Origin of the sequence: Arcobacter sp. s6, assembly GCF_040884245.1 — a bacterium.
Taxonomy (GTDB): domain Bacteria; phylum Campylobacterota; class Campylobacteria; order Campylobacterales; family Arcobacteraceae; genus Aliarcobacter.
In genome coordinates, this window is record NZ_JBEVTN010000008.1 from 57,672 (window position 1) to 115,342 (window position 57,671).

Here is a 57,671-nt window from a genome sequence, read left to right on the forward strand (position 1 = left end):
TTTAGCTGATAGCATTCCATCACCAATTTCTACAGCTTTTACAGCATTTATTCCCATCATAGCATTTGCAATCTGAGAATCAAGTTTAAAATATAGTGGTTCACCAAGACCAATAGGAACATTAGATACATTTATAAGTGCAACTCCACCCACACTGTTATGAGAGTTTTTGGCTTCTAAAATTGCATCTTTTTGAGCCTGTTCTACATTTTTATCTAATGCAAAAATTTCAGATTCACTTACCTTTGAAAAATCATAGTTTTCTGCTTTTATACCAGATATTTCACAAATACCACTTTGAATTTTTATTCCAAGTTCATTCAGCATCAATTTAGCAATAGCACCAGCTGCAACTCTTGCTGCTGTTTCTCTTGCACTTGATCTTCCACCACCTCTATAGTCTCGTGTTCCATATTTATTAAAATATGTGAAATCAGCATGACCTGGTCTAAATAAATCTTTTACATTTGAGTAATCACTACTTTTTTGATTTTCATTAAAAATAACCATAGATATAGGAGTTCCTGTAGTTATTCCTTCAAATACACCTGAAAGAATTTCTACAATATCACCTTCTTTTCTTGCTGTTGCAAATTTATTTTGTCCAGGTTTTCTTCTATCCATTTCATTTTGAATAAACTCTTCATTTATTTTAATTCCAGCAGGAACCCCATCTACTATGCATCCAAGAGCTTTTCCATGTGATTCACCAAAAGTTGTAAACCTAAATCTATGACCAAATGTATTCATAACTGGTTATTCTCCTTTTAGTTTTTCTATTGCTATTTTTGCAGCTGCTTGTTGTGCTAGTTTTTTACTTTTACCATTAGCACTTCCGTATTTTATTCCGTCAATCCAAATTGAAACTTCAAACTCTTTTTTATGGTCAGGCCCATAAGATCCTTCTATTTTATACTCAGGAATTGAAGCAAATTGTGCTTGTGTTATTTCTTGAAGGGCAGTTTTATAATCACTAAATAATACATCTAGATTAATTTTGTCATATGATGTATCTAATAATTTTAGTATAATAGGCTTTAGGGTTTCAAGTCCAGCTTCTAAATAAATGGCTCCCATAATAGCTTCAAAAGCATCTGATAAGATAGAGGCTTTAGTTCTTCCTTTATTTCTTTCTTCAGCTGTTGAAATATAAATATAATCACCTAATTTTATCTCATTTGCAAGTCTTGTAAATCCTGTTTCATTTACAAGTGAAGCTCTAATTTTTGATAATTCACCTTCATTTGATTTACTAAATTTTAAAAATAAAAATTCACCAACAATTAGGTTTAATACGGCATCCCCTAAAAACTCTAGCCTTTCATTATTGTAAGGTTTTTTATAACTTTTATGTGTAAGTGCTTCGATTATCAGATCTTTGTTTTTAAACTGATAATCCAAACACTTTTCTAGTTTTGAATAATCGCTCATCTTTTTCCTTTTATAAAATTTTTTAGCAGTATATCACATCTTTTATTATTACTTAATTGATAATGACTGTTATTAGGCTAAATTATCTATTGTAATGACTGATTTGTGTCAAAAAGTGCTTTTGTTAAGTGATGTTTCACATTAAATGTTAAAATTCCGTGACAATGAGGACATCTTGTGTCAAAAATTGGAAACGAATGTTTGCAAGATGAACAAATATATTCAAAATCTAAAGTAGCATTAATCTTATGCTCATGTTGATTTATAAGCATTAATATATCAAAATCAAAATTATCACTATGTTTTAAATTATTCAAATATCCTTTTGCATTGTAAAGCTCAACCAAAAACTTATTTTCCATTACTTTTTCTAAATCAATATCTTTTACTGGAAAATACCACATAACATCCAAAAATTTAGAACAATCAAATTCAGAAATATGTTCCCAAAAAAATGATTTATTGAACTGAATTAGAAATGTTGCAAAAATTCTTTCAATAATTTTATTTTCTTTAAAAATATCATATAAAAGTTCAGTACGTTTTTCATATGATAAAACTGAATCATTTAATATTATTAAAGAATCCAAATAAATTTTATCAACATTCATGTCTTTATCTAATTCTTCTAAGCATAAAGTAATCTCTTTTGCTTTTTTAAAATCCTTTAATTTTTCATTTACAAGTAAAAGATATAAAAGTGCATTTTTATTTCTTGGAGAAAATTTTAAAATTCTTAAAAATATTTCTTTTGATCTTTGTAAAAATCCACCTTTAAAATAAGTAGTTCCTAAAAGTTCAAGTAATTCTTCTTTTTTTACTCTATCATTTACATGTTCTAATAAAGTAAGATAAACAGATATAGCTTTATTATGATCACCTTTATGTAAAAAAGATGAAGCTAAAAGTAAAATAGAATCAAAAGGAAGGTTATATGTTTTATAAAGGTGAACATAATCTTCTTCTTTTAGTTTTCCAAGTTCAAATCTTAAAGATAGTTTTCTATAATCTTTTCTAGCAATTCGTTCTTTATAAATACTGTAATAATAAGTAAAAAATGATATTAAAAATATTAGTGTAACAATTAATATAATCCCAAAGAGAGGATCTCTATATTCTAAAGCTATATTACCCAAGTAAAACCTTCATATTTATATCTTGTAAGTCGGTAAATATTAACATAAAAGTTCATATAAAAAAATAAAAGAGTATAATCTCATTATGATAAAAAAAGAATCCATAGAAAATCTTAAAAATAATCTTGATGTTGTTGATGTGATTTCGCAATACCTAGAACTAAAAAAATCAGGAGCAAACTTTAAAGCTTGCTGTCCTTTCCATGGAGAGACAACACCTTCATTTGTTGTAAGCCCCGCTAAACAAATATATCACTGTTTTGGATGTGGAGTAGGTGGAGATTCTATTAAATTTGTTATGGAATATGAAAAACTATCATATCCAGAAACGATAGAAAAATTAGCTTCTATGAATAATTTTAGTTTAGAATATGAAGAAAATACTGAAAAGAAACAAGATACAAAAATAATTGAAGAAGTGAATAAGTTTTATCAAAAACTTTTTGTTTCAAATAGTAGTGTAAAAGAGTATATTCGTAATAGAGGAATTTCAGAATTTTCTATAGAAAAATTTGAAATAGGTTATGCTCCAGTTTCTATAGACACGATTAATTTTTTAAAATCAAATCATTATAATTTAACTGATGCTATTGATTTAGGAATTATTGATACAGGAACAAATGGATTGTATTCAAGGTTTATTGAAAGAATAACTTTTCCTATATATTCAATTAGTGGAAAACTTGTAGGTTTTGGTGGAAGAACAATTACTGGACATAATGCAAAATATGTGAACTCTCCACAAACAAAACTTTTTAATAAATCAAAGTTATTATATGGATATCACTTAGCAAAAGAGCATATTTATAAAAAAAATCGAATTATTGTTTGTGAAGGTTATTTAGATGTTATTATGCTTCATCAAGCAGGTTTTAATACAGCAGTTGCTACTCTAGGTACTGCATTAACCCAAGAACATTTGCCACTTTTACGAAGAGGTGAACCAAAAGTAATACTGGCTTATGATGGAGATAAAGCAGGCTTAGCAGCTGCATTTAAAGCTTCTGTTATGTTAAGTCAAAGTGAGTTTGAAGGTGGAGTTATTATTTTTGAAGATGGTATGGATCCAGCTGACATGGTAAATAACAATAAAATAAATGAATTGAATGAGATTTTTGCAAATCCAATATCATTTACACCTTATGCCATTGATTATATAGTTTCTAAATATGATATAAATGATGCAAATCAAAAACAAAAAGCTTTAATAGAAGCAAATGAATATTTAAAATCTTTAGGATTGATTTACCAAGATGAATATAAAAGATATTTAGCACAAAAATTAAATGTTAGAGAAAATTTAATTCAAATAAGTTCGAATAAACAAAGAACTTTTACTCCAACACTTTCTAAAATAGATATTGCAGAGTTATGTATTATTAAATCTATTTTAGAAAAACCCACAAGATTAGATGCTGTTTTAGATATAGTTGATGCATCAATGTTTGAATTTCATAAAAACGAGTTTGAATTAGTATTGACTGATATAAATAATATTTCATTAAACTCTATAATATTGAATGATAAACTTGAAAATTATGATGATGAGAGATTAAATCAAGAACTCTTAACATTGTTATATAAGTTTTATGCAAATAAGCTAACTGCACTTTCTTATAATAAAGATTTGGATTTCAAACAAAAAGCAAATTTAATTAGAAAATTAAAAGATAATATTTCTCAATTAAAGCAAGGCAAACTTGTAAGTTATAATTTATAATTAATTTTTACAATTTATTTATTTAGCAGTTTAATTTATGTAAAATTCCATCAGCTATATAAACTTAAGGATTATGCATGAAATTTATTGCAAGTGATAATTTACCTCAAGCAATAGGACCTTACTCTCCTGCTGTAAAAGTAAATGGAATGATTTATACATCAGCTCAAGTTCCAGTAACATTAGATGGAACAATTGTTGAAAGAGATATTAAGGTTCAAACAAGACAAGTGTTATCAAATTTAAGAACACTTCTTGAAGATGCTGAAAGTGGTATGGAAAAAGTAGTGAAAGTATCTGTATATTTAGAAAACATCGAAGATTTCGGTATTGTGAATGTTTTATTTGCTGAAGCTTTTGGTGATCATAAACCTGCTCGTAGTACAGTTTCAGTAAAAGGATTACCAAAAAATTCTTTGATTATGGTTGATGCAATTGCATTAGCTAACGATTATAGATAAATAACTATTGACTTAAAGAAAGTTTAAACTAAAATAAGATACTATTCCGGTTCGAAAAATAGAGTTATATGAGAATATATCAACTACTTAGCATAGAGAATTGAATTAGAGGAAGAAATATGTACGCAATTATCAAGTGTGGTGGAAAACAGTATAAAGTTTCTGAGGGTGATATCTTAGATGTTGATTATACTGGTCAAGCTGCTAAAGAAACTTTAGAAATTACTGATGTTTTAGCTATAAACAATGGTGAATTAAAAACTGGAGATGCTGTTGCAAATGCAACAGTTACAGCTGAAGTTGTATTAGATGGAACAGGTGTAAATAGAGCTAAAAAAGTAATCATTTACAAAAAAAGAAGAAGAAAAGATTCTAAGTTAAAAAGAGGTTTTAGAAAAAGCTTCACTAAAATTAGAATTACAAAAATCGCTGCATAAGCATAACAAAAGTTAAGGAGAAAAACTATGGCTCACAAAAAAGGTCAGGGTAGTACACAGAATAATAGAGATTCAGCTGGTAGAAGACTTGGTGTTAAAAAGTATGGTGGTGAAGTTGTAAGAGCTGGAAACATCATAATTAGACAAAGAGGTACAAAAGTACACTTAGGTCAAAATGTTGGTATGGGTAAAGATCATACAATTTATTCTTTAATTGACGGTGTTGTTAAATTTGAGATTAAAGATAAAAAAAGAAAAAAAGTTTCAGTTTACGCTTCGTAATTCTGGATAAAATTGATTTCTTTAAAGGGTGTATGGCTTTTGCCTACACCCTTTTTTTATTTAAAAATTAATGTAGCTAATTAAAAGTTAACAGTAAAAATAATAATTTTGCTTTTAGTTTTTAATTAATTATTAAAAGGGTTTTATTATGTTTATAGATAGCGCTAGATTTTCAGTTACATCTGGAAAAGGTGGACAGGGATGTGCAGCATTTAGACGAGAGAAGTTTGTTGTTAAAGGTGGACCAGATGGTGGAGATGGTGGAAAAGGTGGAGATGTTTACTTTTTAGTGGATAATAATACTGATACATTATCAAACTACAAAGGAAGAAAATTCTTCAAAGCTGATAATGGTGCTCAAGGATTGGGTGGAAGAATGACTGGAAAATCAGGTGAAGCATTAGTTTTAATTGTACCTCCTGGAACTCAAGTTATTGATGATGAAACAAATGAAGTTATTTTTGATTTAATTGAATTAGGAGAAAAGGTTTTATTTTTAGAAGGTGGAAAAGGTGGATTAGGTAATACTCACTTTAAAAACTCTAGAAATCAAAGACCTACTTATTTTCAACCAGGACTTCCTGGAGAAGTGCGAAAAATAAGATTAGAACTAAAACTAATTGCTGATGTAGGACTTGTTGGTTATCCAAATGTTGGAAAGTCAACTTTGATTTCAGTAACATCAAATGCAAGTCCAGAAATTGCAAATTATGAGTTTACGACCTTAACTCCAAAATTAGGTGTTGTTACAGTTGGTGATTATAATTCATTCGTAATGGCTGATATTCCAGGAATTATTGATGGTGCTAGTGAAGGAAGAGGTTTAGGCTTAGAATTCTTAAAACATATTGAAAGAACAAAAACTCTTTTATTTGTAATTGATGTTGCAAATTATAGAACTATGATTGATCAATATAATGTTCTAAAAGAAGAAGTTGCTAAATTCTCAGGTGAATTAGCAAAAAGAAATTATGCAATAGTTTTAAGTAAAGTAGATGGATACTTAGGTGAAGACTTAGAAGGTGATATTAAAAAATTTATTGAAGATATTGGTTTAGAATTAACTTCTACAAATGAATTTAAATTTGATACACAATATCCTTATTATGTGCAAGATTTAATTTATTCAAGATTTGATGATACAAAACCATATTTTGTTTTACCAATTTCATCTTTGACAAAATTCAATATTAAATCACTTGGATTTGCATTATATAATTTATTGGAACAAGGTAAATGAAAAGATTAGTTATCAAAGTAGGAACTGCCGTTTTAACACAAGATGGCCAATTAGCCATTGAAAGAATGGAAAATTTAGTTGATTTAATAGCTAAATTAAAAAATGAAAAAAATCTTGAAGTAATTTTAGTATCATCAGGTGCTGTTGGTGCTGGATTTACTTCTTTAAAATTAGATAAAAAGATACTTGCAAATAAACAAGCATTAGCAGCTATTGGACAGCCTTTACTGTTAAAACATTATAAAAAAAGATTTAAAGAGCATGGAATTACTTGTGCTCAAATGTTGTTTATAGCAGATGATTTTGATTCAAGAAAAAGAACTCAAAATGCACAAAATGTAATGGAAATTCTTTTAGAAAATAAGATTCTTCCAATTATAAATGAAAATGATGTAATAGCAAGTTATGAACTATTATTTGGAGATAATGACCAATTAGCAGCACATGTTGCTTATCATTTTAATGCAGATATGTTAGCAATATTATCTGATATTGATGGATATTATAATAAAAATCCAAGGGAGTTTGAAGATGCTATTTTACAAAAAGAAGTTTTTGAAATAGATCCAGATGAGCTTGAAATGAAGCATACTGCAAACTCTGAGTTTGCTACAGGTGGAATTGTAACAAAATTAAAAGCTGCTGATTTCTTAATGAAAAGAGGAATCCCTATGTATTTAACTTCAGGATTTGATTTAACTAATGCTTATGATTTTTTAGTTGATGGAAATCATAAAAGTGGAACAATTTTTAAAGCAAAAAAATAAAAAGGATAAACTTTTGAGTAAAAAAATTCTATTTATGGGAACGCCTGATTATGCTACAACAATTTTTAAAGAGTTGTTAAAAAGTAAATATGAAATAGTAGGGTTATTTACTCAACCTGATAAACCTGTTGGAAGAAAACAAATTTTAACACCTCCTCATATCAAACAATATTGTTTAGATGAAAATCTTGATATTCCTATTTTTCAACCTTTAAAATTAAGAAATAATGAAGAAGCTAAAGTGCAAATAGAGAGTTTAAGACCAGATTTCATTATAGTTGCTGCTTATGGACAAATTTTACCAAAAGAGATTTTAAATATTGCTCCTTGTATTAATCTTCATGCATCATTACTTCCAAAATACAGGGGAGCAAGTCCGATTCAAGAATCATTATTAAATGATGACAATTACACAGGTGTTACATCTATGTTAATGGAAGAGGGACTTGATAGTGGAGATATATTAGGTTTTCAGTATCTTAAAATTACTTCAACTATGGAAGTTTCAGAGGCTTTTGAGAAATTATCCAATATTGCTGCAAAACTTACACTTACTACCTTGGATAATTTTGAAAATATTAAACCTTTAAAACAAAATGATTCAGAAGTATCTTTTTGTAAAAAAATCAAAAAAGAGCATGGATTAGTAGATTTTTCTGATGCAAAAAAATTAATTCTAAAATATAAAGCATATTCATATTGGCCTGGTGTTTTTTTATCTTCTGAGTTAAAATTAAAAGATATTGAATTGAATGAAGAATTATCAATTAATAATCCTGGTGAAATTTTAGAAATAAATAAAGATTATATTTTACTAGCTTGTAAAAAAGGAACTTTAAAAATAAAAACTTTACAAGCTCCATCAAAAAAAGCTATTAGTTCAGTGGATTTTGTTCGAGGTCAAAGATTAGAAGTTGGTAAAATAATAACTTAAATGATATAATATTTCAAAATTAATATAAAGTAGTATCCAAATGCAAGATTTAGATTTAAGACATATTTATGATATAAACTTATTTAATATTAATGACTTAGATGTTTTATTACATGAAATATTAAAATATACACGTGAGTTATTAAATGCAGAAGCAGGAACTATTTATATTAAAGAAGATCAATATTTGAAATTTCATGTTTTTCAAAATGATAAATTGTCTTATGAAGATGTATATAAACTTTTTTATACAATAAAAGATTCAAAACTTCCTTTATTTGTTGAAGATAAATTTTTGGCAGTTGATTCTTTTAAAAGTAAAAAGATAATCTTGATTGATGATATTTACAACACAAAAGATTATGAATATTCAGGTACAAAAGAATTTGATGAAAAACTAAATTATAGAACCCATTCGATAATTACAATACCTTTAATACATCCAATAAAAAGTGAAGTTTTAGGTGTAGTACAGTTACTAAATAAAAAAGATGGTGATAAATATATAAGCTTTGATGAAAAAGATAAGAACTCTTTATCCATGTTTAGCTCTTTTATAGCATTATCAATTTCAAAAGCTCAAAATGATGTAGTTAAACTTCAAAGATTAAATGAAGAACTTGAAAATGCAAATAAAAGATTAGAAAAAAAAATAGAAAAAGAAGTTTTAGAGAACAAAGATAAATCATCAATTATTTTTCATCAATCAAAAATGTCTTCAATGGGAGAATTAATAGGAAATATTGCTCATGAATGGAAAGAGCCATTGGGTATTATTTCTGCATATGCAAGTTCTTTAAAATTGGATGTGGAATACGAAAATATAGAAAAATCTGAGTTTATAAAAAAATTAGAGCATATGGTTGATATTACACGAAAATTATCTGGAACAATTGATGATTTTGAGAGTTTTTATAATATTGAAACAATAAAAGAGAATTTTTTTATTAATAGTTGTATTACTAAAAGTTTAGAATTAGCAAATGATACATTTAAAGAAAATTATGTAGAAATAATTTTAAACCTAGATCCATCAATTCTTATTTATGGATTAAGAAATGAATTTATTCAAGCATTATTGAATATATTGGTATATGTAAAAGAGGATTTAATTCAAAAAGTTAGTTTAGAAAATAAAAGATATATTTTTATCGAATTATTTCAAAAAGATAATAAGAAATATCTGATTATTAAAGATAATTCAGGTGAAAATATTTTAAATAATAATCAAGATATTTTCAATAAAGATTTTGATTTAAAAAGTTCAAATAATAGTTCTAAAACGGGTCTTTACATGACAAAAATTATTATAGAGAAACATACAAAAGGTCTTATTACTTTTGATAATATAAAATTTACTTACCAAGATATAATTTATAGTGGTAATCAATTCACAATAGCACTAGCGTAAGAATTTACGCTAGATAACTAGTATACATAGTAATTGTAAATAAACTTAACAATACACCTAATACAAGTGAGTTAATAGCTACTTTTTCATCTAATCCACCTTTTATTGCTAATACTGTTGCCATTGTCATTGGTGGCATTGCAACTTCAATAATTGTTACTTTTACCCATGTTTGATCAATTCCATAGAAATACTTAAAGCCAATAAGAACTATTATTGGTACTATAACCATTTTTAAAACCATAGCCATTGTAACTATATGAAATTTGACAAAAATATGTTTTAATTCAAGCTTCATTCCAATTGCAATCATAGCAATGGGAACAAGAGTTGAACCAAGAGTTTGTGATGTTAATATTAAGAAGTTTGGAACTTCGAAATTTTTTGCAATTACAGTTACAAAAAACATTAAAGTAGGAGGGAATAAAAAGATACTTTTAAAAATTGATTTACTATCATTCCTTCTTCCACTTCCCCATGTAATGATAAACATACCAACAGAGACTAAAAGTAAGAATGAACCAAATAAATCATATATTAAACCATACACAATATAATCTTGTCCATAAAATGCATCAATATATGAAAATCCAATAAATGAAGTATTTCCAAAAGTTGCCATAATCATAAAAGTAGCAAGTAATAATCTATTTAATTTCATCATTTTACCAATAAAGTAAGCAAGCATTAAATTAAATAAAATAAAACAAATAAACATTAAGATTAGCCCAAAGATTTTTTGATCAAGAACTAATGGATAAATTTTAGAAAATACAATAGCAGGAAGTGAAAAATATATAATAAACTCAATTAGTTGTTTTGAGTTGTCATGAAATACTATTTTAAATAAGTAACCTAATAGTAAATAAATTGCAATTGGTAAAACTGGATCTAGCATGTTAACCTTTTTTGAAAAGATTATATTTAATAAAATCTTCTATTTATATTATGTATAATTGAAATATGAAAATTATAAGATTAGACAAAGTTAACTCAACTCATACTTACTTAAAAGAGTTTATATTAAATAATGGATACGAAGAACCATTATGTATTTTATCAGATTATCAAACAGATGGAATAGGAAGTAGAGGAAACTCTTGGACTGGTAAAAAAGGAAATTTATTTTTTTCATTTGTACTAAAAAAGGATTTATTACCTTTTGATCTACCTCTGCAAAGCGTTTCAATTTATGTTTCATTTATATTAAAAAATGTATTAAAAGATTTAGGTTCACATGTATGGTTAAAATGGCCAAATGATTTTTATCTAGAAGATAAAAAAATTGGTGGCACTATTACAACTATTTCAAAAGATCTGATTTATTGTGGAATAGGGCTTAATTTATTAAGTGTCGGAGATGATTTTGGGAAATTAGATATAGACGTAGATATGGATCATATAATAAAAAATTATTTTATAGACATTGAAAAAAAGATTTCATGGAAGCAAATATTTAGTGATTTTAAGGTAGACTTTCAACTTAGCAAAAAGTTCCAAACAACCATAGATAATCAAAAAGTTTCCCTCGAAAATGCGATATTAAATGAAGATGGTTCAATACAAGTAAACAATAAAAAGGTATTTAGTTTAAGATGACAGAAATTATTTCAATAGCTAATCAAAAAGGTGGGGTGGGTAAAACTACGACTGCTGTAAACTTAAGTGCAGCGCTTGCATTAGAAGGTAAAAGAGTATTATTAATTGATGCTGATCCTCAAGCAAATGCAACAACTTCATTAGGATTTCATAGAGATACTTATGAATATAATATTTATCATGTAATGTTGGGTACAAAAGAATTAAGTGAAATTATTTTAGATTCTGAAATTGAGAATTTAAAAGTTGCACCATCAAATATTGGCTTAGTAGGTATTGAAAAAGAGTTCTATAAAAATACAAAAGAAAGAGAGCTTGTTTTAAAAAGAAAAATTGATCCAGTAAAAAAAGATTTTGATTATATTATAATTGATTCACCTCCTGCTCTTGGACCGATTACAATAAATACTTTAAGTGCCTCAACATCTGTTCTTATTCCAATTCAGTGTGAGTTTTTTGCCCTTGAAGGATTGGCGCAATTATTAAATACAATTAAGCTAGTTAAGCAAACTATTAATCAAGGCTTACAAATTAGAGGTTTTTTACCAACTATGTATAGTTCTCAAAACAACTTATCTAAACAAGTATTTGCAGATTTAGCACAACATTTTGAAAATAAATTATTCAAAATAGATGATGATTCATATGTTGTAATTCCACGAAATGTTAAATTAGCAGAAAGTCCAAGTTTTGGGAAACCAATTATGCTATATGATACAAACTCAAGTGGTACGAAAGCATATACAAATTTAGCAAGAGCAATTGCAGGTTAATTTTTATCAATAGGAAAAAAAGATGGCGTTAGGTAGAGGATTAGGAGAATTATTAGGAGAAGTTGAATCGGCTTATGAAAGTTCAACTAGAAACAACAAATCAGGTGTAAATAAAATAGATGTTGCATCTATAAAAGCTAATCCAAATCAACCAAGAAAAATATTTGATGAAGAAAAATTAAATGATTTAAGTGAGTCAATAAAAGAACATGGTTTATTACAGCCAATTGTTGTTATTGAGAATGATGATAGTTCATATACTTTAGTTGCAGGGGAGAGAAGATTAAGAGCTCATAAACTTGCAAAAATTGATAAAATTAAAGCTATTATCATAGATGCTGATGAATTAAAATTAAGAGAATTAGCATTAATTGAAAATATTCAAAGAGATGATTTAAATATTATTGAATTAGCATACTGTTACGCACAGTTACTAAATGAGCATAATATTACCCATGAAGAACTATCAAGAAAAGTATTCAAAAGTAGAACTTCTATAACAAATACTTTAAGACTGTTACAATTAAGCTCATATGTACAACAATTTTTAGCAACGGACAAAATTAGTGCAGGTCATGCAAAAGTTATGCTTGGTCTTAGTGTTGATGAACAAAAAATGGTTTGTGATTCAATTATTGGTCAAAAGCTATCTGTTAGAGAAACAGAAAAATTAGTTAAAGAATTAAAAGAAAGAAATAGTGATAAACCTAAAAACAACAAAGAAATTAGTCCTTATGATATAAATCCATTAAAAAATTTAATGAATAAACTACAAGAAAACGATTTAAAAGTAAAAGTTGAAAAAAATTACTTTAAAATTGAATTTAACTCACAAGATGATATTGAAAAAATATCTTCATATTTTAACTTACAATAGTAACAAAATCTAAAAATTTACAATCTAATTTTTTCTTTTAATATAATTTTATAGTTAGTTTTGCTAAAATAATCAAGTTTTAGTTAAACTAAACTGTAAAAAATATGGAGGAATGAATGTTAGACATAAGTCCTGTATTATTGCTTAGCTCTGGTATCATCTTTCTTTTAGTTGTTGCTAGACTAAACAGTTGTCTTTTCAAGCCCTTATTAAAGCACATGGATGATAGAACAGCTTCTATAAAAAGAGATTTAGAAGATGCGAAATCAAACGGTGCTGATGTAGATGGTTTGTTAGCAGAAGCAAATGATATCATTTCAAAAGCTAAAAAGGAAGCAGCTGCAATTAGAGAACAAGCTTATAAGGAAGCAAAGGATAGTGCTGATGCAAAACTTGCAAGTGCTAAATCTGATTTAGAAGCAAAATCTGCGGAATTTGCTAAGAACTTACAAGACGAGACTAAAGCTCTAAGAGATTCTTTAGTATCTTCTATGCCTCAATTTAATGAGAGCCTAAAAGCTAAGCTTAGCTCAATTTAAGGGGAATAGAAAATGAAAAGAATATTATTACTTGGATTGGCTTTAGCTCCTGTTGCATTACTTGCAAACGAAGGTGCGGTAGAAACTGATATAGTACAAAGAACCGTTAACTTTATAATATTTGCTGGAATTTTATGGTATTTACTTGCTGATAAAATTAAAGCATTTTTTGCTGATAGAACTTTATCTATTCAAGCAGAGCTTGATAAAGTACAAGATACTTTAAAAGCTTCTAAAGATAAAGTTTCAGATGCACAGAAAAAATTAGAAGAAGCAAAAAAACTTGCTGCTGAGATTATAGATGGTGCAAAAGCTGATATCGATTCAGTTAAACAAAAAGTTGCAACTGCTGTTGATTCAGATATCTCTCATTTAAATAAAAGTTTAGATGAAATGATGAAAGTTGAAACATCAAAAGCTAAGAAAGAAGTTGTTACTAAAGTTCTTGAAGAGCTATTAAGTTCAGAAAATATTAAATTAACTCAAGATGAGTTAGCAAATATTGTTCTTAAAAAGGTAGCATAAGATGAATGATTTAGTAGCAAAAAGATACGTAAAAGCGTTAGTTGATGGTAGAGATAGTACTGCTATAACTGCTGTTAGTAATAAGCTAAATGTTATTTCTTCAGCTTTTGCTGATGAAAAATTTAATTCAATAGTATCTTCTCCAGAAGTTGCAGTTGCTTCAAAAGTAGATTTAGTTATCTCTTTAGTTGAATCAGCAAATGATGGAATCTTAAGTAATTTTATTAAGTTACTTGCAGAAAAAAGAAGATTAACATTATTACCATTTATTGCAAAAGAGTTAAACTCTCAAATTGCAAAAATGAATAATAGTTATGTTGGAGTTGTTTATACTAATCAAGAATTATCTAATGATTATGTATCTTCAATTGAAGAACAATTTAGTAAAAAATTTGATGTTAAATTATCACTATCACAAAATGTTTGTGATTATGATGGTATTAAAGTAGATATTGATGGACTTGGGGTTGAAATTTCTTTTTCTAAAGAAAGATTAAAATCACAGTTAATAGATCATATTTTAAAAGCAGTTTAGAACTTACAAAGGAGAAATTGAATGGGTGCAAAAATTCAAGCTGATGAAATCAGTTCTATAATTAAAGAAAGAATTGATAACTTTGAATTAAATGTAGATGTAAATGAAACAGGTAAAATTATCTCTTATGCAGATGGTATTGCTCAAGTTTACGGTCTAAAAAATGTTATGGCTGGGGAAATTGTTGAGTTTGAAAATGGTGAGAGAGGTCTTGCTTCTAACTTAGAAGAATCTTCAGTTGGTGTTGTTATCCTTGGAAAAGGAGAAGGTCTAAGAGAAGGAACTTCTTGTAAAAGACTTGGTAAACTTTTATCAACTCCTGTTGGAGAAGGTATGGTTGGAAGAGTTGTTAATGCTCTTGGTGAACCAATTGATGGTAAAGGTGCAATTGAATCAACTGAATCAAGATTAGTTGAAGAAAAAGCTCCAGGAATCATGGCTAGAAAATCTGTTCATGAGCCATTACAAACTGGTATTAAAGCTATTGATGCACTTGTTCCAATTGGAAGAGGTCAAAGAGAGCTTATTATTGGTGATAGACAAACTGGTAAAACAACAGTTGCAATTGATACAATTCTTAACCAAAAAGGTGAAGATGTAATTTGTATTTATGTAGCTATTGGGCAAAAATCATCTTCAATTGCTTCTGTAGTTAGAACATTAGAGGAATCAGGTGCAATGGATTATACTATTGTTGTTAATGCATCTGCTGCTGATTCTGCTGCATTACAATTTTTAGCTCCATATACTGGTGTTACTATTGGTGAATTCTTTAGAGATAATGGAAAACATGCCTTAATTATTTATGATGATTTATCTAAACATGCTGTTGCATATAGAGAAATGTCATTAATTTTAAGAAGACCTCCAGGTCGAGAAGCATACCCAGGAGATGTATTTTATCTACACTCAAGATTATTGGAAAGAGCTGCTAAAATGAGTGATGAAAGAGGTGCTGGTTCTATGACTGCATTACCAATCATTGAAACTCAAGCTGGAGATGTTGCTGCGTATATTCCAACAAACGTTATTTCTATTACAGATGGTCAAATATTCTTAGAAACTAACCTATTTAACTCAGGAATTAGACCTGCAATTAATGTTGGTTTATCAGTATCAAGAGTTGGTGGTGCTGCACAAATTAAAGCTACAAAACAAGTTGCTGGTACTTTAAAATTATCACTTGCTCAATATAGAGAGCTTGAAGCGTTTGCACAATTTGCATCAGACTTAGATGAAGCTACTAGAAGAGAGTTAGAGCTTGGTCAAAGAATGGTAGAAGTATTAAAACAAGGTGTAAATAAGCCATTAGTTATTGAAAAACAAATTGTTATTATTTATGCTGGAACAAAAGGATACTTAAACAGTGTTGCTGTTGGTGATGTTGTTAGATTTGAAGCTGAGTTACATGCTTTCTTTGAACAAAAATATTCAAATATTTTAGAAGCTATTAAGTCTAAACAAAAAATTGATGATGATACAGAAGCGCAATTAAAAGCTGCATTAGAAGAGTTTAAAACTGTATTTAGTGCAAACTAAGGATTAGTTAATGGCTAACTTAAAAGAAATAAAAATAAAAATAGGTAGTGTTAAAAATACTCAGAAGACAACTAAAGCTATGAAGCTTGTTTCTTCTGCAAAACTTACTAGAACTAGACAGTTATCTGAACAAGCTAGAAGTTATGCAAGAAAAATAAATGATGTTCTTTCTGATATTGCTGCTAGAGTTAGCAAAGTTCAAGACGAAGGAAATATTAGTAGAACATTTGTGCAAAATGATACTCCAAAAACAGTTGATATTGTTTTTGTAACTGCTGATAAAGGACTTTGCGGTGGTTTTAATATGGCAACAATTAAAGCAGTTAGTAAATTAATTGCAGAACTTGAAGCTAAAGGTTCAAAAGTTAGATTAAGAGCTGCTGGAAGAAAAGGTGTAGATTACTTCACTTTCCAAGGTATTTCTTTAGAACAAAAAATTTCTGACTTATCTTCTGCTCCTGATTATGATAGAGCAGCTGATTTTATAAATAGTGTAGTTGAAGACTTTCAAAATGAAGTTACTGATAAAGTAGTTTTAGTTTATAATGGATTCTTAAATATGCTATCTCAAGAAATTAGAATTAGAGAATTATTACCAATTAGCTTAGAAAAAGTTGAAATTAGTGATACAGCTTCTATGTTAAATATTGAGCCAGAAGATGATGAAGATGAAGTGTTAAATGAATTAACTGAAAAATATATTGATTTCAATATGTATTATGCATTAATAGACTCTTTAGCTGCTGAGCATTCTGCTAGAATGCAAGCAATGGAAGCTGCAACTAAAAATGCAAAAGAAAAAGTTAATAGTTTAACAGTTGAATATAATAAAGCTAGACAAGCTGCAATTACAACAGAGCTGATAGAAATTATCAGTGGTGTTGAAGCATTAAAATAATTTAAAGGAGCTGCCCGCATGAAAGGTAAAATTCTTCAGGTAATGGGTCCGGTTGTTGACGTAGAGTTCGACGGATACTTACCAGAAATTAATGAAGCTATTAATGTAGTATTAGCTGACGCTAATGCTGATAGATTAGTACTAGAAGTTGCTGCACATATTGGTGATAGTAGAGTTAGAACTATTGCAATGGATATGACAGAAGGTTTAACTAGAGGTCAAGAATGTATTGCTACAGGTGGACCAATTAAAGTTCCAGTTGGTGAAGCTGTACTTGGAAGAATCTTCAACGTTATTGGTGAGCCAGTTGATGAAGGTGATGCAATTCCTGCTGATGTTGAAAGATGGTCTATTCATAGATCAGCTCCTTCATTCGAAGAACAATCAACAAAAACTGAAATGTTTGAAACAGGTATCAAAGTTGTTGACCTTTTAGCACCATATTCAAAAGGTGGAAAAGTTGGACTATTTGGTGGTGCTGGTGTTGGTAAGACAGTTATCATCATGGAATTAATCCATAACGTTGCATTTAAGCACTCTGGATACTCAGTATTCGCAGGTGTTGGTGAAAGAACAAGAGAAGGTAATGACCTTTATCATGAAATGAAAGACTCAAACGTACTTGATAAAGTTGCACTGTGCTATGGTCAAATGAGTGAGCCTCCAGGAGCAAGAAATAGAATTGCATTAACTGGTCTTACAATGGCAGAATACTTTAGAGATGAAAAAGGTCTTGATGTATTAATGTTCGTTGATAATATCTTTAGATTTGCACAATCAGGTTCGGAGATGTCAGCATTATTAGGAAGAATTCCTTCAGCTGTTGGATACCAACCTACACTTGCATCAGAAATGGGAAAATTACAAGAAAGAATTACTTCTACTTCTAAAGGTTCTATTACTTCTGTTCAAGCAGTTTACGTACCAGCGGATGACTTAACAGATCCAGCTCCAGCTTCTGTTTTTGCTCACTTAGATGCAACTACAGTTCTTAACAGAAAAATTGCTGAAAAAGGTATCTACCCAGCGGTTGATCCACTAGATTCATCTTCAAGAATCTTAAGTGCTGATATCCTTGGTCAAGAGCATTATGATGTAGCAAGAGGTGTTCAGTCTGTATTACAAAAATATAAAGATTTACAAGATATTATTGCTATTCTTGGTATGGATGAGTTATCAGAAGCTGATAAACTTGTTGTTTCAAGAGCAAGAAAAATTGAAAGATTTTTATCTCAACCATTCTTCGTTGCAGAAGTATTTACAGGAAGTCCAGGTAAATATGTTGAATTAAAAGATACTATTGCTGGATTCCAAGGAATTTTAGCAGGTAAATATGACAACATCCCTGAAATGGCATTCTATATGGTTGGTGGAATCGACGAGGTTCTTGCTAAATCTGAGAAAATGAAATAACATAAAACCATTAAGGCATAACATGGATACAATTAGATTATCAATCGTTACACCTAATGGAGAAATATTTAATGATGATGTAAAAACTGTTACTCTCCCAGGAAAAGAGGGAGAGTTCGGTGTTCTACCTGGACACTCATCATTAGTTTCTTCATTAACAGTTGGTGTAATTGTTATTGAAAAAGCAAATTCTACTGAAGCAGTTGCTATTAACTGGGGACATGTAAAAGTAGATGAAAAATCAGTTGATGTATTAGCTGATGGAGCTATTGCATTAACAGCTGGAAAAGACTCTGAAATTGCTAAAAATATTGAAGCTGCAAAAGAATTAGTTAACTCTGTAAAAGATTCTAATATCTCTGTTGCTTCTGTTGAAGCAAAAATTAATTCATTTGCATAGAAGCTCATGATAACTACATTACTAAATTATTTGGCAAATAGTAGTGCTATAACTTATATAGTTTTAGCACTATTGTCAACGTACCTAATCATAACTTTTTGGATTTTCTTTTATCGAAATGCTGCACTTTCTAAACTTATTAGTAATGAAAAAAAAGCATTAGAATCATTAACTTCAAGAGAAGCTAGGTTTTCACCATTGTCGGCACTAAATAAGTGTTCAAATAATTCAAATTCTAAAGAATTGCTTCACGCGTGTGAAATTAATTTAATTAAAGATGCAAGTCAAGGTGTATCTTGGTTAGCAATCATATCTTCAACATCACCTTTTATTGGTCTTTTTGGTACAGTTGTTGGTATATTAGAATCATTTGCAAAATTTGCAAGTCAATCAAAAGTTGCATTCTCTGTAATTGCACCTGCTATTTCAGAAGCATTAGTAGCAACAGCAGCTGGTATTTTAGTTGCAATCTTTGCATATACTTTCCATCAAATTATTTCAAGAAAAATATATGAGTTAAATATTTATCTTAAGGCAGAATCGCAAATTTTAATTGCTAAAGGGTAATACTGTGTACGATTTCAATGATAAACCAGAATTAAATATTACACCTTTAGTTGATATTATGCTAGTTTTATTAGCTATATTAATGGTTACAGCACCAGTAATAGAGTTCGAAGAACCTATTCAACTTCCAGTTGGAAGTAAATCAAAACAAGTACAAGACTTTCAAAAAATAGATATAATAATTACAAAAGATAGAATAGTTACATTAAATAAAAATAAAGTAGAAATAGCTAACTTTCCAGATAGTTTTTTACTATTTTCAAATGGTAAAGATCAAAATACTCCAATACATATTAGAGCAGATAAAGATTTAAAATATGATGATATTATTTTTGTTTTGAAATCATGTAAAGAAGCAGGTTTTCTTAAAGTGTCATTAGTAACAGATGGATAGTTGATGCAAAATAAATCTTCATTTATAATTTCAGGTATAATTGCAATTTCATTTTATGTTATGTTATGCTTAGGAATTCTTTTTTATATTATGAGCCCTGAGCCAAAAATGATTAGCATTATGCCTACAGCTACAACAATTGAACTTGATATGATTGTTGAAAAAAGTGATAAAAAAATGATTGAGAAAAAAGCAGAGAAAAAAATTGAAAAAGAAGAAGTACAAGAAAAAACTGCTTCTGCTTCAAATGAAAAAAGACCTGATTTAAAATCTTTATTTGCAAATGTTAAAGAAACAGCAAAAGCAGTTGCAAAAGAAGAAGTTAATAATGTTGAAAAATCAGCAGATCCTAAAAGATTTAAATCTAAATTTGAAAAAGAGAAAAAATCTTCAAATATTAAGATTGATAAATTGTTAGATGATGAAAAAACTACAACAAATGCTAAAAGTGCAAATGCAGCTAAGGGCGTTGAAACTGATGAGTATTTTTCAAAAGTAAATGATTTGTTATCGGTTTGGGTACCAGTTGGATCTGGATTAAAGGCTGTTGTTTTAGTTATGATTGACTTAAATGGTAAATTTGATTATCGTTTTGTAAATAAATCAGGTGATGAAGCATTTGATACATCTTTAGAGGCATTTTTGGATGAACAAAGAAATATTCCTTATCCAATACCTACAAAAGATAAAGCAATTAAAATTAATGTTGATTTCAAATCGGAAGGATAAAAATTATGTATAAAATATTTTTGTTAATATCTTTGATATTAAGTTCAGTTTTTGCACAAGTTGATGCAAATTTAGAAATTGTTAAAAAAGCAAATTCTATTCCAAAAATTTTGGTTTCAGTTGCTAGTAATGCATCAGAAATTGAAACTTTAAGCAAGATAAAGAAAAGTTTAATTGACGATTTAGGAGTAACAGGGCATTTTGAAGTAGCCACTGTTACAAGTCAATCTGCATATGATAGTTTACCAGATATTATTGGTTTATCTAATCAAGGAGTAAGTTTATATTTAAACTTATCAGCTAGAAAAGAAGCCTCTGGTGAATATACTTTGATGACTAAATTATATGATATTAATGCTAGAGCTTTAATTTTAGAGAAAAACTTTACTACATCACAAGAAGATAGATATGTTTTTTTAGCACATAAAGCAGCGATATCAATTAATGCATTCTTTAAAGCACCAAGTGTAGATTGGATGGATAAGTTTGTTGTTTTCTCTGTATATAAAGGACCTGGAAAGGCTGATATATTAATTGGTGATTATACTTTGACTTATAAGAAAACAGTTGTTACAGGTGGTTTAAACATCTTTCCTAAATGGGCAGATAACGATCAAAAAACTATTTATTATACATCATATGCTTATAAAAATCCTACTTTAGTAAAATTAAATATTTATACTAGAAGTAAAGAAGTAATGATGGAATCAGATGGAATGATTGCTTGTTCAGATGTAAATGATGATGGAAGTAAATTATTAGTTACAGCATCACCAAATAACCAACCAGATGTATTTTTAGTTGATGCAAGAACTAAAGCTAAAAAACAAATTACTAAATTTAGTGGGATTGATGTTGGCGCTCAATTTATTGAAGATGATTCAAGAATTGTATTCGTTTCAGATAGACTTGGTAATCCAAATATTTTTGCACAAGGTATAAATTCAACTGCTGTTGAAAGACTGGTTTACCACAGCAATAATAATTCATCTGCAACAGCATATAAAAATACTATTGTTTATAGTAGTAAAGATTCAAGTAATGAATTGGGTGATAAAAGCTTTAACCTTTATTTGATCTCTACAAAAACAGATAATTTAACAAGATTAACATCAAGTGGAATTAATCAGTTCCCTAAATTCTCTAATGATGGACAAACATTATTGTTTATTAAATCATTATCAGGAGTTAGTTCAGTTGGTATAATTAGACTTGATTATAGTAAATCATTCCTTTTCCCATTAAGTGGAGGAAGAATTCAATCTATTGATTGGTAAAAATATTCTATATCAAATGTTTTTATGCATTTGATATAGATTTTTTATTTTTTTTGTAATTTTATTTTTTACTAAAATATTTCTTTTTTATTTTTTTCAATATTTTCCCTTTTTATGGCTTTTTGAAGCCCTTTTGTAACTATAAATATCTTTTTATATTTTATTCTTAAACTTTAAGTTTATTTGATTTATACTACGATTACTGAATCAAAATTAATATTTATTTTGATAAAATAAATAAATGTGTTGAAATATGAAAACATAAACTATAATTAAGGTTCAGTTCAGTATTATTCCACAAATTTTACTTCAAGGAAAAAAATTATGAAAAAATTAGGTCTTTACTCTGTTTTAGTTGCAGCTTTATTATTTGCTACAGGTTGTAGTGAAAAAAATGCTGATATGAATGTTGAAAATGTTGCACAACCAGAAGTAGCTAATACTATTCCTGACACAAATATTGCTGATGGTAGTTTTTCTGCTTTAGAAAAAACTGGTGATGGTCAATACTTTATGATCAATGGACAAAAAGTATTTATTGCTAACATCTATTTCGGATTTGATAAATATGATTTAGCTGGTGATAACAAAGAAAAAGCAATGTCAAATGCTTCAAAATTATCAGCTTTAAATTCTGATACTACAGTAAAAGTTTCTGGTAACACAGATGAGTGGGGAACTGATGAGTATAACTATGCATTAGGTTTAAAAAGAGCTAACTCTGTTAAAGATGTATTAGTTGCTAACGGTGTAGTTGCTAACGTTTCTTTAGTTTCATTAGGTGAAAGTTCTCCAGTATGTACTGAGAAAACTAAAGATTGTTGGTCAAAAAACAGAAGAGTTGAACACGATTTAAGTAAATAATTTCAATGAATAACTATCTTCTATCTCTATTAGTAGTATCTTCAATTGCCGGAGCCCAAGAGGTTTCGGTATTTGATGCTGGAAATTTGAATGCAAATAGTCCTTATGGATTAAATTCTTCGGAAAAGCATATCTTAAAGAACCAAACAAATATAAATTCTTTATCTTCAAAAGTTGGAGATATGAATTCTTTAATTGAATCTATTAATAGAAGATTAGAAGGCTTAGAATCTACATATGAAGGTGATTCTGCAAAATTAAATTCAACAGTGTTGAAAATTAATGAATTATCACAGAAAATAGGCCAATCTTCAGATTTAGCTTCTAACAGCGATGCAGCTGAAATAAAAAATGTTTCTCAACAACTTTTAAATATGAAAAGTGACTCTGAAAAAGAGATGAAGGAAAGCATTAATACTTTAAAAGCTGCACTTGCTAAAATTACAACTTTAGTAAATAAAATTAACTCAGACTATGTTTCTTCTTCTGAATTAGAAAAAAATATGCAACAATTCATAACAAGAGAGGAATTTGAGGCCTTAAAAAAGACTCTGGGAGTAAAAACTACTCAAGTAACTCCAAAAAAAACTAACCAAGAAAAATCATCTGCAGTAGAAACAAATGTAACAGCTGATGAAGTAATAAAAGAAAATCTTACAGCAGAAGATAAAGTAAAACTTTTAAATGATGCAAAAAAAGATTTTGATGCTAAAAACTATAACAGTGCAATTCCTAAATATGAAAAACTAGTAGAAGTAAATTATAAACCAGCCGAAGGTAATTTTTATCTAGGAGAAATGTGGTATATAAGAAAAAAATATGATCTTGCAATAAGTCATTTTAAAAAATCTGCTGTACTTTATGATAAAGCAGCTTATATGCCTACATTATTATTGCATAGTGCTATTTCATTTGAAAATACTAAAGATAAAGATAATGCTAAGAATTTTTATAGTACATTAATAGATCTTTATCCAAGTTCGAGTGAAGCAACGATAGCGAAAAAGAATTTATCTAAATTATAATAATTATAAAATAAGGAAAACATATGTCAAAAGTAATAGGTATAGAATATACATTAAAAGATGCTAAAACAGGTGAGCAATTAGATACTAATGTTGGTCAAGCTCCATTAGAATTTATTTCAGGAAAAGGTCAAATTATTCCTGGACTTGAGTCTAAATTAGTTGAAATGTCTGCAAATGAAGAAGCAGATGTTTTAGTACAACCTGTTGATGCTTATGGTGAATATAATAATGAAGCTGTTCAAGTTTTACCAAAAGAGCAATTCGCTGGTATTGAATTAGTTGAAGGTATGTCTTTATATGGAACTGGTGAACAAGGTGAAACTGTACAAGTTGTAGTTAAATCATTCTCTGATTCAGATGTTACAATTGATTACAATCACCCAATGGCTGGAAGAACTTTAATGTTTTCCGTTTCTGTATTATCTTTAAGAGATGCAACTGAAGAAGAAGTTCAAACAGGTGTTGTTGGTGGAATGGCTGCTATGGGTGGTGGTTGTTGTGGTGGTGGCGGTGGTCACGATCACGGACATGACCATGGTGGAGGTTCTTGTGGAACTGAGCAACCTAAACAATCTCATGGTGGATGTGGTTGTCACTAATTTACAAAGTGTGAATACTTTAAAAGCCCAAGAGTTCTTGCTCTTGGGCTTTTTTATTTTAAAGACTAAAAAAATAGAGTATAATAATCTCTTAAAATACAAAATATAAAATTTATAATAAGGTGAAAACATATGAAAAAAGTTGCTTTTATTTTTCCAGGTCAAGGAAGTCAAACAATTGGTATGGGAAAAGATTTCTTTGAAAATAGTGAAATTGCAAAAGAAATGATTTCAAAGGCTAGTGAAAGATTAAATATTGATTTTGAAAAACTTTTATTTGAAGAAAATGATAATATAGGAAAAACTGAATTTACACAACCAGCGATTTTATTGGTAAGTTCAATTGCAAATGCTATTTTTAAAGAAAAATGTAATATTGTTCCTGAATTTGTATTAGGTCACTCACTTGGTGAATTTTCAGCCTTAGTAGCAGCAGGTGCAATTGATTATTTAGATGCAATTGAATTAGTTCATAGAAGAGGATTATTTATGACTGAGGCTTGTTCAGGTGGTGGTGCTGGAATGATGGCGCTTGTTGGTATTGATGATGAAGCTGTTGAAAAGATTTGTGTAGAGCAAAGAGAAGCTGGAAAACAAGTATGGCCTGCAAATTATAATATGGATGGTCAATTAGTTCTTGCTGGGATTAAAGCTGATTTAGAAGCTTTAGTTGATACTTTCAAAGATGCAGGTGCTAAACGAGCTATTGTTTTAGATATGTCTGTTGCTTCTCATTGTGAATTATTAACAAGTGCGGTAGAAAATTTAAAACCTTATTTAGAAGAATATTTAAATGATGAATTTATTCCTGTTATTTCAAATGTTAGTACAGAAGCTTATACTAGTAAAGATGAAGCTATAGAATTATTATCAGCTCAGCTCACAAGTCCTGTAAAATATAAGCAATCAATCATGGCTCATGAGTCAAAAGTAGATTTATTTATAGAGTTTGGAAATGGTATAGTTTTAAAAGGTTTAAATAGAAAAATTACAAAAGTGCCAACATTAAATGTTTCTGATATAAAAACTTTAGAAAGTGTACTTGGTGAATTAAATGACTAAATTAGCAATTATGGGAGCTATGCAAGAAGAGATTGAACCTCTTTTAGCATATTTTGATAAAGTAAATGTTGTTGAGTATGCAAATAACAAATATTATGAAGTAAATTATAAAGGTTTAGATATTGTAATTGCTTATTCAAAAATAGGAAAAGTATTTGCATCTTTAACAGCTTCAACAATGATTGAAAAATTTGGATGTGATACTTTATTATTCTCAGGTGTTGCAGGTGGAATCAATCCTAATCTTAAAATTGGTGATCTAATTATTGCTGATAAATTATGTCAACATGATTTAGATATAACAGCTTTTGGACATCCTCATGGATTTGTTCCAGGAGGAAAGGTTTTTGTTGAGACTACAAAAGACTTAAGAGATCTTGCTATAAAAGTAGCAAATGAAAATGATTTAAAAGTTATAGTAGGAACAATTGCTACAGGTGATCAGTTTGTTCACTCAAATGAGAGAAAAAAATTTATTGAAAAAACTTTTACTGCTGATGCATTAGAGATGGAAGGTGCAAGTGTTGCTGTTGTTTGTGATGCTTTAAATATTCCATTTTTTATTTTAAGAGCTATCTCTGATACTGCTGATATGGATGCAGGTTTTGATTTTGATGAATTCTTAAAATCTAGCGCTAAAAATTCTGCTGATTACTTAATCAAAATACTTAAAGAATTAAAGAAATAACTACTTCGTATATTATATAAATAAAATTGAAACTATTTTGGTTTCACTTTTATTTATTTTCTAATTAAACTACATTTTTTATTACTAAAAGACACCTTTTACACTCTTTTAGATGATAAAGTTTTCCTATATATTAACAAGGAGATTTAATGTTCGCAGAAATCAATACTTTTCTGAATGATCTTATTTGGGGTAATATTTTAATATATTTATTACCAGCATTAGGGATTTTTTTTACAATTAGTTCTAGATTTGTACAATTTAGATACTTTTTTAGAATGTTTAGTATTTTAAGAGATACTGTTCATGATAAGGATGGACATATTAGTTCATTTCAAGCTTTAATGCTAAGTGTTGCTGGTCGTGTTGGTGGTGGTAATATTGCGGGTGTTGCAGTAGCTATTACTCTTGGTGGTGCAGGTGCTGTTTTTTGGATGTGGGTTATTGCTCTTGTTGGAATGGCTACTAGTTTCTTTGAGTGTTCTTTAGCTCAGTTATATAAAGAAAAAGATGGTGTTGATTCTCGTGTTTACAGAGGTGGCCCAGCTTATTACGCAACAAAAGGTTTGGGTCAAAGATGGCTAGGTGTAATTATTTCTATTTTATTAATTATCACATTTGGTTTTGCATTCAATGCTACTCAATCTTTTATTATTTCAACTTCATTTGAAGCATCATTCAATCTTCCAACTTGGATTGGTGGTCTTATCGTTACTGCTGTTTTTGGTGTTACTATTTTTGGTGGTGTAAAAAGAATTGCTAGAATGTCTGAAGTTATTGTTCCTATCATGGCTTTAGGATATTTATTAATAGCACTTGTTGTTATTGTTTTAAATATAAATGAAATTCCTGGCCTAGTTTCTATGATTATAAATGAAGCGTTTAATCCAAGTTCTGCTATTGGTGGTGGTATTGGAGCTGTAATTTTACAAGGTGCAAAAAGAGGTATGTTTTCAAATGAAGCTGGACTTGGGTCTGCGCCAAATGTAGCTGCTGTTGCATATGTTGCTCATCCTGTTCAACAAGGTATCGTTCAATCATTCTCTGTATTTATTGATACTATTATTTTATGTTCTTGTACAGCATTTATAATTCTTTTATCAGGTGTTTATACTCCTGGTGCTAATGGAGCTGATGGTATTTTATTAACACAAAATGCTTTAATTGAACATATTGGTCCAATGGGTGGTTATTTTATTACTATTGCATTATTTTTATTTGGTTTTTCTTCAATGATTTATAACTATTATTTAGCTGAAAATAGTTTAAATTTCTTTTCTAAAGGTAATGTATTTATATTCAATATTTTTAGAATAGTTTGTATTTTACTTGTTATTTGGGGCTCATTCCAAGATTTAAGTTCAATATTTGCTTTTGCTGATTTAAGTATGGGATTATTAGCTATTATGAATATGATAGTAATTGCTTTATTATACAAACCAGTTCTACAACTTATTAGAGGATATGAGAGACAAATAAAAGAAGGGAAAACTCCTGTTCTTAGATATAATGACTATGTTGAATTCAATTTTGAAAAAGAAACTTGGAAGGAAATTGTTGATAATATCAATGATAAAAAAAGAAAAAAATAAGGAATAAAAACTTATTTTTTATTTTTTGAAGAAGAATTTAATAATTCTTCTTCCTTAAATGTTTTACTAAAAACACTTACTTTTAAGTAATATTTAGACACTATATCTTTAAAATAATAATTAAAAGGTCTTGTATGTTTAACAAAGAAGGAATTCCTTTTTTTGTAATTGTTATCCCCTTCCTTAGTATCTTCTTAATATCTTTTCTTGCTATTTCATATAGTCAAAAGCTTTCAAATAATAGTTTTGAATTAAGTATGAATGAGTATAAAAAATTGTATTTGCAGAATAATGAACAAAATAATAACTTAGAATTGTTTATTAAAAATAAAATAGATGAAAATAAAGTTATGAATAGTGATTTTACTAGCTTTATGTTAGCGGTTACTTCCGTGGTTACTCTTTTTATGGCATTTTTTTCATATATAATGATTTTAATCACAAAAGATCTTGTTAAAAAATATAAAAATGAAGTTGAAGAAAGAGAAGAGGAATTACACTCTTTAAATGAAAATTTATTTTTGAAAGTTCAAAATGGTATTGAAGAAGGAAAACAAAAAGATAAAAAAATATTAGAACAAGCAAAATTAGCAAGAATTGGTTCTATGATTTCTATGATTGCCCATCAATGGAGACAACCTTTAACTGAATTATCAGGTATTTTGATGGAGTTAGAAACAGCAACAAGATTTAAAAAAGTTGATGAGAATCATATTTTAGGTGCAATTGAAAAAAGTGATAAAATGATTCAATATATGTCAAATACTATTGATGATTTTAGGAATTTTTATAGACCTGATAAAGTAAAAGAAGAGTTTTTAGTTTCAATCTCTTGTAAAAGTGCTATAAATATTATTGGAGCTACATTAAAAAATTTTAATATAAAATTGAATATAAATATTGAAAATGATAAGAAAATTTATGGATATCCAACAGAATTTTCACAAGTTATTTTAAATATTTTAAGTAATGCAGCCGATATCTTAGTTGAAAAAAGTATTAAAAATCCACAAATTGACTTGAATATTGATACAAAAGGAATACTATCTATTATTACAATAAAAGATAATGCCGGTGGAATTCCACAAAAAAATCAAGAATTAATTTTTGATCCATATTTCAGTACAAAAGATTCATCAAAAGGAACAGGATTAGGGCTTTATATTTCAAAACTTATAATTGAGCGAAATATGGGTGGAGAGCTTAGTGTTTACAATGATGATAAAGGTGCTGTCTTTAAAATAGTAGTTGCAGGATAAATAAATGAATGAAGAATTATTAAAAGAGTTAAAAGATATATCTATTTTATGTGTAGAAGATGAAGATGGAATAAGAGATACTATTGTTAGTACATTAAAGTATTATTTTAATGAGGTTTATGAAGCAAGTGATGGAAATGAAGCTTATGAACTTTATGAGTATTATAAGCCTAAAATTATATTATCAGATATTCAAATGAAAGATTGCAATGGTCTTGAACTTGTAAAAAAAATTAGACAAACTGATAATGAAACAATGATTATTATGCTAACAGCATATTCTAATGAAGAATATTTAATAGAATTAATAAATTTGAATATCAATCATTTTATATTAAAACCATTAAATTTAAAAAAATTGAATGTTGCATTAGAAAAATATTTGATAAAAGCTGTTGAACCTATTTTATTAGTAGATGATTTAGTTTTAGATTCTCATAAAAGAGAACTTATTTACAAAGGTACAGAAATTATTCATTTAAGAAAAAGAGAGAAAGATTTTTTACATTTATTATATGAAAAAAAAGGTTCAATTCTAAAATATGAAGAAATTGAATTTGAACTTTGGAGTGATAAAGAGATGACAAGTCATGCTTTAAAATCATTTATTAAAGAACTTAGAAATAAGATTCCAGTTAATATAATCAAAAATGTACCTCAAGAAGGGTATACTTTAACTAAATAGAAATATACACACTTTTTACATACTTCTATTTTATATTATAATGAAATTATTAATTAAAAGGGTTTTTATGGAAAAATTATTAAGAATTGAAAAAGACTTTTTAGGTGAAAAAGAGATTCCATCAGACAAATATTATGGAATTCAAACATTAAGAGCAAAAGAAAATTTTAACATTACTAAAACAGATATATCTTTGTTCCCAAATTTTATTAAATCACTTGCAAAAGTTAAAAAAGCTTGTGCTTTAACTAATTATGAATTAGGTGATTTAACTGACATACAAAAAGATGCAATAGTACAGGCTTGTAATGAGATAATAGATGGAAAATTCCATGATCAATTTATAGTAGATCCTATTCAAGGTGGAGCTGGAACTTCTACAAATATGAATGCAAATGAAGTTATTGCAAATCGAGCTTTAGAAATTTTAGGAAAACCAAAAAGTTCATATGATATTATTCATCCAAATAATCATATAAATATGAGTCAATCTACAAATGATGTTTATCCTACTGCTATTAAACTAACTTTACATGAATTAATCTACAAACTAAAAGATTCATTAAGATTTTTAAGAGATTGTTTTGAAGAAAAAGCAGTTGAATTTAATGGTGTTTTAAAAATGGGAAGAACTCAGCTTCAAGATGCTGTTCCAATGACTTTAGGGCAAGAATTTAAAACTTTTGCTGTTATGATAGATCATGATATTTTTAAACTAAGAGAGGTTCAAACTCAATTAAAAGAAGTAAATTTAGGTGCAACAGCGATTGGAACTGGAATTAATACAAAAGCAGCTTATCAAAGAAAAGTTATTAGCAATTTAAGAGAAGTAACAGGTGTTGATTATATAAGTGCTGGAGATTTAATTGAAGCTACTCAAGATACAGGTTCATTTGTACATATCTCTGGAATGCTAAAAAGTGTTGCAATTAAAATATCTAAAATTTGTAATGACTTAAGACTTTTAAGTTCAGGTCCACGTGCTGGATTTAATGAAATAAATCTTCCTCCAATGCAACCTGGATCTTCAATAATGCCTGGAAAAGTAAATCCTGTTATGCCTGAAGTTGTAAATCAAGTTGCTTTTGAAGTGATTGGTGCAGATGTTACTATTTCAATGGCAAGTGAAGGTGGACAATTACAGTTAAATGTATTTGAGCCATTAATTGCTTTTAAACTATTTAATTCTATTAATATGATGAGAAGAGCATTTTACTCTTTGGGTGAAAAATGTATTAAAGGTATTACTGCAAATGAAGATGTTTGTATGGAAAATATTTTAAATTCGGTAACTATTGTAACTTGTTTAAATCCAATTATTGGATATGAAAAATGTTCTGCACTTGCTAAGGAAGCACTAAAAGCAAATAAAAGAGTATACGATATTATTTTAGAACAAGAATTATTTACAAAAGAAGAACTTGATGAATTATTAAAACCTGAAAATATGGTTAATAACTTTATTAAGGAAACTAAATGAGAATAACTGTATTAAATACAGGAGGAACTTTTAATAAAAGATATAATCCAATTAAAGGATTACTTGAAGTTCCTTTTGATAGTATAGCATTAGACAAGATTGTAAAATCTTGTCATAATGTAGAGTTTGATATTAAAAATATTGTTTCAAAAGATAGTTTAGAATTTACACAAGAAGATAGAGAGACTATTTTAAAAGAGATACAAAACAGTACAAGTGATAAAATTATCATAATTCACGGAACTGATACTGTTGATTTAACTGCAAAGTTTATTGAAGATAAAATTGATGGCAAAAAAATAGTTTTTACAGGAGCAATGGTTCCCATGAGTATTGATGAAGTGGAAGCAACTATGAATTTTTCACAAGCTATTGGATTTTTAAATGCTCCAATTCAAAATGGAATTTATTTATCTATGCATGGAGTTGTAGTAGAACACTCAAAACTTTTAAAAGACAGAAGTGTAGGGCAATTTTTAGTTAAAAATTAAGTTTATAAATTGAATAATATGTCAATTTATAAATATAGGATAAAGATTATGGAAAAATTAATTAATACTTTAAAAGCTTGCGGTTATGCCGTACATTTTGTACAAACAAAAGATGAAGCACTTGAACTATCAAAAACATTTATAAAAGCTAATATGAGTGTTGGACTTGGTGGAAGTGAAAGTGTAAAAGAGATTGGATTATTAGAATACTTAGTAAATAAAAAAGATATTACGCTTTTTAATCAATATGAAGATGGTATTTCTATGGATGAAAATATTCACAGAAGAAGACAAGGTCTAGTTTCTGATATTTTTGTTACAAGTACAAATGCTCTAACACAAGATGGAAAACTTGTAAATGCAGATGGAAGTGGAAATAGAGTTGCTGCTTTTTCTTATGGACCTAAAAATATTTTAGCAATAGTTGGAATTAATAAAATTGTTGAAAATCTAGAAGCAGGTTTCAAAAGAGTTATGGAAGTTGCTGCTGTTAAAAATATTGATAGAATAAATAATAAAGCAATTGAAATGGGTAAAGAACCAAAGTACAATCTTGAAAATATTGCAAATAAATTTTCTTGGGTAAAAGCTGATGATAAAGATAGAATCATCATTATTTTGGTTAATGAAGAATTAGGATATTAAAGAAATTTCTTAATATTTACTTGATAATTAAATTGACAAGATCTTTTTTTTCATATACAATATAAGTAACATAGACAGAAGGGTTCTTATGTATTTAGCAAATGAGAAGAAATTATTATTTATAATTAGATATCTATTATCTATTATTATATTATTACTTTCCATTTCACTTACCACTTTTTTATATTTTGAAAATAAATCAGCTTTTGAGAAAATAAAACAAGAAACAGAAGTAAAATTTATTAGCGAAAAAAAACAACTCATTAAAGAACAAATTGATAATATTTATGATTATGTTATTGATGAGCAAAATAGTACTGAAGAAAATCTAAAAAAAAGCCTTAAAACAAAAATTTATGATATTCATAAAGTAATTATAAATATTTATAATCAATACAAAGATATATACTCAAAAGAAGAAATAACACTTTTAATAAAAACTATAATAAAAGATATGAAGTTTAACGATAATCGAGGTTATTTTTTTATCTATGATAAAGATGGAAAAAATATTTTCCATGGTTTAAATGTAGAATTAGAAGATGAAAACCTAATAAAACACCGAGATTCACAAGGTGTTTATACTTTAAAAGAATCTTTAGATTCACTTAAAAATAGTGATGAATCATATCAAATATGGTATTGGAAAAAAACACAATCAGATGATCATGAATATAAAAAAATAGGTTTTATCAAAAACATAAATGAACTTGATTGGTTTATAGGAACAGGTGAGTATATAGAAGATTTTAAAAAAAATACACAAGCAGAAGTTATAAAACAAATTAGTAAATTTAGTTTTGGGGAAAATAGTTATATTATTGTTACAGATAAAAACAATAATTATATTAGTCACATAAATAAAGATTTAATCGGTAAAAATGCTTTTGAAAAAATAAAAGCTATAGATGAAAATAATAATTTAAAAGCAATATCAAAAGTAATAAATGAGTCTCAAGGCTATGTATTTTTAGATTTTTATAAACCAAATACTACTGATATAAAATCTAAAATTATATATTTACGAACTATTCCTAACTGGGATTGGGTAATTAGTACAGGTTTTTATAAGGATGATATTGATGTTTTAATTAATAAAGAAAAAGAGATATTAACCCTTGCTTATGAAAAAAATGTAAAAGAACTATTTTTAGGTTCTCTTCTTTCAACTTTTATTTTATTAGGTATATCTTTTTATATCTCTTTTATAATAGAAAAAAAATTAAATACATATAAAGCTAATATAAAAAGTTATATGGATGAAAATCAAAAACAATATGAACTTTTAGCACAAAAAACAAAATTGGTTGCTATGGGACAGATGTTAGAAAATATTGCACACCAATGGAGACAGCCTTTATCTTTAATTACTATTTTAACAAGTGGTATAAAAATAAAAAAAGAGTTAGATGTTTTAGAGGATGATTTTTTATTAAGTTCTTTAACCAATATAGAAAATAGTGCATATCATTTGAGTGAAACAATAGAAGATTTTAGAGATTTTTTTAGACCAGATAAAGAAAAAAGTCTTTTTTCTATGAATAGTGCACTTGATAAAACATTTAAACTTCTTCAAATTCAATTGGATAATAAACAAATAAAAGTGATTAGAAACATTGATGATTTATCTATAAATGGATTTGAAAGAGAGTTTCTGCAAGTTTTATTAAACATATTTAAAAATGCAATGGATGCCTTAGAGTTAGTTCCTAGCGAAAAATATATTTTTATAGATATACATCAAATAAATTCTAATTTAATTATAAAAATAAAAGATAATGCAGGTGGAATAAAAGAAGATATTATTAAACGTGTTTTTGAACCATATTTTACAACTAAACACCAAAGTCAAGGTACTGGAATAGGGCTTTATATGTCAGAAGAAATTATAACAAAACATATGGATGGTGAGTTAAACGTGCAAAATACAGATTTTGAATTTGAAGGTAAGAGATTTACTGGAGCCATGTTTATTATTACATTACCAATGAATATTTGATTTATAATTTTATATCTCGGACTTATTTTACATTATCCTATGCTATTAATTTTTTTATTTAAAAGTAACATAACTTTTATTTAGATAAAATGGCAAAAATTAATAAAAATTAGGACTTTATATGGCAATTTATACATGTGGACACACAACTCCTGATTCAGACTCAATCTGTTCAGCGATTTCATTAGGATATTTATTAAATAAAATTGGACGAGAAGCAATTCCAGCAAGACAAGGTCCTGTAAGTCCAGAGACTCAATTTATTTTAGATAGATTTGGTTTTGAAGCACCATTATTAAAAACTGAATTTGCAGGTGAAGAACTATTTATCACAGATTATTCTGATCGTGGTCAAGCACCAGCTGATATAGATAAAGCAACAGTTGTAGGTATCGTAGATCATCATAAATTAGGTGATATTACAACTTCAACTCCATTAGAGTGTTGGATTAGACCTGTTGGTTGTACAAATACAATAGTAAAAGAGATGTATGATTATCATAAAGTTGAAATTCCTGCTAATATTGCTGGAATTATGATGTGTGCAATTTTATCAGATACTGTAATTTTCAAATCACCAACATGTACTGAAGTTGATATTAAAGCTGTTAGAGAATTAGCTGCTATTTGTGGTGTTGAAGATTTTGGAGCACTTGGAATGGAGATGTTTAAAGTTAAATCAGCGGTTGAGGGTGTACCAGTGAGAGATTTAATTTTAAGAGATTATAAACCATTTGATATGCATGGAACTAAAGTAGGTATTGGACAACTTGAAGTTATCGATTTAGCTATTTTTGATAGTGTAAAAGATGAATTACAAGCTGATTTAGAAAAATTAAGAATTGAAAATAACTTACACACAACTTGTTTAATTTTAACAGACATTATGAAAGAAGGTTCTGAAGTTTTAGTATCTTCAAGTGATGCTTCGATTTTTGAAAAAGCATTTAACTGCAAACTAGTAGATGGAAAAGTTTGGTTAGATGGTTGTTTATCAAGAAAAAAACAAATCATTCCTTTCTTAGAACCTGCATTCGCATAATACTTTATAGACTTGGAACAAAACATACAAGGTTTTGTTCCTTTTTTTTCTTAAATCTTAATTTAATCAAATCCTTTTTAATTGTTGATATAATTTAATTAAATTTGACTATAATTTAATGTTCACAAATAAAATAAAATAATATATAAAAGGATATAAAATGAAACACGAATTAATGACTTTACCTTACGCTTTAGATGCTTTAGCTCCTTTGATGTCAAAAGAAACTCTAGAGTTTCATTATGGAAAACATCACCAAACATATGTTAATAAATTAAATGAATTAATAGAAGATACAAAATATAAAGATAAAAGTTTACTTGAAATAGTTTATGATTCAGAAGGTGCTATTTTTAATAATGCAGCACAAGTTTATAATCATGATTTTTTCTGGAAGGGATTAACTCCTAATCAAAGCGCTATACCTGAAAGATTGGAAGAAGCATTGGTTGGATGTTTTGGTTCTGTTGATGAATTTAAAAAAGAGTTTACAGCAAAAGCAATTGGACATTTTGGTTCAGGTTGGGCTTGGTTAGTTCAAGATAATGCTCAAAAACTAAAAATAGTAACAACACCGAATGCACAAACACCACTTGCTGATAATTTAAAACCACTTTTAGTGTGCGATGTTTGGGAACATGCTTATTACATCGATGTTAGAAATGCAAGACCTGCTTATTTAGAAAACTTTTGGAAACTTGTAAATTGGGATTATGTAGCAGAAAATTTAGGATAGAAAAAGAAAAGAGTATGTATTTTCATACTCTTTTTATTAATATATGAAATCAGATATTTTTAAAAATGATAAATTAGACTTTATAGAACTACTGTATTTAGAGGATGTAACTCCTTGCTCTAAAACTCATACCCATGAAGAATTAACAATATTTGCTATTAAAAAAGGTTCATTAAATTTGATTTTTAATGAAAGTTCATTTGAATTTTTACCAAATGAAATAGTTATTATAAACAATCATATTCCACATTTAGCATCTTTAAATAAAGAATCAAAAAATGGCTATGTTATTTATCTAAAAAAAGAGTATTTAAAGAATATAGATTTTAATTTTACTAGCTCTTATGAAATAATTAAAGATAAAAATATATATAAAAATTTTATAAAAATATGTGATTGTTTATTAGATAAAAAAGTATCTTTACTTGAAAAAGAGGAAATGTTTTATTCTTTTTGTTTAGCTTTTTTTTCTTTTGAATCAAAGCAAATAAATATAGAAAAAGAATCATTATTGGCTTTAGATATTAAAAAATACTTAGATGAAAATTACCTCGAAGAATTTATCTTAAATGATTTAGCTTTGAAATTTGATTTAACAGTTGTTCATTTAATTCGAGTTTTTAAAAAAGAGTTTGGTTTACCTATTCATTCTTATATTTTAAATAAAAAAGTACAAAAAGCTAAAGAGCTATTATCTTTTAATATGCCTATTATTCAAATAGCTCAAAATAGTGGTTTTTTTGATCAAAGCCATCTAAATAGGAGTTTTAAAAGAATCTTTCAAATCACACCAAAAGAGTATCAAAAACATATTTTTTCTAAATGTTAATTTTGTACAAGATTTAATTTTCTTTTATTGTTATACTTCAACAAATTTAGCAGGAGAATCAAATGATAGATACATATATAACAAATAAAAAAATTACTTTAAATTCTTTACTTCCTCTTCTCTAATTCTTTCAATTTAATACAATTTCAATACTAAAGATATAAAACCAAATAGGTTTTAAACAATTTTACCAATAATATATATGGAGAATAAAAGATGAGTTTTAAAAAATATAGACAATATCCTATTGTCGAAAATATGAATAGAAGATGGCCAAATAATACTATATCAAAAGCACCAATTTATTGTAGTGTAGATTTAAGGGATGGAAATCAAGCCTTAGTAAATCCTTTGACAGTAAAGCAAAAAATAGAGTATTTTAATCAGCTTGTTAAAATGGGATTTAAAAATATAGAAGTTAGTTACCCAAGTGCAAGTGATACAGATTTTAATTTTACTAGAAAATTAATAGAAGAAAACTTAGTGCCAGATGATGTTTTTATTCAAGTTTTAATTCCAGCAAAAAAAGAGTGGATTAAAAAAAGTGTTGAGGCTATGATAGGAGTAAAGAAAGGAATCTTTCATTTATATAATCCAACAAATGAGTTTCAAAAAAAAGTAGTTTTTCAAAAAAGTGATGAAGAGATTATTGCTATGGCTGTTGAGGGAATGAAGTATTTAAAAGAATTAACAAAAGATTTTGAGGGTGAAATTATATATGAGTATACGCCTGAAAGTTTTTCTCAAACTAATTTAGACTTTGCAGTTAAAATTTGTAATGAAGTTATAAAAGTAGTGAACCCAAATACAAAAAATAAAATGATAATAAATTTACCAAATACTTTAGAAGCTTGTATGCCAAATATTTATGCAGATAGAATAGAGTGGATGTGTAATAATTTAAATAATAGAGAATCTTTGATAGTTAGTGTTCATCCTCACAATGATAGAGGAACAGCCATCGCCTCAGCTGAAATGGCAATTTTAGCAGGTGCAAATAGAGTAGAGGGAACTTTATTTGGAAATGGGGAGAGAGCTGGGAATTTGGATTTAATTACTTTTGCTTTTAATATCTATTCTCAAGGAATCAATCCAGATTTGAATTTAACTTTTATAGATAAAGTAAAAGATTTTTTTGAAAAAACAACAAATATAAAAACTCATATAAGACATCCATATGTGGGAGAGATGATATTTACAGCATTTAGTGGAGGTCATCAAGATGCTATCAAAAAAGGAATGGATTTTTATAGAACTGAAGATTGTAAAGAATGGAATGTGCCATATTTATTAATTGACCCTAAAGATATAAATAGAGATTATGAAAAAGTAATTAGAATAAATTCTCAATCAGGAAAAGGCGGAGTGAGTTTTATCATAAGTGAGTTCTTTGGTGTGAAGATGACAAAAGAAGAAGAGATAGAATTTGGAAAAGTAATAAAAAAAATTTCTGATGAAAAAAAACAAGAATTAACTCAAAAAGAAATCATTGAATTATATAAGATAAAATTCTAAGTACATATTTCATTCTTTGATTATAATCAATATTATTTGAAATCAAGTAGGTTATAATAAATTCAAATTTTTATTATAAGGTTATTTTATGAAAATATTGAAAATTATAATTTTTGTTAGTTTACTTACTTGCTTAAATGCGCAAATGGTAAAACAAAGCGAATCTACTTTAAAAGATTCAAAAACAAACTTGTTATGGCAGGATACAAAAGAAGGTACGATAATAAGAAAAGATTTTTTAGAAGCGCAAAATTATTGTCAAAATCTTGAACTTGATGGGTACAAAAATTGGCAGATGCCAAATTTTTTAGAATTATTTTCTATTGTAGATACAAAATCTTATAATCCAACATTGCCAAAAGAGTTCAAATATTTTGTATCTGATAATTACTGGTCAAGTAAAACTTTTGGACATGGAGCAAGTGGGGAAGCTTTTGTTGTGAACTTTTTATCAGGAGCTTTTAATAGAGAGTTAATGGTAGATAAATTTTATATAAGATGTGTTAAATCTTTGGATAAATAAGTTTTTTATATTTTTAAAGAATTAATATAAATTTCAAATTGATATTATATAATAAATAAAATTATGTATTTAGAGGAAAAACAATGCATTTTATTTATCTATATATATTATTACCAGCTTTTTTATTTTCTCAAACTATTCAATACAAAAGTGAAGATGCAAATATTACAGTTGAAAAAATAGCTTCTGATTTAGGTGTTGTTTGGGGTATGACTTTTATCTCTGATGATGAACTTTTATTTACTGTTAAAACTGGGAATATTGGTATTTTAAATACTAAAACAAAAGAAATTAAAGATATTTTTAATATTCCAAAAAATCAGAACTTAAATTATTCTGGACAAGGTGGCTTATTAGATGTTCAAAAAAGTCCAAAATTTTCAAAAGATAATCAACTTTTTTTTACTTATGTAAAAGAAATAAATGGCAAAACTACAACGGTACTTGCAAGTGCAAAATTTCAAAATAATAAACTAACAAACTGGAAAGATTTATTTATAAGTAAAGCTTTTTTTGATACTACAAGACACTTTGGAAGTAGAATTACATTTGATGAAAATGGTCATCTATTTTTTTCAATAGGAGACAGAGGTGTTAGAGAGAATTCACAAAATTTAGAAAATCATGCAGGAAGTATAATCAGACTTAATCTTGATGGTTCAATTCCTCCTGACAATCCTTTTATCAATCAAAAAAATGCATTAGCTGAAATATACTCTTATGGACATAGAAATCCTCAAGGGCTTTTTTATGATAAAAAAACTTCTAAAATGTGGAGTATTGAACATGGACCAAGAGGTGGTGATGAAATAAATCTCATTGAAAAAGCTGAAAACTACGGTTGGCCTATAATCTCATATGGAAAAGAGTATTGGAATAATTTTCCTGTAGGGGAATCAACTTTTAAAGAAGGAATGCAACAACCAATAAAATATTATGATCCTTCAATTGCACCTAGTTCACTTATAGTTTATAATGGAGATTTATTTAAAAAATGGAATGGCAATATTTTCTCAGGAGCTTTAAAATTAATGCATTTAAATAGAATTGTTCTCGATAAAAACAACAAGGTAATAAAAGAAGAGAGATTATTAGAAAAGTTAAATGAAAGAATAAGAAATGTAATTCAATCTCCTGATGGAAAAATATATATTTCTACGGATAGTGGAAATATTTATAGTTTAAGTTCAAAAGATTAAAAAGTAGATTACTTTTTTGATGCTTAAAAAATAGTCACAATGTTTTTTAAGCATCTTTTTTACTATGATTTGTACTATATCTCTTAAATAAGTATTTAAAGATTATTATATTTTTCCACTTCTTTTACAGCTTCAACAGAAGCTGGAAGTAATGCCTCACTCAATGCTGGATGAATATAAAGCATTTCTTTTAAATGTCTTACATCATTATTTATATGCATTACTGCTAATACTTGATGCATCATAGTAGAACTCTCAGGCCCTATCATATGACATCCTAAAATCTCATAATTTTCTGGGTTTATAAGAAACTTAGTTACTGGATAATGAAGTCTCGTGGACATGGCTTTTGCACTTGCTAACCAGTTTGTAGTACTTGTAACGTATTTTATATTTTGTTCTTTTGCTTTTTGCTCTGTTATTCCAACACTTGCTATTTCAGGTTCTGTAAAAACAGCATGTGGCATATATTTAAATTGTAAAGCTTCTTTGCAATCTTCTAATAAAATCTTTCCTAAATGATTTATTTCATAAGCAGCTGCGTGTTGAAGCATATGTTTTCCAGATGCATCACCTACTACATAAACTCCTTTTGCATTTGTCTCAAAAAACTTATCTCTTTTTATAAAACCTCTTTCATCTATTTGAATAGATGTATTTTCTAGATTTAGTGAATTTGTATTTGATTCTCTTCCTGTTGCATAAAGTAGGGCATCACTTTGATGTTCTTTTGTTGTTGCATCTTTACTTTCAAGAATAAGATTAAATTGATTATTTTCATACTTTGTAGTTTTGATTGCTGTATCAAATAAAATATTCATTTTTTTACTAAATTCATCTTTAAAAATTGCAGATATATCTTCATCTTCATTACTTAAAATTCTTTGACTTCTAACTAGTAGAGTAGTTTTAATTCCAACGCTTGAAAAAAAGCTTGCAAGCTCACATGCAATAAAGCCAGCTCCAACAATAGTAATAGACTTTGGAATATCACCAAGTAAAGGAAAGATATCATCACTAGTCCAAGCTTTTTCATGTGGCGCTTTTATAGGTTTTGTGCCAGTAGCAATTACGATTTTAGGAGCTGTTAATTGCTCATCATTTACTTTGATAACATTATTAGAAACAAAAGAGCCGATACCTTTGTATATGTCTACGTTTTCATTAAATTTATTTTCATATATACCATCTATTTTTGAAATATAATTATTTGTTTTTTCAAATATTTTTTTAATATCAATACTATTTATAGATGAGTCTATAAAGTGTCTTTCTGATTCTTTTATAGCATTTGCAACGTGTGCATAACCTAATAATAGTTTTGAAGGTACACAACCTCTATTTGGGCAAGTTCCTCCTAAAGTAGATTTTTCAATTATAGCAACTTTTTTACCAGCTTTCCCAGCAGTGGCAGCAAGATTACTAGCTCGTCCTGCTCCAATAATTATTAAATCATATTTTTTCATTGTGTACCTCTTTTTATTGACTTGTTAGTTTCAAGTATATAGTAAAAGTATTAATTTTTTGTTTAGAATTATTTATAAGGTATTTTACCTTGACTTGCCAATAATGCTCCACAAAGTTGGTATAAAACTCTAGAACCAACATTTGCATCCCAACCATTTTCACTATCACCAACTTCACATAAATCAAAGCCTATGATATTTCTTCCACTTCTTACAATCATAAAGATTAGGTGTTCTAATTCACCATATCTGAAACCACTTGGAACTGGTGTTCCTGTATTTGGGCAGTTTAATGGCTCAAGTCCATCAATATCAATTGATAGATATACATTTTGTGGTAATTGATTTATATATGGTGAAAAAACATTTTCTAAAGAAACTCCCCACGCTAATTGTTGTTGCATATCAGTGTCATATAAACATGAAGCTCTATATCCATAATCTATTAGTGTTTGAGCTTCTTCATTACTATAATCTCTAATTCCAAATTGAACTAAGTTAGAAATTTTGTCACATTCATTCATTGCATTATAAAAAATAGAAGCATGAGAGTATGTAAATCCTTCATATGCTTTTCTTAAATCATGGTGAGCATCAACATGTAAGATTCCAAAACGCTCATTTTGAGTATCATTTAAAGCTTTTAAAAGTCCCAAAGGAGATGAGTGGTCACCACCAACAACTCCTACAAATTTTCCATTATTAAGTTGTTCGATTGATTTTTCATAAACGGCATTATTTAATGTGATAGAAGCTTCATTTACAAAATTTAAAGCTTTTTTACTTTTTTTACCATTCTCAAGTGCATCAATAACTTTTTTTGCTTTTTTTCTAGCTTTATTGCTAAGTTTTAGTAATCTTTTATCAGTATCAAGCATAGCAATACCAGCTGTATAAGGTTTAATATAATGATAAGTTTCAACGTCAAGTTGATGACTTGAAAGTCTCATAGCATCAGGAGCAAGTGCTGTTCCCTCACCATATGAAACTGTAGCTTCCCATGGTACGGGAATTAAAATTAAACTAGCCTCTTGAGGGTCTAATCTCCCACCAATAAAACCATCACCTTCAACGGGAGGTAATCCTTGCTCTAATACTTTTATTTCTTCTTGTAAAGTTCTATAAGACATATGAGTTTTCCTAATATTTTGTATTTATTTGATTTGTGAATTATAGGATAAATTAGGAAATAGTTCTGTTAATTTAAAAAAATTATATTCAAAATGATTATGTTTAAATACTTTTGTAAAGACATTATAAGTATAAGTTCTTTTCTAAGATAGATATAAGTGTAAATGATTTAATATCTAAACTAATTTAAAAAGAAGAAAATATGGCTGAACAATTAAAAAATGTATATACAAAAGAATATATAAAAAATTTAGTTTTTAAAATAAAAGAGAATTATAAAAAGTTTGATGAAAATAATTTTATAAACTCTATTTTTGATAATACTTGGCAAAACTTAGAACTAAAAGCTCGAATGCGTCATATTGCTATAACTTTAAATAAATATCTACCTTTGCAATATACAAAACAACTTGAAATTTTAAAAGAAGTATCAAAAGAGTTTTCTTCATTTGAAGCTATGTTTTTTCAAGATTTTGTTGAGGTTTATGGGCTTGATGATTTTGAGTCTTCTATGAAAGCTTTAGAGATTTTCACACAAGATTCTAGCAGTGAGTTTGCTATTAGGCAGTTTATTTTAAAATATGAAGATAAAACTATGAATCAAATGAAAGTTTGGGCTCAAAGTTCAAATGAACATTTAAGACGATTATCAAGTGAAGGTTGCAGACCTAGACTTCCTTGGGCTATTGCTTTACAAAAGTTTAAAAAAGACCCCACAAAAGTACTTGAAATAATAGAACTTTTAAAAAATGACAAAAGTTTATATGTTAGAAAATCAGTGGCAAATAATCTAAATGATATTTCAAAAGATAATCCACATTTAGTAATTGACTTTGTAAAGACAAATCTTGGAGTTTCAAAAGAGCTTGATTGGATTTGTAAACATGCAAGCAGAACACTTCTTAAAAAAGCTGATAAACAGATTTTAAAACTTTTTGATTTTAATAAATCATATCATATAAATATCACAAATTTTTCTTATGATTCTATTGTTAAAATAGATGGTCATTTAAATTTTTCATTTGAATTAACAGCTTTGGAAGACCTAGGAAATATTAGAGTTGAATATGCTATTGACTATTTAAAATCAAATAATACACATAACAAAAAAATCTTTATGATAAGTCAAAATGAGATAAAATCGAGTTCAAAAAAATTTACAAAAAAACAAAGCTTTAAAAATATGACAACTAGAAAACACTATTTAGGAATTCATTATATATCTATTTTATTAAATGGTGAAGAGATTATAAAGAAGGAATTTTTACTAAATGACACCTGCAATTAATTTACTCAAAAAGAACAAATGTGATTTTAAAATTCACAAATATGACCATGACCCTGCGTGTACAGATTTTGGAAATGAAGCGGTTGAAATGTTAGGTTTAGATGCAAATCAAGTGTATAAAACACTTTTAGTAGAATTAACTCCAAGGGAATTAGTTGTTTGCGTATTACCTGTATCAAATCAGCTAAGTTTAAAAGAGGTTGCAAGTGCTTTTGATGTAAAAAAAGCTGTGATGGCAAATAAAGATGAAGCTCAAAAAGTAACAGGATATTTACTTGGTGGTATATCACCTTTAGGACAAAAAAAATTATTAAAAACTGTTCTTGATGAGAGTGTAAATAAATTTAAAACTATCTTCATAAGTGGTGGAAAAAGAGGACTTGATATAGAAGTTAAACCAAAAGATTTACAAAAATTACTAAATGCTAAGATATGTGAAATAAAAGCTGTTTAAAAAAAATACACCTATATAAATAATCATTTATTTAACAACTATTTAAGTTATTAAGAGTAGTATATTGTTAATAACACTACTTAGAAGGACTTAAATATGGCTACAAATGATATAAATGCAGTTTGTTCTCAGATTTTGACAAATGATGATCTAAATGTTGATGAAAAACTTTTTACTCAGGTTCTAAAAGATAGAATAGTAACAAAAATAATAGATAATAAAAATTCAAAATATATTAAAATTTTTTCAAAAGAACAACTTTTTTTATCCCATATAACACCACTATTACATAATATTGGATTTGAAATAATTGATGAGGTAACATATAATGTTGCCCATGAAAAAGATTTAATTTTTATTTCGAGATTTAATTTAAATATTTCTGATTTAAAAAAGCTTGAAATTGCAAAAGATAATATTGAAATAATTATTACTCAATCCTTACAAGATCCAACTGTAAAACATTCAAAAGCTTTTTCTTTGGTTTATGAGCAAAATTTAAACTTTAGAAAAATAATGATTTTAAGAGCATTTATTGAGTATATTGACCAAGCAGTTCTTACTATTAATTCAGCAGCTATTTTAAATGCATTTACAGCGCATCATTCAATTACCGCTTTATTTGTTGAGTATTTTCTTACGAAATTTGATCCTAAAATTAAAAATAAACAAGATTTATTATTAAAAATTGAAGATGAGATAAAAGAGAAAATAAAACAAGTACCTCAAATATTAGATGATAAGATTTTAAATCTAACATTACATTTTTTAAAATCACTTTTAAGAACAAACTATTTTTTAAATAAAGAGACTTTATCTTTTAAAATAGATACAAAAAGTTTCGGAAAAGATTTAAAAGGATTACAACCAAATTTGGAAAATTTTATTTATCATAGGGATTTCTATGGAGTTCACTTACGAATGTCAAAGATTTCAAGGGGAGGTCTTAGATGGTCAGACCGACATGAAGATTATAGACAAGAAGTAAAATCACTTATGATTACACAAGAAGGTAAAAACTCTATTATTATTCCAGATGGTGCTAAAGGTGGCTTTGTAATAAACAAAGATTCAAGCGAAATTTCAAAAGAGTTTTTTACAGAAATTTACTCTTTATTTATAAATGCAAATTTAGATTTAGTTGATAATATGATTGATGGTAAAATTGTAAAAAATCCAGATGTTGTTTGTTATGATGAAGATGATGCTTATTTTGTAGTTGCTGCTGATAAGGGAACTGCATCTATGAGTGATATTGCAAATGCCATATCAAAACAAAGAGATTTTTGGTTGGGTGATGCTTTTGCAAGTGGTGGAAGTAATGGTTTTGGACATAAAGATTTAGGAATAACAGCCAAAGGTGCTATGGTTTCTACACAAAGGTTTTTTATTGAAGAGGGTATTGATATTCACAAAGAAGAAATTTCTGTTGTTGGAATAGGTTCTATGAGTGGAGATGTTTTTGGAAATGGAATGATGGAATCTAAAAAGTTCAAACTTTTAGCTGCCATTTCTCAAAGGGAAATTTTTATCGATCCGAAGCCTGATATTGAAAAATCATATCTTGAGAGAAAAAGACTTTTTGAATCACAAAAAGGTGGTTGGGAAAATTATAATATCAGTCTAATCTCAAAAGGTGGAGGAATTTTTAAAAGAAATGAGAAACAAATAGAGTTAAGTCCTGAAATTCAAAAACTCATAAAGTGTACTAAAAAAACAATTTCAGGGGAAGAATTATGTAAAAAACTTCTTATACTTGATGTGGATTTACTATTTAATGGTGGAGTTGGAACTTATGTAAAAGCAAGTGATGAAAATAATCTTGATTTAGGTGATAAGCAAAATGAAGCTGTAAGAGTTGATGCAAGTGAATTAAAAGCAAAAATAGTTTGTGAGGGTGGAAATTTAGGATTTACCCAAAAAGCAAGAATAGAGTTTGCTTTAAACGGTGGAAGAATAAATCAAGATGCTATTGATAATGCAGCTGGCGTTAATACCTCAGATCATGAAGTGAATTTAAAAATATTACTGAATATTATAAAAAATCAAGGTATTTTAAGTGAGCAACAAACAAGTGATACTTTACAATCTCTTACTCAAGCGGTTGTTGATTTAGTACTTCAAAGTAACTATGACCAAGCTTGTATAATATCTATTGATGAACGATTTTCAAGAAAATATCCTAATGATTATATAAAAGTAATTGAAACTTTAGAAAGTGAAGTAGAGGCATTTAATAGAAGAGATTTTTATATTCCTAAAAATGAAAATATAAGTGATATTATTGATATAAATGATTCTATTGTAAGACCAGTTTTAGGTTCACTGCTTTCTTATAGTAAAATTTTCCTAAAAAAAATAATACTAAATTCAGCACTTGTAGATGAAGCATTTTCAGAACAATATCTATATAGATATTTCCCAAAATCATTTGTTGGAGCTTATGAACAACAAATTGCACATCATCCATTAAAAAGAGAAATAATAGCAACAATGATGGCTGATATTGTTATAAATAATCAAGGTATTACTTTTATTTCAGATTATAAAAAAATTGGAAATGAAAAGTTTTTATTAAAAATAAAATCATATTTAGTAGTAAAACTATTATTTGGATCAAGGGAAATTAGAGAAAAAATATATGCACAAGATGCAATTATGCCTATTGAGAAACAATATAAATTGATAAATAAATTAGAATATGTTTTATATTCAAGTACAAAATGGATGGTTAAATATCTTCAAAAGAATCAGCTAGATTCAGTACATATTTTAGATCATAAATCAGAGCTATTTGCACTATTATCTGAAGTTCATAAGCAAAAAGTTGAAGTAATAATACAAGGTGATGATGACTTTAATAAATTTTATAGTGTTATAGATTATCTACGATTTGCAATTGCAGCTATTATTATAAAAGAGAATACACCACATTCATTTAAAGATGTAATAGTATTGTTTTATTCTTTAATTCATGAGTTTAATATTTTAGATATTATAGTTGCTTTAAATAAAATCAAAATCGTAAATGCAAGTGATATGGCTTTACGAAATCAAGTTTTACAATTTATTGAATATATTGTTGTTCATTATACTAAGAAGATTTTAGAATTTCAAAGGGTAAATGAAGCACCTGATGTTGCTTTTTCAAATTTTATAGCAAATGAAAAAGAAAAATTTTATAAAATAAGAGATCACTTGGATACTTTTATGGTAAAAGAAAATAAGGATATTAAAGATATTACAGTTACTGTAAATCAATTAATGGTTTCACTAATATAAGTTTATATTATAATTATTAATATAAGAAATTATTAGATATACTTATGGAAAATACAAAGGAGTAAATTATGAGTAATTTTAATAATGAACCAAGTTTAGATAAAATAGACGATTATAATGGAAATGAATCAAAACAAAAAAGAAATACAGTTAGATTAATTGTTGTTTTTTGTTTGCTTGTTGGAGCTGTAATTGCTTATTTTAAAACAACATCTCTTCCTGATGATTATGTGGGAACACCTGAACAACCAGGTATTTCAACAAATAAAAAATAAATATTTTAAATAGTACTAGTTTTCTAGTACTATTTTATACTTTTTTTATCTTTTATTTTAAAGAGATAAATTTATCTATTGGTTTTCCAATATGATAACCTTGATAGTAATCTATTTCTAAAACATCTAAAATTTCAACTATTTCTTGACTTTCTACAAATTCAGCAATTATTTTAATATTTAGCTCTTTTGCTAGTGTTACTATACTATTTACAAAAGCTCTATCTTTGATATCTTTATCAATATTTATAATAAAATCACCATCTATTTTGATGTAATCAATTGGGAATTTTTTTATATAGTGAAATGAGGAGAACCCTGAACCAAAATCATCAATAGCAAATTTATACCCTTCTACTTTTAATGCATGAACAAATTTTTCTAATAATGAAAAATTTTTTACAGTTTCTCTTTCTGTAATTTCAAATACTATATGCTCTTTTACTATTTCATAGGTATTGACAAAATTATTTATTTTATTGATAAAATCTCCCATAATTAGTGATTTTGGAGATAAGTTTATAAATAATATTCCTTGATAATTTGTCTCTTTTATTTTTTTAAAGGCTTTTTCTATAACCATTAAATCCATAGTATTTATTAAGCCTCTAGCTTCTGCAATTTCAATAAATTCAAAAGCAGAAACAATTCTGCCATCTTGATTTATTCTCATTAACAGTTCATGAATTACTAAATCATCATTTATAGATGATGGTTTTATTGGTTGGAAATATGCTTCTATTTGATCATTTTCAATGGCTCTAATAAGAAGTGATGATTTTTCTTGATTAGTTTTTAAAATCTCAGATACATCTTTTTGATCAGGAATTTTAATAGAATTTTTACCTTCTTCTTTTGCTTGATACATCATTGTATCAGCAATTATAAACATATCTGTTTGTGACATAGTATGTGTTGGATATACACAGATTCCAGTTGAAATTGTAAGACCAACTCTTGAGTTATCAGGAGCTATTAGTTTTTCATTTTCTATTCTTTTTGATATTCTTTTTGCAACAGTTAATGCTCCATTTTCATCACATTCAGGAAGTATAATTGTAAATTCATCTCCACCATATCTAGCAACAAAATCTTCAGGTCTCTTTTCTTCTTCTAATATATTTGCAATTGTTTGTAAAAATTTATCTCCAAAAGCATGGCCAAAATTATCGTTAATAGGTTTAAAATTATCACAATCTATAATCATTAAAGAAAATGGATATTCATGACGATTAGCTCTTTTTATTTCATAACTCATCATGTCATTAAATACTCTTTGATTAAACAAATCAGTTAATGGATCCCTTGCTGCATAATATTCCAAATCTTGTGTATATTTATGAATAGCTTTAACAGAACCTACAAGGTTTGCCATGGTTGTTAAAATTGAATCAATTACTATATATCTAATAGGATCATTTGAAAAAGCAGATTGTAAGCCAATTCCAACTATTCCTCCAATTTTAGGACTATCTAAAAATAAAGATTTAGTACGATATTCTATTTCCTCTTCTTTTAATTCATTTAAACAATTATTTCTATTAGCAATGATATGTTTAATAACAAAGTCTGTCATCCCTTGGAAATACTCAGAATCTTTTATTGTTTTATTTATATGTTTTTCAAAAACTTTTTTTTGTTCTTCTTTTGGCATTCCTAACCAAAAAATATCAACTTCAAATTGATCTTCTCCAACTCTAAAAATAGTTATGAGTGTATAAGTTTCCATGATTTTGTTTATTTCAATTAATAAATCACAAATATACTCTTTCCAATCTTTTACAACATCTGATGTAATAATAAATTTATCTAAAAGTTTTACCTCAAACTCTAATAACTCTTTATCAACAGCAATTTCTTTTAATTTATCTGCCATTAAATGCACATTGATAAGTATTTCATTAAATTCTTTGAAGTGTAAATCAATATTTTTTGAATCAAATTCTCTAAAATCTTGAACTGAATTTATTTTTTTAACCTTATCATTAAAAAGTATTAAGTTATCAACTATTTGTTTACTTGTATATCTTGAAGATAAAAATGCTGTTATATAAAATAGAGGAATAATTATTAAGAAAAATGCAATAAATTGATATTTTGATTCAGAAAAAATTGAATTTAAGTCTTGTTTTACTTCTAATACGCCTAGAATATCACCTTCTTTTACATTTGTATGACAAGCCATACAATCTGGTTTTACAATAAGAGGCATTATTGTTCTTACTATATTATTTTCAAAACTTTCAAAATTTTTAGCATCTCCATTTAAAATATCCACTAATGTTTTGTCTTTTGCTTTTTCATTTATTTCACCAAAAATTTCTTTTACTTTTTGGGATCTATATATATTTATTTCATAATTACTACTTACAAAATTATCTTCTAATGATTTTGTGAAAATATTAACATCATCTTTACTCCATCCTTTTTTCATTACTTGAAACATAGAAGAAAAAATTTGATTTGATATGGCTTTTGAATGATTTAAGGCTTCTTGTTTTGTAAGAGTTGTATGTAAATAAGTACTAAATAAAAAACATATTAAGAAAATAATAGAGACTAAAAGAATTTGCCTTGAAAATATATAATTTTTAAAAGTTTTTGACATAATATATCCTGATTGTAAATAACTTTATCATCATATCAAATTCTTTATTATAAAAGTTATTAAAGTAAAAAGAATATTGATAAATTAGGGATAAAAAATATTATTTAATAAAAATAGGCAAGCCTACTTTTATTAATCTCCAGGAGTATTCATCATCCAAATTGAGAATATATCTAAGTAATTCCAAAATGATTGTTTTAAATCATCAGGCATATCAAGTGGTGTTAAAACTAGAATGTATGATTCTAACCATATTCTTCTTGCTTCTTGTGTAATTGCAAATGGTTGATGTCGCGCTGCCATCATAGGGGCACCTCTATTTTCATTAAAATATGGATGTCCTCCACAGATTTGGATAAAAAAATCAGCTGAGTGTTGTTTTGCTAGTTCAAATCCTGCATCACTTGGTGGAAATAATCCTTTTATATTACTAACTCTTAATAAATCATAATGATCAGAAATTAGCTTTCTCATTCCATCTTCTCCTAAGAATTCTAAAACCTTTGGATCTGGCTTTACAACTGGAGGTCTTGTACCTAATTGTCCTTGTGTTATATGAAATTGCATTTTTTATTAACCTTTTAAAATATAGTATTTATTTGCATATTTGCAAATAACATAATACAATATATTAGATTTTAAACACTTTTTGTAGTTAAAAAATATTAAGTGTGGTAAAATGCCGAGATTTTTTAAATTAGGATTTTGATGCATAAAAATATAAATACAATTGTAGAATGCTATAGTTGTGGCTTATTTATAAAAAAAGAATTAAATACGAATTTAGTACAAAAATGCCCTAGATGTAATACAAAATTAGGTGGAAATAAAAGACATTCAAAAGATTCATTATATTTTGCTATTTCATCACTTCTTTTATTCGGAATAATGAATATTTATCCAATTATGTCATTAAATATAAATGATACAGAATTAAGAGCTTCATTAATTGGAACAGTTTCTATTTTACTAGAACAAAACTTCTTTTTCGTGGCGTTAATTGTTTTTTTTACAATTATTGTAGCTCCAGTTTTGAATTCTCTTGTGATAATATTTTCATTTATTCAAAAGAAAACAAAAGTAAAATTTTTTACTAAAACTTTACTCCATGATAGTTTCCACTTTTTTCAACATTGGGGATTTATTGAAGTATTTATTGTAAGTATAATTGTAACATATATTAAACTTATAGGATTGGTAAATTCAACTAAATTTGATGTGGGGTTTTATGTAATGTTAGCATATATTTTTTGTTTTTATATGTCTAATAAGCGATTTGAGGGTAAAAGTGTTTTTGGAGAATAAATGGTTTTAATATCATGTAAAAATTGTCATAAAATGTATGAAAAAGAAAATTATGATGAATTTGTATGTACTAGATGTAAGCATAAGGTAAAGCGTCGAATTTCTTACTCTTTACAAACATCAATAGCTCTTACTATTTGCGCAATTTTATTATATATTCCTGCAATGATTTATCCTATGATGGAAGTTACAAAGCTTGGAGTAAATGTTGAAAGTACCATATTAGAAGGTGTTATTAGCTTTTTAGAGTATAAAAGTTATTTTATAGCTTTTGTAGTATTTGCAGCAAGTGTTGTAATACCTATAATAAAACTTGCAGGATTATTATTTATTTTTATATCATTAAAAATAAATATAAAAATGCAAAATAAAACAAAAGTTGTAGTTTTTAAATTTATTGAAGCTATTGGAAAATGGTCAATGATAGATATTTATGTTGTTGCAATTTTGGCTTCAGTTATACAGCTGGATGAAATTTTTAATATCAAAGGAGGAATTGCTGCGACCTCTTTTGCTTTGATGGTAGTATTAACAATGATAGCAGCACACAGATTTGACACAAGGATTATTTGGGATGAGTGAAATAGTTAAACAAGAAATAGAACAAGTAGTTTATAAACCAAAGCTAGAACAAAAAAAAGCAGTATCTTTTATTTGGGTTTTACCTTTAATTATACTGGGAGTTCTAGGCTGGATTGCTTATGAATCTTATATGAAAAAAGGAACAAATATTACAGTTACTTTCAAAAGTGCAGAGGGTTTAAAAGAGGGTGTTACCCCTTTAGAATACAAGGGATTGCAACTTGGGAAAGTTACAGAAATTAGTATGCATGATGATTTAAAAAGTGTAAAAGTAAATATTTTAGTAAAAAAAGAAGTAGCTAAATATGTGGCAAATGAAAGCTCTGAATTTTGGATTAAAAAACCAACTATTTCTTTAACAAAAGTTTCAGGGCTTAGTACACTAATAAGTGGACATAAAATTGAATTATCTCCTAAATTTAAAAGTGAAAAAGAATTCAATGAAAGTAAGGAACAGCTATTTTTTGAAGGTTTGGATACTCAACCAAATGATGAGTATGAAGATAATGGTTATTATATTTCTTTAATAGCAAATGATAAAGACAATGTGGAGGTTGGAACACCAATATTTTATAATAAATATCAAATAGGTGAAATTATTGCAAAAGAATTTAAATATGAAAAAGTTTTTTTAAGTGCATATATTTATGATAAATTTAATTATTTAGTAAATCAAAGTTCAAAGTTTGTTATAAATGAAGCATTAAAAGTAAATTATGGAGCAAGTGGATTAAATATTGAAGTTGGCTCTTTATATTCAGCTTTAGTTGGTGGAGTTACAGTTGTTACACCAAATAAAGATGCAAATAAAATAGGAAAAGAAGAAGTTTATACTCTTTTTGCAAATAAAGACGACCTAAGAAAAAAAGAGTATTTTCATGTGAATTTTCAAAAAGCAAATGGAATAGAAGAAAATAGTGCAATCATTTATAAAGGTATTGAAATAGGGCGTGTATTAAGTGTAGGTTTACATAATGACATCTTGCAAACAAAAGCTTATGTCTATGAAGATTATAAATATTTACTTACAAATAATACTAAGTTTTTTGTTGAAGAGCCAAATATTTCCCTTTCAGGTGTTGAAAATTTAGGAAATATTGTAAAAGGAAATTTCTTATCTTTAGTGTATAAAGAAGGAGCTTTTAATAATATTTTTAACGCTATAGATAAAAAAGATATAAATAAAAATAGTACAACTGTAAAACTAGAACTTTATAGTGACAATTTAAATTCAATTACCGAAAAGTCGAAAATTTATTATAAAAATATTGAAGTGGGGAAAGTTGATAGTTATAGTTTAACTTCAAATTTACAAAAAGTGAAGATTGTAGTTTCAATTGATGATCAATATAAAGATTTAATAAATGACCATATTCTTTTTTACGATATGAGTTCAAAATTAGTAGAAATGAAAGCTTTAGATTTAAATATTAACTATAGTGGAGTAGAACCTTTATTAAATGGAGCTATTGGAATTGTTGGTGAAAAAAGAAAGGAAAAACTAACAAAAAAAGAATTTAAACTTTATAGCTCATTCAAAGATGTTGAAAAATTAAAAAAAGTATATAACACAGGAGTTACAATAGATGCTTTTTTTGATAATGATTTTGAGATAAAACCTAATATGGCAATAATTTATAAAAATCAAGAAATAGGATTTGTTAAAGATATAGACTTTGATGATAGAAGATCAACAGTTAGATTATTTATTTACACACCATTTCAGAAATATATTACAAATAAAAGTAGATTTTATAAAAAAGGAATTGTAAATCTAAAAGCTAGTTTAAGTGGTGTTTTATTTGAAGTTGATAATTTCACTTCACTTTTAGAAGGCTCAATTCATCTTGATACTGATTCACCAATTACTTACGATAACTATGAAGTTTTCTCAAGTGAAGATGCTATGAAAAATTCATCAAATAGTATTAGTATTATTTTTGATAATGTAGAAGGTGTTCAAGAAAACTTTTCGCAACTTACATATAAAGGGGTAAATGTAGGAAAAGTTACGAAAGTATCATTAAATAAAGATCAAAAAGTTGAAGTAAAAGCAATACTTTATGATGATTATGCCTCTTATGCAAAAACTGGAACAATTTTTTATTTAAAAAAACCTAGAATATCTTTACAAGAAATAGCTAATGTAGGATCTACAGTAATGGCTGTAAATATTGGTGTTATAAAAAGTACTGAGACTAAAATTCAAACAAAATTTGAAGGCTTAGAAAATCAACCATCTGTTGAAAAATCTCATTTTGGTACAGTTTTTCAAGTAGAAGATAGTACAGCATCAAGTGTAAATGTAGATGCTCCCGTTTATTATAAAAATGTTCAAATAGGAAAAGTAAGTAAAGTAGATTTAAGTAGTGATGGATCAAAAGTTATTGTAGATTGTTTAATTGATGATAAATATAAAAAATTCATTAGAAAAAATTCTGAATTCTATGACATAAGTGGTTTTGAAATGAAATTCTCAATTTTTTCTGGTTCAAAAATTGAATCAAATACATTTACAAGTATATTAAAAGGTGGAATTGTAGTTGTAACTCCTTATGAATATAATGAAATTGCAAGTTCTAAAGATAAATTTATTTTAAATAAAACATTAAGGGAAGATTGGAAAAGTATAAGTCCAAGTATTAAATAAATTATTTAAGTGTTTACTATTGTTTACTCTTTATTTAAATCATATTTAATTTTATAAGATATATTTTGATAACAAAAAGACTTTTTTATACTAAAAAAAGTCTTTTAGAAAATAAATTTTAAGTTTATTTTAATATTTAATAATATAGAATAAATTTATCAAAGGAAAAATATTTTCCTTAATAAAATTAAAGGATAAAGTATGAAAAAAGTAATGACTACTACAGCTGGTAATCCAATTTCAGATAATCAAAACTCTATGACAGCAGGACCAAGAGGTCCTGTTTTAATGCAAGATTATCAATTAATAGAAAAATTAGCTCACCAAAATCGAGAAAGAATTCCTGAACGTGTAGTTCATGCAAAAGGAAGTGCTGCTTTTGGAGAACTTGTAATTACTGAGGATATCTCAAAATATACAAAAGCAAAAGTTTTACAAAAAGGTGAAACTACAAAAATGCTGCTTAGATTTTCAACAGTTGCAGGAGAAAAAGGTGCTGCTGATGCGGAAAGAGATGTAAGAGGATATGCACTTAAATTTTATACAAAAGAAGGTAATTGGGATTTAGTTGGAAATAATACTCCTGTATTTTTCATAAGAGATGCTTACAAGTTCCCTGATTTTATTCATACACAAAAAAGACATCCACAAACAAATTTAAGATCTAATACGGCTGCTTGGGATTTTTGGTCATTGAGCCCTGAATCTTTACATCAAGTGACTATTTTAATGTCAGATCGTGGAATTCCTAAATCATATAGACATGTAAATGGTTATGGTTCTCACACTTATAGTTTAATAAATGCTCAAGGAGAGAGATTTTGGGTTAAATTTCACTTTAAAACTCTTCAAGGAATTCAAACTATTACAAATAAAGAAGCTGAAGCTATTGTTGCAAAAGATAGAGAGTCAAATCAAAGAGATTTATTTGAAAACATTCAAGCTGGAAATTTTCCAAAATGGAGTTTTGAAATTCAAGTTATGACAAATGAACAAGCTAAAAATTGTAGTTTTAATCCATTTGATTTAACAAAAGTTTGGCCTCATGGTGATTATCCTATGATAAAAGTTGGAATAATGACTTTAAATGAAAATCCTAAAAACTATTTTAATGAAGTAGAACAAGCTTCTTTTTCTCCTTCAAATATAGTTCCAGGAATTAGTTTTTCACCTGATAAAATGTTACAAGCAAGAATCTTCTCATATCCAGATGCTCACAGATATAGAGTTGGAACTCATTATGAAATGTTGCCTGTAAATAGACCAATAGTTGATGTTAATACATACCATGCAGATGGATCTATGAATTATGAAATTAAAGAGCCAACGGACGCTTATTATGAGCCAAATAGCTTTGGTGGAGCAAGTGAAGATGCAAGTTTTGCAGAGCCATCTTTTGAAACAGGTGATGTAGCTGATAGATATAATCATAGAGATGGGAATGATGACTTTGTACAAGTTACTGCTTTATTTAATCTAATGAGTGAGAACCAAAAAGAACAGCTGTTTTCTAATATCGCAGAAGCAATGGATGGAGTTCCAAGAAACATAATTGATAGACAACTTGCACTTTTTGAACAAGTTCATAAGGATTATGCAGCTGGAGTTAAAAAAGCTTTAGGAATCTAAAATGGAAGCTATATTAGAAGAAGAACAACGAAGATATGAAGAACTTCAAATGTTTGCACTTGATTTTGCAAGGCAAGGGAAAACACAAGATTTAAAAGCAATGTTAGATGCTAAAATGCCTATTAATCTATGTGATCATAAAGGAAATTCTCTTTTAATGTTAGCTTCATATAATGGAAATCTTGAAACAACTCAACTTTTGATTCAAATGGGTGCAGAAGTTGATAAGAAAAATGATAGAGGACAAACACCACTTGCTGGTGTTTGTTTCAAAGGTTACTTAGAAATTGTAAAAGTTTTAGTAAAAGCAGGTGCAAATATTTATGAAAATAATGGAATGGGAACTACTCCTATTATGTTTGCTTCAATGTTTGGGAATTATGAAATAGTAAAATATTTAAATAAAGAAAATAGTAATTTTAAATCAAAAATTTATTTACTAATGTCTAAAATATTTGCTATTATTAAGAACATATTTAAAAAAGGAAAATAACATATTAAAATCAATTATATTAAGTTCATTATTAGTTTCAGGTTCATTATTCGCAAGTGATTTAAAAGCAGAATTTACAGATAGCAAATGGGATGGAATGACTATTCCAAAAGATGAAGTTTGTTCAAACTTTAATGAAAGTAAAATAGGTTCAACTCCACCTTTAAAAGTTTCAAATATTCCAAGTGGTACAGCTAAATTAGTTTTCACTTATAGTGATAAAACTTTTACAAAAATGGATAATGGCGGTCATGGAATTGTTGCTTATAAAGTAGCATCTGATGCAAAAGAAATTTCTGTTCCAGCTCAAGGTGGTGAAACATTTGAATTAGTAGATGGTTTTGAAGTTGTAACTGCACATACAGGAACAAGATTCAAGAAAACTCCT

The 57,671-nt window shown here is 27.4% G+C and carries 58 protein-coding genes (2 of these 58 cut by a window edge); 50 read left to right on the forward strand and 8 right to left on the reverse strand.

All coding sequences use genetic code 11. The features are described from left to right. From aroC to ABVS04_RS06200, 3 genes are all read right to left on the reverse strand, one after another. Nucleotides 1-750 carry the 5' portion of a chorismate synthase gene (gene aroC, locus ABVS04_RS06190; RefSeq protein ID WP_368029796.1) on the reverse strand. The gene continues 324 nt to the left of window position 1, outside the view, so 750 of the gene's 1,074 nt are visible here — the first part of the coding sequence; its start codon is at nucleotides 748-750; its stop codon lies off the left edge, out of view. Between the two features lie 6 nt (nucleotides 751-756). Continuing rightward, nucleotides 757-1,431, reverse strand: a complete 675-nt coding sequence (gene rnc, locus ABVS04_RS06195; RefSeq protein ID WP_368029797.1) for a ribonuclease III — start codon at nucleotides 1,429-1,431, stop codon at nucleotides 757-759. Between the two features lie 86 nt (nucleotides 1,432-1,517). Continuing rightward, complete coding sequence (locus tag ABVS04_RS06200; protein ID WP_368029798.1) at nucleotides 1,518-2,567, reverse strand: tetratricopeptide repeat protein; 1,050 nt, start codon at nucleotides 2,565-2,567, stop codon at nucleotides 1,518-1,520. An 85-nt stretch (nucleotides 2,568-2,652) separates the two neighbouring features. On the opposite strand from ABVS04_RS06200, the gene dnaG reads away from it, so the two are divergent. The 8 genes from dnaG (at nucleotide 2,653) to ABVS04_RS06240 (ending at nucleotide 9,819) form a co-directional block, all read left to right on the forward strand. After that, nucleotides 2,653-4,287 carry a DNA primase gene (gene dnaG / locus ABVS04_RS06205; RefSeq protein ID WP_368029799.1) on the forward strand — a complete coding sequence of 545 codons (1,635 nt, stop codon included), beginning with the start codon at nucleotides 2,653-2,655 and terminating at the stop codon, nucleotides 4,285-4,287. Nucleotides 4,288-4,364: 77 nt separating this feature from the next. Continuing rightward, nucleotides 4,365-4,748, forward strand: a complete 384-nt coding sequence (locus ABVS04_RS06210) for a Rid family detoxifying hydrolase (RefSeq protein ID WP_368029800.1) — start codon at nucleotides 4,365-4,367, stop codon at nucleotides 4,746-4,748. Nucleotides 4,749-4,867: 119 nt separating this feature from the next. Next, a complete protein-coding gene (gene rplU, locus ABVS04_RS06215; RefSeq protein WP_368029801.1) occupies nucleotides 4,868-5,185 on the forward strand; it encodes a 50S ribosomal protein L21 in 318 nt (105 codons plus the stop codon). Between the two features lie 27 nt (nucleotides 5,186-5,212). Beyond that, complete coding sequence (gene rpmA / locus ABVS04_RS06220) at nucleotides 5,213-5,467, forward strand: 50S ribosomal protein L27 (RefSeq protein ID WP_118886868.1); 255 nt, start codon at nucleotides 5,213-5,215, stop codon at nucleotides 5,465-5,467. A gap of 148 nt (nucleotides 5,468-5,615) precedes the next feature. Further along, nucleotides 5,616-6,707, forward strand: a complete 1,092-nt coding sequence (obgE, locus tag ABVS04_RS06225) for a GTPase ObgE (protein WP_368029802.1) — start codon at nucleotides 5,616-5,618, stop codon at nucleotides 6,705-6,707. Then, complete coding sequence (gene proB, locus ABVS04_RS06230; RefSeq protein ID WP_368029803.1) at nucleotides 6,704-7,474, forward strand: glutamate 5-kinase; 771 nt, start codon at nucleotides 6,704-6,706, stop codon at nucleotides 7,472-7,474. The genes obgE and proB overlap by 4 nt, the downstream gene beginning before the upstream one ends. A 13-nt stretch (nucleotides 7,475-7,487) precedes the next feature. Next, nucleotides 7,488-8,408, forward strand: coding sequence for a methionyl-tRNA formyltransferase (gene fmt, locus ABVS04_RS06235; RefSeq protein ID WP_368029804.1), 921 nt, complete (start codon nucleotides 7,488-7,490; stop codon nucleotides 8,406-8,408). Nucleotides 8,409-8,448: 40 nt separating this feature from the next. Further along, the gene (locus ABVS04_RS06240; RefSeq protein ID WP_368029805.1) at nucleotides 8,449-9,819 is read left to right on the forward strand and encodes a GAF domain-containing protein; all 1,371 of its coding nucleotides are present in this window, start codon (nucleotides 8,449-8,451) and stop codon (nucleotides 9,817-9,819) included. Between the two features lie 4 nt (nucleotides 9,820-9,823). Here the strand turns inward: ABVS04_RS06240 and ABVS04_RS06245 are convergent, their stop codons facing one another. Then, a complete protein-coding gene (locus ABVS04_RS06245; protein WP_368029806.1) occupies nucleotides 9,824-10,717 on the reverse strand; it encodes an AEC family transporter in 894 nt (297 codons plus the stop codon). 65 nt (nucleotides 10,718-10,782) lie between these two features. Here ABVS04_RS06245 and ABVS04_RS06250 point away from each other — a divergent pair, with 65 nt between their 5' ends. The 32 genes from ABVS04_RS06250 to ABVS04_RS06405 all read left to right on the forward strand — a co-directional run bounded on the left by ABVS04_RS06250 (nucleotide 10,783) and on the right by ABVS04_RS06405 (nucleotide 40,120). Next, on the forward strand, nucleotides 10,783-11,418 hold the full coding sequence (locus ABVS04_RS06250; protein WP_368029807.1) for a biotin--[acetyl-CoA-carboxylase] ligase: 636 nt from the start codon (nucleotides 10,783-10,785) through the stop codon (nucleotides 11,416-11,418). Continuing rightward, complete coding sequence (locus ABVS04_RS06255; RefSeq protein ID WP_172126820.1) at nucleotides 11,415-12,191, forward strand: ParA family protein; 777 nt, start codon at nucleotides 11,415-11,417, stop codon at nucleotides 12,189-12,191. Before ABVS04_RS06250 ends, ABVS04_RS06255 begins: the two co-directional genes overlap by 4 nt. Before the next feature lie 22 nt (nucleotides 12,192-12,213). Next, the gene (locus ABVS04_RS06260) at nucleotides 12,214-13,068 is read left to right on the forward strand and encodes a ParB/RepB/Spo0J family partition protein (RefSeq protein WP_368029808.1); all 855 of its coding nucleotides are present in this window, start codon (nucleotides 12,214-12,216) and stop codon (nucleotides 13,066-13,068) included. Between the two features lie 116 nt (nucleotides 13,069-13,184). Continuing rightward, the gene (locus ABVS04_RS06265) at nucleotides 13,185-13,607 is read left to right on the forward strand and encodes a F0F1 ATP synthase subunit B' (RefSeq protein WP_172126816.1); all 423 of its coding nucleotides are present in this window, start codon (nucleotides 13,185-13,187) and stop codon (nucleotides 13,605-13,607) included. 12 nt (nucleotides 13,608-13,619) lie between these two features. Beyond that, nucleotides 13,620-14,132 (forward strand): F0F1 ATP synthase subunit B, encoded by a 513-nt coding sequence (locus ABVS04_RS06270; RefSeq protein ID WP_368029809.1) that lies wholly within the window; start codon nucleotides 13,620-13,622, stop codon nucleotides 14,130-14,132. Between the two features lies 1 nt (nucleotide 14,133). Beyond that, on the forward strand, nucleotides 14,134-14,667 hold the full coding sequence (locus ABVS04_RS06275; RefSeq protein WP_368029810.1) for a F0F1 ATP synthase subunit delta: 534 nt from the start codon (nucleotides 14,134-14,136) through the stop codon (nucleotides 14,665-14,667). Nucleotides 14,668-14,688: 21 nt separating this feature from the next. Then, the gene (atpA, locus tag ABVS04_RS06280; protein WP_368029811.1) at nucleotides 14,689-16,206 is read left to right on the forward strand and encodes a F0F1 ATP synthase subunit alpha; all 1,518 of its coding nucleotides are present in this window, start codon (nucleotides 14,689-14,691) and stop codon (nucleotides 16,204-16,206) included. Nucleotides 16,207-16,216: 10 nt separating this feature from the next. Next, on the forward strand, nucleotides 16,217-17,104 hold the full coding sequence (gene atpG / locus ABVS04_RS06285; protein ID WP_368029812.1) for an ATP synthase F1 subunit gamma: 888 nt from the start codon (nucleotides 16,217-16,219) through the stop codon (nucleotides 17,102-17,104). A gap of 18 nt (nucleotides 17,105-17,122) precedes the next feature. Then, the gene (gene atpD, locus ABVS04_RS06290) at nucleotides 17,123-18,517 is read left to right on the forward strand and encodes a F0F1 ATP synthase subunit beta (protein WP_368029813.1); all 1,395 of its coding nucleotides are present in this window, start codon (nucleotides 17,123-17,125) and stop codon (nucleotides 18,515-18,517) included. Between the two features lie 22 nt (nucleotides 18,518-18,539). After that, a complete protein-coding gene (gene atpC, locus ABVS04_RS06295; RefSeq protein ID WP_368029814.1) occupies nucleotides 18,540-18,917 on the forward strand; it encodes an ATP synthase F1 subunit epsilon in 378 nt (125 codons plus the stop codon). A gap of 6 nt (nucleotides 18,918-18,923) precedes the next feature. After that, nucleotides 18,924-19,484 carry a MotA/TolQ/ExbB proton channel family protein gene (locus ABVS04_RS06300; RefSeq protein WP_368029815.1) on the forward strand — a complete coding sequence of 187 codons (561 nt, stop codon included), beginning with the start codon at nucleotides 18,924-18,926 and terminating at the stop codon, nucleotides 19,482-19,484. A gap of 4 nt (nucleotides 19,485-19,488) precedes the next feature. Continuing rightward, nucleotides 19,489-19,878, forward strand: coding sequence for an ExbD/TolR family protein (locus tag ABVS04_RS06305; protein ID WP_368029816.1), 390 nt, complete (start codon nucleotides 19,489-19,491; stop codon nucleotides 19,876-19,878). A 3-nt stretch (nucleotides 19,879-19,881) separates the two neighbouring features. After that, nucleotides 19,882-20,607 carry a TonB C-terminal domain-containing protein gene (locus ABVS04_RS06310; protein ID WP_368029817.1) on the forward strand — a complete coding sequence of 242 codons (726 nt, stop codon included), beginning with the start codon at nucleotides 19,882-19,884 and terminating at the stop codon, nucleotides 20,605-20,607. 5 nt (nucleotides 20,608-20,612) lie between these two features. Beyond that, nucleotides 20,613-21,884, forward strand: a complete 1,272-nt coding sequence (tolB, locus tag ABVS04_RS06315; protein WP_368029818.1) for a Tol-Pal system protein TolB — start codon at nucleotides 20,613-20,615, stop codon at nucleotides 21,882-21,884. Nucleotides 21,885-22,208: 324 nt separating this feature from the next. Further along, entirely contained in the window at nucleotides 22,209-22,748 is a 540-nt protein-coding gene (locus tag ABVS04_RS06320) for an OmpA family protein (protein ID WP_368029819.1), read from the forward strand. 5 nt (nucleotides 22,749-22,753) lie between these two features. Beyond that, a complete protein-coding gene (locus tag ABVS04_RS06325; protein ID WP_368029820.1) occupies nucleotides 22,754-23,773 on the forward strand; it encodes a tetratricopeptide repeat protein in 1,020 nt (339 codons plus the stop codon). Nucleotides 23,774-23,796: 23 nt separating this feature from the next. Continuing rightward, nucleotides 23,797-24,375: a peptidylprolyl isomerase gene (locus ABVS04_RS06330; RefSeq protein WP_368029821.1), complete on the forward strand. Its 579-nt coding sequence runs from the start codon at nucleotides 23,797-23,799 to the stop codon at nucleotides 24,373-24,375. A 132-nt stretch (nucleotides 24,376-24,507) separates the two neighbouring features. Next, nucleotides 24,508-25,437 carry an ACP S-malonyltransferase gene (gene fabD / locus ABVS04_RS06335; RefSeq protein ID WP_368029822.1) on the forward strand — a complete coding sequence of 310 codons (930 nt, stop codon included), beginning with the start codon at nucleotides 24,508-24,510 and terminating at the stop codon, nucleotides 25,435-25,437. After that, the gene (locus ABVS04_RS06340; protein WP_368029823.1) at nucleotides 25,430-26,125 is read left to right on the forward strand and encodes a 5'-methylthioadenosine/adenosylhomocysteine nucleosidase; all 696 of its coding nucleotides are present in this window, start codon (nucleotides 25,430-25,432) and stop codon (nucleotides 26,123-26,125) included. Before fabD ends, ABVS04_RS06340 begins: the two co-directional genes overlap by 8 nt. Nucleotides 26,126-26,274: 149 nt before the next feature. Next, on the forward strand, nucleotides 26,275-27,717 hold the full coding sequence (locus ABVS04_RS06345) for an alanine/glycine:cation symporter family protein (protein WP_368029824.1): 1,443 nt from the start codon (nucleotides 26,275-26,277) through the stop codon (nucleotides 27,715-27,717). 134 nt (nucleotides 27,718-27,851) lie between these two features. Beyond that, complete coding sequence (locus ABVS04_RS06350) at nucleotides 27,852-28,976, forward strand: sensor histidine kinase (RefSeq protein ID WP_368029825.1); 1,125 nt, start codon at nucleotides 27,852-27,854, stop codon at nucleotides 28,974-28,976. Between the two features lie 4 nt (nucleotides 28,977-28,980). Beyond that, complete coding sequence (locus tag ABVS04_RS06355; RefSeq protein ID WP_368029826.1) at nucleotides 28,981-29,661, forward strand: response regulator transcription factor; 681 nt, start codon at nucleotides 28,981-28,983, stop codon at nucleotides 29,659-29,661. Nucleotides 29,662-29,728: 67 nt separating this feature from the next. Further along, nucleotides 29,729-31,141, forward strand: coding sequence for an aspartate ammonia-lyase (gene aspA, locus ABVS04_RS06360; protein ID WP_368029827.1), 1,413 nt, complete (start codon nucleotides 29,729-29,731; stop codon nucleotides 31,139-31,141). After that, entirely contained in the window at nucleotides 31,138-31,632 is a 495-nt protein-coding gene (locus ABVS04_RS06365) for an asparaginase domain-containing protein (RefSeq protein ID WP_368029828.1), read from the forward strand. The genes aspA and ABVS04_RS06365 overlap by 4 nt, the downstream gene beginning before the upstream one ends. A gap of 48 nt (nucleotides 31,633-31,680) precedes the next feature. Then, nucleotides 31,681-32,277, forward strand: a complete 597-nt coding sequence (locus ABVS04_RS06370; RefSeq protein WP_368029829.1) for a lactate utilization protein — start codon at nucleotides 31,681-31,683, stop codon at nucleotides 32,275-32,277. 88 nt (nucleotides 32,278-32,365) lie between these two features. Continuing rightward, nucleotides 32,366-34,276 (forward strand): cache domain-containing protein, encoded by a 1,911-nt coding sequence (locus ABVS04_RS06375; RefSeq protein ID WP_368029830.1) that lies wholly within the window; start codon nucleotides 32,366-32,368, stop codon nucleotides 34,274-34,276. 121 nt (nucleotides 34,277-34,397) lie between these two features. After that, the gene (locus ABVS04_RS06380) at nucleotides 34,398-35,318 is read left to right on the forward strand and encodes a manganese-dependent inorganic pyrophosphatase (RefSeq protein ID WP_368029831.1); all 921 of its coding nucleotides are present in this window, start codon (nucleotides 34,398-34,400) and stop codon (nucleotides 35,316-35,318) included. Nucleotides 35,319-35,478: 160 nt separating this feature from the next. After that, the gene (locus tag ABVS04_RS06385) at nucleotides 35,479-36,054 is read left to right on the forward strand and encodes a superoxide dismutase (RefSeq protein WP_368029832.1); all 576 of its coding nucleotides are present in this window, start codon (nucleotides 35,479-35,481) and stop codon (nucleotides 36,052-36,054) included. A gap of 43 nt (nucleotides 36,055-36,097) precedes the next feature. Next, nucleotides 36,098-36,883, forward strand: a complete 786-nt coding sequence (locus tag ABVS04_RS06390) for a helix-turn-helix transcriptional regulator (protein ID WP_368029833.1) — start codon at nucleotides 36,098-36,100, stop codon at nucleotides 36,881-36,883. A gap of 216 nt (nucleotides 36,884-37,099) precedes the next feature. Then, nucleotides 37,100-38,398 (forward strand): 2-isopropylmalate synthase, encoded by a 1,299-nt coding sequence (locus ABVS04_RS06395; RefSeq protein WP_368029834.1) that lies wholly within the window; start codon nucleotides 37,100-37,102, stop codon nucleotides 38,396-38,398. An 88-nt stretch (nucleotides 38,399-38,486) separates the two neighbouring features. Continuing rightward, a complete protein-coding gene (locus ABVS04_RS06400) occupies nucleotides 38,487-38,921 on the forward strand; it encodes a DUF1566 domain-containing protein (RefSeq protein WP_368029835.1) in 435 nt (144 codons plus the stop codon). A gap of 83 nt (nucleotides 38,922-39,004) precedes the next feature. Beyond that, a complete protein-coding gene (locus tag ABVS04_RS06405; RefSeq protein ID WP_368029836.1) occupies nucleotides 39,005-40,120 on the forward strand; it encodes a PQQ-dependent sugar dehydrogenase in 1,116 nt (371 codons plus the stop codon). Between the two features lie 95 nt (nucleotides 40,121-40,215). On the opposite strand, the gene ABVS04_RS06410 is transcribed toward ABVS04_RS06405, so the two are convergent. Together ABVS04_RS06410 and ABVS04_RS06415 are read right to left on the reverse strand one after the other, a co-directional pair. After that, the gene (locus tag ABVS04_RS06410) at nucleotides 40,216-41,586 is read right to left on the reverse strand and encodes an NAD(P)/FAD-dependent oxidoreductase (RefSeq protein ID WP_368029837.1); all 1,371 of its coding nucleotides are present in this window, start codon (nucleotides 41,584-41,586) and stop codon (nucleotides 40,216-40,218) included. A 68-nt stretch (nucleotides 41,587-41,654) separates the two neighbouring features. Further along, a complete protein-coding gene (locus ABVS04_RS06415) occupies nucleotides 41,655-42,716 on the reverse strand; it encodes an agmatinase family protein (protein WP_368029838.1) in 1,062 nt (353 codons plus the stop codon). 203 nt (nucleotides 42,717-42,919) lie between these two features. Here ABVS04_RS06415 and ABVS04_RS06420 point away from each other — a divergent pair, with 203 nt between their 5' ends. The 4 genes from ABVS04_RS06420 to ABVS04_RS06435 all read left to right on the forward strand — a co-directional run bounded on the left by ABVS04_RS06420 (nucleotide 42,920) and on the right by ABVS04_RS06435 (nucleotide 48,016). Then, nucleotides 42,920-44,005 (forward strand): DNA alkylation repair protein, encoded by a 1,086-nt coding sequence (locus tag ABVS04_RS06420; protein WP_368029839.1) that lies wholly within the window; start codon nucleotides 42,920-42,922, stop codon nucleotides 44,003-44,005. Beyond that, nucleotides 43,989-44,459, forward strand: coding sequence for a Cys-tRNA(Pro) deacylase (gene ybaK, locus ABVS04_RS06425; RefSeq protein ID WP_368029840.1), 471 nt, complete (start codon nucleotides 43,989-43,991; stop codon nucleotides 44,457-44,459). Before ABVS04_RS06420 ends, ybaK begins: the two co-directional genes overlap by 17 nt. Before the next feature lie 96 nt (nucleotides 44,460-44,555). Continuing rightward, on the forward strand, nucleotides 44,556-47,741 hold the full coding sequence (locus ABVS04_RS06430; protein WP_368029841.1) for an NAD-glutamate dehydrogenase domain-containing protein: 3,186 nt from the start codon (nucleotides 44,556-44,558) through the stop codon (nucleotides 47,739-47,741). A 68-nt stretch (nucleotides 47,742-47,809) separates the two neighbouring features. Next, entirely contained in the window at nucleotides 47,810-48,016 is a 207-nt protein-coding gene (locus tag ABVS04_RS06435) for a hypothetical protein (protein WP_368029842.1), read from the forward strand. A gap of 52 nt (nucleotides 48,017-48,068) precedes the next feature. Here ABVS04_RS06435 and ABVS04_RS06440 read toward each other — a convergent pair whose 3' ends face one another. Both ABVS04_RS06440 and ABVS04_RS06445 read right to left on the reverse strand, forming a co-directional pair. Further along, nucleotides 48,069-50,624, reverse strand: a complete 2,556-nt coding sequence (locus ABVS04_RS06440) for a putative bifunctional diguanylate cyclase/phosphodiesterase (protein ID WP_368029843.1) — start codon at nucleotides 50,622-50,624, stop codon at nucleotides 48,069-48,071. A 132-nt stretch (nucleotides 50,625-50,756) separates the two neighbouring features. Beyond that, a complete protein-coding gene (locus ABVS04_RS06445; RefSeq protein WP_368029844.1) occupies nucleotides 50,757-51,191 on the reverse strand; it encodes a globin in 435 nt (144 codons plus the stop codon). 141 nt (nucleotides 51,192-51,332) lie between these two features. Between ABVS04_RS06445 and ABVS04_RS06450 the strand changes: the two genes are divergently transcribed. The 6 genes from ABVS04_RS06450 to ABVS04_RS06475 form a co-directional block, all read left to right on the forward strand. Beyond that, nucleotides 51,333-51,929, forward strand: a complete 597-nt coding sequence (locus tag ABVS04_RS06450) for a paraquat-inducible protein A (RefSeq protein ID WP_368029845.1) — start codon at nucleotides 51,333-51,335, stop codon at nucleotides 51,927-51,929. Then, nucleotides 51,930-52,511 carry a paraquat-inducible protein A gene (locus ABVS04_RS06455; protein ID WP_368029846.1) on the forward strand — a complete coding sequence of 194 codons (582 nt, stop codon included), beginning with the start codon at nucleotides 51,930-51,932 and terminating at the stop codon, nucleotides 52,509-52,511. Next, a complete protein-coding gene (locus ABVS04_RS06460; RefSeq protein WP_368029847.1) occupies nucleotides 52,504-55,161 on the forward strand; it encodes an MlaD family protein in 2,658 nt (885 codons plus the stop codon). Before ABVS04_RS06455 ends, ABVS04_RS06460 begins: the two co-directional genes overlap by 8 nt. Nucleotides 55,162-55,362: 201 nt before the next feature. Beyond that, complete coding sequence (locus ABVS04_RS06465) at nucleotides 55,363-56,790, forward strand: catalase (RefSeq protein WP_368029848.1); 1,428 nt, start codon at nucleotides 55,363-55,365, stop codon at nucleotides 56,788-56,790. A 1-nt stretch (nucleotide 56,791) separates the two neighbouring features. Further along, nucleotides 56,792-57,283: an ankyrin repeat domain-containing protein gene (locus ABVS04_RS06470; RefSeq protein WP_368029849.1), complete on the forward strand. Its 492-nt coding sequence runs from the start codon at nucleotides 56,792-56,794 to the stop codon at nucleotides 57,281-57,283. After that, on the forward strand, nucleotides 57,246-57,671 hold the 5' portion of the coding sequence (locus tag ABVS04_RS06475; RefSeq protein WP_368029850.1) for a hypothetical protein. 120 nt of this gene lie beyond the right edge of the window; the window shows 426 of its 546 coding nt (coding positions 1-426); its start codon is at nucleotides 57,246-57,248; its stop codon lies beyond the right edge, outside the window. The genes ABVS04_RS06470 and ABVS04_RS06475 overlap by 38 nt, the downstream gene beginning before the upstream one ends.

Bases quoted from the DNA above. Each gene is read 5' to 3' on its own strand.
- rnc (WP_368029797.1), bottom strand. From the start codon at position 1,431: ATGAGCGATTATTCAAAACTAGAAAAGTGTTTGGATTATCAGTTTAAA.
- dnaG (WP_368029799.1), top strand. From the start codon at position 2,653: ATGATAAAAAAAGAATCCATAGAAAATCTTAAAAATAATCTTGATGTT.
- ABVS04_RS06210 (WP_368029800.1), top strand. From the start codon at position 4,365: ATGAAATTTATTGCAAGTGATAATTTACCTCAAGCAATAGGACCTTAC.
- rplU (WP_368029801.1), top strand. From the start codon at position 4,868: ATGTACGCAATTATCAAGTGTGGTGGAAAACAGTATAAAGTTTCTGAG.
- rpmA (WP_118886868.1), top strand. From the start codon at position 5,213: ATGGCTCACAAAAAAGGTCAGGGTAGTACACAGAATAATAGAGATTCA.
- obgE (WP_368029802.1), top strand. From the start codon at position 5,616: ATGTTTATAGATAGCGCTAGATTTTCAGTTACATCTGGAAAAGGTGGA.
- proB (WP_368029803.1), top strand. From the start codon at position 6,704: ATGAAAAGATTAGTTATCAAAGTAGGAACTGCCGTTTTAACACAAGAT.
- ABVS04_RS06240 (WP_368029805.1), top strand. From the start codon at position 8,449: ATGCAAGATTTAGATTTAAGACATATTTATGATATAAACTTATTTAAT.
- ABVS04_RS06245 (WP_368029806.1), bottom strand. From the start codon at position 10,717: ATGCTAGATCCAGTTTTACCAATTGCAATTTATTTACTATTAGGTTAC.
- ABVS04_RS06250 (WP_368029807.1), top strand. From the start codon at position 10,783: ATGAAAATTATAAGATTAGACAAAGTTAACTCAACTCATACTTACTTA.
- ABVS04_RS06255 (WP_172126820.1), top strand. From the start codon at position 11,415: ATGACAGAAATTATTTCAATAGCTAATCAAAAAGGTGGGGTGGGTAAA.
- ABVS04_RS06260 (WP_368029808.1), top strand. From the start codon at position 12,214: ATGGCGTTAGGTAGAGGATTAGGAGAATTATTAGGAGAAGTTGAATCG.
- ABVS04_RS06265 (WP_172126816.1), top strand. From the start codon at position 13,185: ATGTTAGACATAAGTCCTGTATTATTGCTTAGCTCTGGTATCATCTTT.
- ABVS04_RS06270 (WP_368029809.1), top strand. From the start codon at position 13,620: ATGAAAAGAATATTATTACTTGGATTGGCTTTAGCTCCTGTTGCATTA.
- ABVS04_RS06275 (WP_368029810.1), top strand. From the start codon at position 14,134: ATGAATGATTTAGTAGCAAAAAGATACGTAAAAGCGTTAGTTGATGGT.
- atpA (WP_368029811.1), top strand. From the start codon at position 14,689: ATGGGTGCAAAAATTCAAGCTGATGAAATCAGTTCTATAATTAAAGAA.
- atpG (WP_368029812.1), top strand. From the start codon at position 16,217: ATGGCTAACTTAAAAGAAATAAAAATAAAAATAGGTAGTGTTAAAAAT.
- atpD (WP_368029813.1), top strand. From the start codon at position 17,123: ATGAAAGGTAAAATTCTTCAGGTAATGGGTCCGGTTGTTGACGTAGAG.
- atpC (WP_368029814.1), top strand. From the start codon at position 18,540: ATGGATACAATTAGATTATCAATCGTTACACCTAATGGAGAAATATTT.
- ABVS04_RS06300 (WP_368029815.1), top strand. From the start codon at position 18,924: ATGATAACTACATTACTAAATTATTTGGCAAATAGTAGTGCTATAACT.
- ABVS04_RS06310 (WP_368029817.1), top strand. From the start codon at position 19,882: ATGCAAAATAAATCTTCATTTATAATTTCAGGTATAATTGCAATTTCA.
- tolB (WP_368029818.1), top strand. From the start codon at position 20,613: ATGTATAAAATATTTTTGTTAATATCTTTGATATTAAGTTCAGTTTTT.
- ABVS04_RS06320 (WP_368029819.1), top strand. From the start codon at position 22,209: ATGAAAAAATTAGGTCTTTACTCTGTTTTAGTTGCAGCTTTATTATTT.
- ABVS04_RS06325 (WP_368029820.1), top strand. From the start codon at position 22,754: ATGAATAACTATCTTCTATCTCTATTAGTAGTATCTTCAATTGCCGGA.
- ABVS04_RS06330 (WP_368029821.1), top strand. From the start codon at position 23,797: ATGTCAAAAGTAATAGGTATAGAATATACATTAAAAGATGCTAAAACA.
- fabD (WP_368029822.1), top strand. From the start codon at position 24,508: ATGAAAAAAGTTGCTTTTATTTTTCCAGGTCAAGGAAGTCAAACAATT.
- ABVS04_RS06340 (WP_368029823.1), top strand. From the start codon at position 25,430: ATGACTAAATTAGCAATTATGGGAGCTATGCAAGAAGAGATTGAACCT.
- ABVS04_RS06345 (WP_368029824.1), top strand. From the start codon at position 26,275: ATGTTCGCAGAAATCAATACTTTTCTGAATGATCTTATTTGGGGTAAT.
- ABVS04_RS06350 (WP_368029825.1), top strand. From the start codon at position 27,852: ATGTTTAACAAAGAAGGAATTCCTTTTTTTGTAATTGTTATCCCCTTC.
- ABVS04_RS06355 (WP_368029826.1), top strand. From the start codon at position 28,981: ATGAATGAAGAATTATTAAAAGAGTTAAAAGATATATCTATTTTATGT.
- aspA (WP_368029827.1), top strand. From the start codon at position 29,729: ATGGAAAAATTATTAAGAATTGAAAAAGACTTTTTAGGTGAAAAAGAG.
- ABVS04_RS06365 (WP_368029828.1), top strand. From the start codon at position 31,138: ATGAGAATAACTGTATTAAATACAGGAGGAACTTTTAATAAAAGATAT.
- ABVS04_RS06370 (WP_368029829.1), top strand. From the start codon at position 31,681: ATGGAAAAATTAATTAATACTTTAAAAGCTTGCGGTTATGCCGTACAT.
- ABVS04_RS06375 (WP_368029830.1), top strand. From the start codon at position 32,366: ATGTATTTAGCAAATGAGAAGAAATTATTATTTATAATTAGATATCTA.
- ABVS04_RS06380 (WP_368029831.1), top strand. From the start codon at position 34,398: ATGGCAATTTATACATGTGGACACACAACTCCTGATTCAGACTCAATC.
- ABVS04_RS06385 (WP_368029832.1), top strand. From the start codon at position 35,479: ATGAAACACGAATTAATGACTTTACCTTACGCTTTAGATGCTTTAGCT.
- ABVS04_RS06390 (WP_368029833.1), top strand. From the start codon at position 36,098: ATGAAATCAGATATTTTTAAAAATGATAAATTAGACTTTATAGAACTA.
- ABVS04_RS06395 (WP_368029834.1), top strand. From the start codon at position 37,100: ATGAGTTTTAAAAAATATAGACAATATCCTATTGTCGAAAATATGAAT.
- ABVS04_RS06400 (WP_368029835.1), top strand. From the start codon at position 38,487: ATGAAAATATTGAAAATTATAATTTTTGTTAGTTTACTTACTTGCTTA.
- ABVS04_RS06405 (WP_368029836.1), top strand. From the start codon at position 39,005: ATGCATTTTATTTATCTATATATATTATTACCAGCTTTTTTATTTTCT.
- ABVS04_RS06410 (WP_368029837.1), bottom strand. From the start codon at position 41,586: ATGAAAAAATATGATTTAATAATTATTGGAGCAGGACGAGCTAGTAAT.
- ABVS04_RS06415 (WP_368029838.1), bottom strand. From the start codon at position 42,716: ATGTCTTATAGAACTTTACAAGAAGAAATAAAAGTATTAGAGCAAGGA.
- ABVS04_RS06420 (WP_368029839.1), top strand. From the start codon at position 42,920: ATGGCTGAACAATTAAAAAATGTATATACAAAAGAATATATAAAAAAT.
- ybaK (WP_368029840.1), top strand. From the start codon at position 43,989: ATGACACCTGCAATTAATTTACTCAAAAAGAACAAATGTGATTTTAAA.
- ABVS04_RS06430 (WP_368029841.1), top strand. From the start codon at position 44,556: ATGGCTACAAATGATATAAATGCAGTTTGTTCTCAGATTTTGACAAAT.
- ABVS04_RS06435 (WP_368029842.1), top strand. From the start codon at position 47,810: ATGAGTAATTTTAATAATGAACCAAGTTTAGATAAAATAGACGATTAT.
- ABVS04_RS06440 (WP_368029843.1), bottom strand. From the start codon at position 50,624: ATGTCAAAAACTTTTAAAAATTATATATTTTCAAGGCAAATTCTTTTA.
- ABVS04_RS06445 (WP_368029844.1), bottom strand. From the start codon at position 51,191: ATGCAATTTCATATAACACAAGGACAATTAGGTACAAGACCTCCAGTT.
- ABVS04_RS06450 (WP_368029845.1), top strand. From the start codon at position 51,333: ATGCATAAAAATATAAATACAATTGTAGAATGCTATAGTTGTGGCTTA.
- ABVS04_RS06455 (WP_368029846.1), top strand. From the start codon at position 51,930: ATGGTTTTAATATCATGTAAAAATTGTCATAAAATGTATGAAAAAGAA.
- ABVS04_RS06460 (WP_368029847.1), top strand. From the start codon at position 52,504: ATGAGTGAAATAGTTAAACAAGAAATAGAACAAGTAGTTTATAAACCA.
- ABVS04_RS06465 (WP_368029848.1), top strand. From the start codon at position 55,363: ATGAAAAAAGTAATGACTACTACAGCTGGTAATCCAATTTCAGATAAT.
- ABVS04_RS06470 (WP_368029849.1), top strand. From the start codon at position 56,792: ATGGAAGCTATATTAGAAGAAGAACAACGAAGATATGAAGAACTTCAA.